The organism is Amycolatopsis sp. CA-128772, assembly GCF_002904295.1.
Classification (GTDB): Bacteria; Actinomycetota; Actinomycetes; order Mycobacteriales; family Pseudonocardiaceae; genus Amycolatopsis.
Genome location: NZ_PPHG01000056.1, coordinates 2,501 through 53,672, shown reverse-complemented (window position 1 = coordinate 53,672; position 51,172 = coordinate 2,501). Strand labels below are relative to the sequence as shown.

General features: G+C 71.1%; 43 protein-coding genes and 1 tRNA gene (1 of these 44 only partly in view). 23 read left to right on the top strand and 21 right to left on the bottom strand.

The window, feature by feature from the left end; translation table 11 throughout:
- Positions 1 to 1,373: hypothetical protein (locus C2L59_RS19925; protein ID WP_103351013.1), on the bottom strand; the 1,373-nt coding region annotated here is incomplete at its 3' end.
- A gap of 273 nt (positions 1,374 to 1,646) precedes the next feature.
- Here C2L59_RS19925 and C2L59_RS19920 point away from each other — a divergent pair.
- Entirely contained in the window at positions 1,647 to 2,150 is a 504-nt protein-coding gene (locus C2L59_RS19920) for a DUF3145 domain-containing protein (protein ID WP_103351009.1), read from the top strand.
- A 31-nt stretch (positions 2,151 to 2,181) separates the two neighbouring features.
- Positions 2,182 to 2,775 (top strand): hypothetical protein, encoded by a 594-nt coding sequence (locus tag C2L59_RS19915; protein WP_103351008.1) that lies wholly within the window; start codon positions 2,182 to 2,184, stop codon positions 2,773 to 2,775.
- Between the two features lie 54 nt (positions 2,776 to 2,829).
- Here the strand turns inward: C2L59_RS19915 and C2L59_RS19910 are convergent, their stop codons facing one another.
- The 5 genes from C2L59_RS19910 to C2L59_RS19890 all read right to left on the bottom strand — a co-directional run bounded on the left by C2L59_RS19910 (position 2,830) and on the right by C2L59_RS19890 (position 7,817).
- Entirely contained in the window at positions 2,830 to 4,074 is a 1,245-nt protein-coding gene (locus tag C2L59_RS19910) for a beta-ketoacyl synthase (protein ID WP_103351007.1), read from the bottom strand.
- A 28-nt stretch (positions 4,075 to 4,102) separates the two neighbouring features.
- Positions 4,103 to 4,348, bottom strand: a complete 246-nt coding sequence (locus C2L59_RS19905; protein WP_004559006.1) for an acyl carrier protein — start codon at positions 4,346 to 4,348, stop codon at positions 4,103 to 4,105.
- A 74-nt stretch (positions 4,349 to 4,422) separates the two neighbouring features.
- Complete coding sequence (locus C2L59_RS19900) at positions 4,423 to 5,406, bottom strand: beta-ketoacyl-ACP synthase III (RefSeq protein WP_103351006.1); 984 nt, start codon at positions 5,404 to 5,406, stop codon at positions 4,423 to 4,425.
- Positions 5,403 to 6,326, bottom strand: a complete 924-nt coding sequence (locus C2L59_RS19895; RefSeq protein WP_103351005.1) for an ACP S-malonyltransferase — start codon at positions 6,324 to 6,326, stop codon at positions 5,403 to 5,405. Before C2L59_RS19895 ends, C2L59_RS19900 begins: the two co-directional genes overlap by 4 nt.
- A 276-nt stretch (positions 6,327 to 6,602) precedes the next feature.
- Positions 6,603 to 7,817, bottom strand: coding sequence for a CdaR family transcriptional regulator (locus C2L59_RS19890; RefSeq protein ID WP_103351004.1), 1,215 nt, complete (start codon positions 7,815 to 7,817; stop codon positions 6,603 to 6,605).
- A gap of 116 nt (positions 7,818 to 7,933) precedes the next feature.
- Between C2L59_RS19890 and C2L59_RS19885 the strand changes: the two genes are divergently transcribed.
- The 5 genes from C2L59_RS19885 to C2L59_RS19865 all read left to right on the top strand — a co-directional run bounded on the left by C2L59_RS19885 (position 7,934) and on the right by C2L59_RS19865 (position 12,978).
- Positions 7,934 to 8,842 carry an ABC transporter ATP-binding protein gene (locus tag C2L59_RS19885; RefSeq protein WP_103351003.1) on the top strand — a complete coding sequence of 303 codons (909 nt, stop codon included), beginning with the start codon at positions 7,934 to 7,936 and terminating at the stop codon, positions 8,840 to 8,842.
- A complete protein-coding gene (locus C2L59_RS19880) occupies positions 8,839 to 10,059 on the top strand; it encodes an ABC transporter permease (RefSeq protein WP_233223598.1) in 1,221 nt (406 codons plus the stop codon). The genes C2L59_RS19885 and C2L59_RS19880 overlap by 4 nt, the downstream gene beginning before the upstream one ends.
- 264 nt (positions 10,060 to 10,323) lie before the next feature.
- A complete protein-coding gene (locus C2L59_RS19875) occupies positions 10,324 to 11,097 on the top strand; it encodes a hypothetical protein (protein WP_103351002.1) in 774 nt (257 codons plus the stop codon).
- A gap of 468 nt (positions 11,098 to 11,565) precedes the next feature.
- The gene (locus C2L59_RS19870; RefSeq protein WP_103351001.1) at positions 11,566 to 12,285 is read left to right on the top strand and encodes an MOSC domain-containing protein; all 720 of its coding nucleotides are present in this window, start codon (positions 11,566 to 11,568) and stop codon (positions 12,283 to 12,285) included.
- 54 nt (positions 12,286 to 12,339) lie between these two features.
- On the top strand, positions 12,340 to 12,978 hold the full coding sequence (locus C2L59_RS19865) for a nicotinamide mononucleotide transporter family protein (RefSeq protein ID WP_103351000.1): 639 nt from the start codon (positions 12,340 to 12,342) through the stop codon (positions 12,976 to 12,978).
- Here C2L59_RS19865 and C2L59_RS19860 read toward each other — a convergent pair.
- Both C2L59_RS19860 and C2L59_RS19855 read right to left on the bottom strand, forming a co-directional pair.
- Positions 12,959 to 14,569, bottom strand: a complete 1,611-nt coding sequence (locus C2L59_RS19860; protein ID WP_103350999.1) for an L-lactate permease — start codon at positions 14,567 to 14,569, stop codon at positions 12,959 to 12,961. The genes C2L59_RS19865 and C2L59_RS19860 overlap by 20 nt on opposite strands.
- Positions 14,570 to 14,678: 109 nt before the next feature.
- Positions 14,679 to 15,278: a TetR/AcrR family transcriptional regulator gene (locus C2L59_RS19855; RefSeq protein WP_103350998.1), complete on the bottom strand. Its 600-nt coding sequence runs from the start codon at positions 15,276 to 15,278 to the stop codon at positions 14,679 to 14,681.
- Positions 15,279 to 15,358: 80 nt separating this feature from the next.
- Here C2L59_RS19855 and C2L59_RS19850 point away from each other — a divergent pair, with 80 nt between their 5' ends.
- Positions 15,359 to 16,105 (top strand): SDR family NAD(P)-dependent oxidoreductase, encoded by a 747-nt coding sequence (locus C2L59_RS19850; RefSeq protein WP_103350997.1) that lies wholly within the window; start codon positions 15,359 to 15,361, stop codon positions 16,103 to 16,105.
- A 9-nt stretch (positions 16,106 to 16,114) separates the two neighbouring features.
- On the opposite strand, the gene C2L59_RS19845 is transcribed toward C2L59_RS19850, so the two are convergent.
- Together C2L59_RS19845 and aceE are read right to left on the bottom strand one after the other, a co-directional pair.
- Complete coding sequence (locus tag C2L59_RS19845) at positions 16,115 to 17,326, bottom strand: alpha-hydroxy acid oxidase (protein ID WP_103351011.1); 1,212 nt, start codon at positions 17,324 to 17,326, stop codon at positions 16,115 to 16,117.
- An 87-nt stretch (positions 17,327 to 17,413) separates the two neighbouring features.
- Positions 17,414 to 20,209: a pyruvate dehydrogenase (acetyl-transferring), homodimeric type gene (gene aceE / locus C2L59_RS19840; RefSeq protein ID WP_103350996.1), complete on the bottom strand. Its 2,796-nt coding sequence runs from the start codon at positions 20,207 to 20,209 to the stop codon at positions 17,414 to 17,416.
- A 416-nt stretch (positions 20,210 to 20,625) separates the two neighbouring features.
- Here aceE and C2L59_RS19835 point away from each other — a divergent pair, with 416 nt between their 5' ends.
- The 4 genes from C2L59_RS19835 (at position 20,626) to C2L59_RS19820 (ending at position 22,686) form a co-directional block, all read left to right on the top strand.
- The gene (locus tag C2L59_RS19835; RefSeq protein WP_003084504.1) at positions 20,626 to 21,057 is read left to right on the top strand and encodes a DUF3052 domain-containing protein; all 432 of its coding nucleotides are present in this window, start codon (positions 20,626 to 20,628) and stop codon (positions 21,055 to 21,057) included.
- A 72-nt stretch (positions 21,058 to 21,129) separates the two neighbouring features.
- The gene (locus C2L59_RS19830; protein WP_103350995.1) at positions 21,130 to 21,591 is read left to right on the top strand and encodes a peroxiredoxin; all 462 of its coding nucleotides are present in this window, start codon (positions 21,130 to 21,132) and stop codon (positions 21,589 to 21,591) included.
- A 43-nt stretch (positions 21,592 to 21,634) separates the two neighbouring features.
- Positions 21,635 to 21,706 (top strand) — tRNA-Val (locus C2L59_RS19825).
- Between the two features lie 83 nt (positions 21,707 to 21,789).
- A complete protein-coding gene (locus C2L59_RS19820; protein WP_103351010.1) occupies positions 21,790 to 22,686 on the top strand; it encodes a class I SAM-dependent methyltransferase in 897 nt (298 codons plus the stop codon).
- A gap of 7 nt (positions 22,687 to 22,693) precedes the next feature.
- On the opposite strand, the gene C2L59_RS19815 is transcribed toward C2L59_RS19820, so the two are convergent.
- Positions 22,694 to 24,139, bottom strand: coding sequence for an MFS transporter (locus tag C2L59_RS19815; RefSeq protein ID WP_103350994.1), 1,446 nt, complete (start codon positions 24,137 to 24,139; stop codon positions 22,694 to 22,696).
- 265 nt (positions 24,140 to 24,404) lie between these two features.
- Here C2L59_RS19815 and C2L59_RS19810 point away from each other — a divergent pair, with 265 nt between their 5' ends.
- Positions 24,405 to 25,274, top strand: coding sequence for a hypothetical protein (locus C2L59_RS19810; protein WP_233223596.1), 870 nt, complete (start codon positions 24,405 to 24,407; stop codon positions 25,272 to 25,274).
- Positions 25,275 to 25,317: 43 nt separating this feature from the next.
- Here the strand turns inward: C2L59_RS19810 and C2L59_RS19805 are convergent, their stop codons facing one another.
- Positions 25,318 to 25,812 (bottom strand): carboxymuconolactone decarboxylase family protein, encoded by a 495-nt coding sequence (locus tag C2L59_RS19805; protein ID WP_199199160.1) that lies wholly within the window; start codon positions 25,810 to 25,812, stop codon positions 25,318 to 25,320.
- A gap of 125 nt (positions 25,813 to 25,937) precedes the next feature.
- On the opposite strand from C2L59_RS19805, the gene C2L59_RS19800 reads away from it, so the two are divergent.
- Positions 25,938 to 26,402, top strand: coding sequence for a MarR family winged helix-turn-helix transcriptional regulator (locus tag C2L59_RS19800; RefSeq protein WP_103350991.1), 465 nt, complete (start codon positions 25,938 to 25,940; stop codon positions 26,400 to 26,402).
- A gap of 14 nt (positions 26,403 to 26,416) precedes the next feature.
- Here C2L59_RS19800 and C2L59_RS19795 read toward each other — a convergent pair whose 3' ends face one another.
- Complete coding sequence (locus C2L59_RS19795; protein WP_103350990.1) at positions 26,417 to 30,658, bottom strand: hypothetical protein; 4,242 nt, start codon at positions 30,656 to 30,658, stop codon at positions 26,417 to 26,419.
- 185 nt (positions 30,659 to 30,843) lie between these two features.
- On the opposite strand from C2L59_RS19795, the gene C2L59_RS47515 reads away from it, so the two are divergent.
- Positions 30,844 to 31,017, top strand: coding sequence for a hypothetical protein (locus tag C2L59_RS47515; protein WP_158263094.1), 174 nt, complete (start codon positions 30,844 to 30,846; stop codon positions 31,015 to 31,017).
- Positions 31,018 to 31,025: 8 nt separating this feature from the next.
- Here the strand turns inward: C2L59_RS47515 and C2L59_RS19790 are convergent, their stop codons facing one another.
- Positions 31,026 to 31,442 (bottom strand): cupin domain-containing protein, encoded by a 417-nt coding sequence (locus tag C2L59_RS19790; RefSeq protein ID WP_103350989.1) that lies wholly within the window; start codon positions 31,440 to 31,442, stop codon positions 31,026 to 31,028.
- A gap of 22 nt (positions 31,443 to 31,464) precedes the next feature.
- Positions 31,465 to 32,952 (bottom strand): AMP-binding protein, encoded by a 1,488-nt coding sequence (locus C2L59_RS19785; protein WP_103350988.1) that lies wholly within the window; start codon positions 32,950 to 32,952, stop codon positions 31,465 to 31,467.
- Between the two features lie 31 nt (positions 32,953 to 32,983).
- On the opposite strand from C2L59_RS19785, the gene C2L59_RS19780 reads away from it, so the two are divergent.
- The 3 genes from C2L59_RS19780 (at position 32,984) to C2L59_RS19770 (ending at position 35,663) form a co-directional block, all read left to right on the top strand.
- Positions 32,984 to 34,120, top strand: a complete 1,137-nt coding sequence (locus tag C2L59_RS19780) for an acyl-CoA dehydrogenase family protein (RefSeq protein WP_103350987.1) — start codon at positions 32,984 to 32,986, stop codon at positions 34,118 to 34,120.
- A gap of 40 nt (positions 34,121 to 34,160) precedes the next feature.
- The gene (locus C2L59_RS19775) at positions 34,161 to 35,117 is read left to right on the top strand and encodes an SDR family NAD(P)-dependent oxidoreductase (RefSeq protein WP_103350986.1); all 957 of its coding nucleotides are present in this window, start codon (positions 34,161 to 34,163) and stop codon (positions 35,115 to 35,117) included.
- A gap of 138 nt (positions 35,118 to 35,255) precedes the next feature.
- Complete coding sequence (locus C2L59_RS19770; RefSeq protein ID WP_233223595.1) at positions 35,256 to 35,663, top strand: trypsin-like serine protease; 408 nt, start codon at positions 35,256 to 35,258, stop codon at positions 35,661 to 35,663.
- 137 nt (positions 35,664 to 35,800) lie between these two features.
- Here the strand turns inward: C2L59_RS19770 and C2L59_RS19765 are convergent, their stop codons facing one another.
- Positions 35,801 to 36,994: an aminotransferase class V-fold PLP-dependent enzyme gene (locus tag C2L59_RS19765; RefSeq protein ID WP_103350985.1), complete on the bottom strand. Its 1,194-nt coding sequence runs from the start codon at positions 36,992 to 36,994 to the stop codon at positions 35,801 to 35,803.
- Positions 36,995 to 37,040: 46 nt separating this feature from the next.
- Between C2L59_RS19765 and C2L59_RS19760 the strand changes: the two genes are divergently transcribed.
- Both C2L59_RS19760 and C2L59_RS19755 read left to right on the top strand, forming a co-directional pair.
- Positions 37,041 to 37,673: a GntR family transcriptional regulator gene (locus tag C2L59_RS19760; protein ID WP_103350984.1), complete on the top strand. Its 633-nt coding sequence runs from the start codon at positions 37,041 to 37,043 to the stop codon at positions 37,671 to 37,673.
- Positions 37,670 to 38,428 carry a metallophosphoesterase gene (locus C2L59_RS19755; protein WP_103350983.1) on the top strand — a complete coding sequence of 253 codons (759 nt, stop codon included), beginning with the start codon at positions 37,670 to 37,672 and terminating at the stop codon, positions 38,426 to 38,428. Before C2L59_RS19760 ends, C2L59_RS19755 begins: the two co-directional genes overlap by 4 nt.
- Here the strand turns inward: C2L59_RS19755 and C2L59_RS19750 are convergent.
- The 5 genes from C2L59_RS19750 to C2L59_RS19730 are packed head-to-tail and all read right to left on the bottom strand — an operon-like array spanning position 38,418 to position 44,469.
- The gene (locus tag C2L59_RS19750) at positions 38,418 to 40,043 is read right to left on the bottom strand and encodes a CocE/NonD family hydrolase (RefSeq protein WP_103350982.1); all 1,626 of its coding nucleotides are present in this window, start codon (positions 40,041 to 40,043) and stop codon (positions 38,418 to 38,420) included. The two genes, C2L59_RS19755 and C2L59_RS19750, sit on opposite strands and share 11 nt — an antisense overlap.
- Positions 40,044 to 40,092: 49 nt before the next feature.
- Positions 40,093 to 41,484: an aspartate ammonia-lyase gene (aspA, locus tag C2L59_RS19745; RefSeq protein WP_103350981.1), complete on the bottom strand. Its 1,392-nt coding sequence runs from the start codon at positions 41,482 to 41,484 to the stop codon at positions 40,093 to 40,095.
- Positions 41,481 to 42,398 (bottom strand): asparaginase, encoded by a 918-nt coding sequence (locus tag C2L59_RS19740; protein ID WP_103350980.1) that lies wholly within the window; start codon positions 42,396 to 42,398, stop codon positions 41,481 to 41,483. The genes aspA and C2L59_RS19740 overlap by 4 nt, the downstream gene beginning before the upstream one ends.
- Positions 42,395 to 43,825, bottom strand: coding sequence for an amino acid permease (locus C2L59_RS19735; RefSeq protein ID WP_103350979.1), 1,431 nt, complete (start codon positions 43,823 to 43,825; stop codon positions 42,395 to 42,397). Before C2L59_RS19735 ends, C2L59_RS19740 begins: the two co-directional genes overlap by 4 nt.
- Positions 43,822 to 44,469, bottom strand: a complete 648-nt coding sequence (locus tag C2L59_RS19730; protein WP_103350978.1) for a FadR/GntR family transcriptional regulator — start codon at positions 44,467 to 44,469, stop codon at positions 43,822 to 43,824. Before C2L59_RS19730 ends, C2L59_RS19735 begins: the two co-directional genes overlap by 4 nt.
- Before the next feature lie 363 nt (positions 44,470 to 44,832).
- On the opposite strand from C2L59_RS19730, the gene dnaE reads away from it, so the two are divergent.
- The 3 genes from dnaE to C2L59_RS19715 all read left to right on the top strand — a co-directional run.
- A complete protein-coding gene (gene dnaE, locus C2L59_RS19725; RefSeq protein ID WP_103350977.1) occupies positions 44,833 to 48,420 on the top strand; it encodes a DNA polymerase III subunit alpha in 3,588 nt (1,195 codons plus the stop codon).
- Between the two features lie 239 nt (positions 48,421 to 48,659).
- On the top strand, positions 48,660 to 50,123 hold the full coding sequence (locus C2L59_RS19720; RefSeq protein ID WP_103350976.1) for an MFS transporter: 1,464 nt from the start codon (positions 48,660 to 48,662) through the stop codon (positions 50,121 to 50,123).
- A gap of 426 nt (positions 50,124 to 50,549) precedes the next feature.
- Positions 50,550 to 51,172: the 5' portion of a low temperature requirement protein A gene (locus C2L59_RS19715; protein ID WP_103350975.1), read on the top strand. Its footprint extends 553 nt past the window's final position; only the first 623 of its 1,176 coding nucleotides appear in the window; it begins with the start codon at positions 50,550 to 50,552; its stop codon lies beyond the right edge, outside the window.

Genomic DNA, 51,172 nt, shown 5'->3' with positions numbered 1-51,172 from the left:
GGCTGGGGTGTGGGCGGTTCGGCCGGTGCGGGTGGTTCGGGAGCCGGCTGCGGGAAGGGCTGCGCGGCTTCGGCGGGCGGTTCGGGATCCACCTGTGCAGCGGATGCCTGGGGCGCAGCCGGCGGCTCGGGATCTGGCTGCGCGGCGGGTGCCTGGGGTGCAGCCGCTTGGGGTGGCTCGGCTTCGGCGGATGGCTCGGGATCTGCCTGCGCTACAGGCGCCTCGGCTGCGGCAGCCTCGGTCGGTGCGGCTTCGGCGGATGGTGCCGGGCGCTCGCGCGCCGGCTCGGCCGGCTCGGCCTCGGCGGGCGAAGCTGCCGGTCCTTCGGGTGCGGCGGGCTCAACGGTGGCCGGCCCGGCTGCGGCAGCTTGCGGTGCCGGGGCCTCCGCCACAGCGGGCGAGACCTCCGCCACAGCGGGCGAGACCTCCGTTACGGCGGGTGGGGCCTCCGCCATAGCGGGCGAGACCTCCGCCATAGCGGGCGAGACCTCCGTTACGGCGGGTGGGGCCTCCGCCACGGCGGGCGGGGCCACGGGGTATCCGGGCCCCGGGAAGACCGGCAGCGCCGGGGAATCCGAGGCCGGTGGCAGAACCTCCGCGCCCTCCCCCTCGGCAGCAGGGCTCTCCGCAACAACGGCGGCAACCGGGGTCTCGGTCCGCCAGTCGCTCACCCCGGCCGAACCCACGCCAGCCGGAGCCGAACCAGCCGCCGCCGGGGGCAGGGCCTCCGAACCATCGTCCCAAAGGGACTCCGGTGGCGCGTCGTCCGTCAAGCGGCTGAAGCCCTCGCCCAGCAGGACCTCGTCCGAAAACTCCGGTGCCGATGGCGCCAATCCGCGGATCAACGCCCGGACCTGGTCCACCGATCGCGGCCGGTGGGCCGTTGCCAATGACACCGTCGCCGCCAGCATCGTCGTCGGGGTCGGGTGCAGGACGCGGACCGGGCCCGCCAGGTCCGCCGCCGGCTGGTCCACCGTCTCCACGTACGGGCCCACCGCGATGATCGTTCCCACCGGGGCCGTTCCCGGGACCAGGTCCGCGATCCGGCGCTCGCACGCCTGGGACAGGTCCAGGGCCTCCGTGGCCGGGTTCACCGCGTCCTCGTCGGTGACCAGGGGCCAGCCGTCCGCCTGCCACGGGCCGCCCAGGGGGGCCTCCAGCCTCAGGGCCGGGTCCGGGAGGTCCACGCCGATGACGATGATCACCCCGTGCGGCAGCAGGACCACCGCTTCGATCGGGCGGTCCGTCACCGAGCCGACGCCGATCAGCGCGATGCCGCCGATCATGGTGCTGCCGCGGCCCAGGGACGCCAGGGCCGCCCGGACGTCGTCGGCGACCCGGGACCGCTGCCGCTCCAGGCGCACCAGTCGCACCGAAAGCCCCTTTCCGCTCGTCGTTCCGGGTCATCACGCTAGCGCGCCCAGCGCAACGAACCGTGCGACACGGGGACGGCACGGCGAGGTGCCCTCCGAAAGTGGGGCGGCGGGTGACTTGTGGTGTTCATGTGGCCAAACGGCACGGTTGGGGTGCAGAATGTGCTACAACGCATCGGAGGCGGCATTCGGGAGCCGCGCTGAAGCCGTTCCGCAGCTCGAGACAGGGCGTAGGGGAAGACGTCCCTCGTCGAGCAACAAGCGGAGGTAGCAGTGAGCACCCGTGGCAGCACCCGAGGTGTGGTGTACGTCCACTCGTCGCCGTCTGCGGTGTGTCCGCACGTCGAGTGGGCTATTTCGGGCACCCTGGGTGCCCGCGTTGACCTGAAGTGGACGGCGCAGCCGGCCAGTCCGGGTCAGCTTCGCGCCGAGTGCGGATGGCGCGCGCCCGCGGGCACCGGCGCCAAACTGGCGTCCGCCCTCAAGGCGTGGCCGATGCTCCGGTTCGAGGTGACCGAAGAGCCCAGTGCGGGCGTCGACGGCGAACGGTTCTGCTTCGCGCCCGGCCTCGGCCTGTGGCACGGCCGGACCAGCGCCAACGGCGACATCGTGGTGGGCGAGGACCAGCTCCGCGCGCTCGTCACCATGACCCGCGGCGGCGAATCCCTCGCGCACAAGCTGGACGAACTCCTCGCCGCGAGCTGGGACGAGGCGCTCGAGCCCTTCCGCCACGCCGGTGACGGCGCGCCGGTGACCTGGCTGCACCAGGTCGGCTGAGCCAGGGACGGGGGCCGGTACGCTCTCCGGGGTGACCACCCCCGCCTCCGGCTCCCGCCAGCGCTGGCTGGTGCCCGTCGTGGTCGTCGTGCTGTCGGTGACCGTCGGTGGTGGCCTGCTCGCGCGCGAGCTCTACCGCCGGCCCGACCAGCCCGCCGACGACACCTCCGTCGCGGTCTCGACGCCGCCCTCGGCCAGCAGCGGCGCGCCCGCCGCGGCCGGCCAAGTCGGGATGACCGACGACGCCCGGGCGCACCCGCAGGCCGAAGCCGTCCGCCGGGTGCTGCAGAAGTACTTCGAGGCCATCAACACCAAGCAGTACCAGGTGTGGACCGACGTGGTCACCGACGAGCGGGCCGCCGCCCAGTCGCAGAGCGACTGGAAGAAGGGCGTTCGCACCACAAAGGACAGCGAGGCCCTCGTCTACCGGATCGAGCGCGCGTCCGGGAACTCGCTGCGGGTCCTGGTCGGGTTCACCAGCCGGCAGGCCATCGAGGACGCCCCGCTGTTCTTCCGCGAGCCCTGCATCAAGTGGCGGCTCGTCATGCCGATGGTGGTCGAGGACTCCGCGCTGAAGGTCGCCGCCGTCGACGGCGGGCCGCCGCCCGAACACGAGAAGTGCTGAACGCGAGGAGGGGCCCGGCCGAAGCCGGGCCCCTCCTCGCGTCTGCTCGTGCGCTCAGACCGTGAACAGCAGCGCGGTGTTGTGGCCGCCGAAGCCGAACGAGTTGCTGATCGCCGCGGTCAGCTCGACCTTGCGCGGCTCGCCCGCGACGACGTCCAGCTGCACCCGCGGGTCCAGGTCGGTCAGGTTCCGGGTGGCCGGCACGATACCGTGGTAGAGCGACAGGACCGTGATGATCCCCTCGACCGCGCCCGCGCCGCCGACCAGGTGGCCGAGCGAGCCCTTCGGCGCCGTCACGACCGGGTGGTCCCCGACCGCGTTGCGGATCGCCGCCGCCTCGCCGATGTCACCGACCACTGTGGACGTCGCGTGCGCGTTCACGTGCCCGATGTCCGCGGCGGTCACCCCGGCCATCTTCATCGCCGCGCGCATCGCGGCGATCTGGCCGATGCCCTCGGGGTGGTTGCCCGTGATGTGGTAGGCGTCCGAGGTGATGCCGTGCCCGGCGACCGTCGCGTAGATGCGCGCCCCGCGGGCCTTCGCCAGGTCCGCGCGCTCCAGGATGACGACGCCGGAGCCCTCGCCGAGGACGAAGCCGTCGCGGCTGGAGTCGAACGGCCGCGACGCGCTCGCCGGGTCGTCGTTGCGCGTGGAGACCGTGCGGGCCTGGGCGAACCCGGCCAGCGTGATCGGGTGGATGCACGCTTCGGCGCCCCCCGCGATCACGACGTCGGCGCGCCCGGAGCGGATCATCTCCACCCCGCTGACGATGCCCTCGGCGCCCGAGGCGCAGGCCGAGGCCGGGGAGTGCACCCCGGCCCGCGCCTTGAGGTCGATGCCCACGTGCGCGGCCGGTCCGTTCGGCATCAGCATCGGCACGGTCAGCGGCGACACCTTGCGGAGACCCTGCTGGTGCAACAGGTCGTTCTGGGTGAGCAGGGTGACGGGGCCGCCGACGCCGGTGCCGATCGACACGCCGAGGCGGTCGGGGTCGACGTCGGTGTGCTCGTCGGTCGGCTCGGTGTACCCGGCGTCGGCCCACGCCTGGCGGGCGGCGATCAGCGCGACCTGTTCGCAGCGGTCCAGCCGGCGGGCCTGCACCCGCGGGAGGACTTCCGAAGGATCGACGGCCAGCTGACCGCCGATCTTCACCGGCAGCTGCAGCTCCTCGACCCAGTCGGCCTCGATCGCCCGGACCCCGCTCCGCCCGGCCAGCAGACCGTCCCAGGTGGACGTGACGTCCCCACCGAGCGGTGTGGTGGCGCCGAGACCGGTGATCACGACGTCGAAGTTGCTCATTCGAGTCTCCTCAAGGAGGGAAGAGGACTTACTTGGAGTTGGCCGACACGTAGTTCACGGCGTCGCCCACGGTCTTCAGGTTGGCGAGCTCGTCGTCCGGGATCTTGACGCCGAACTTGTCCTCGGCCTGCACGGCGATCTCGACCATCGACAGCGAGTCGATGTCCAGGTCGTCCACGAACGACTTCTCGGCGGTGACGTCGTCCTGAGCCACACCGGCCACCTCTTCGACGATCTCGGCGAGGCCGGCGAGGATCTCAGCGTTGTCAGCCATGGGGTAGTTCCCTTCTCGGTCCATCTGGGGGTCTGTTTCCCTCGGGCGAGTGCCCGCGGGGAGCGTAACGGTGATCAGGGGCAGATGAACGCCTGCCCGGCGTAGGACAGGCCCGCGCCGAACCCGACCGCCAGCACCACGTCGCCGGGCTTCGCCGTCCCGGCCTTGCGCATGTGGTCCAGCGCGAGGGGGATGGACGCCGACGAGGTGTTGCCGGAAAACCTGATGTCGTCGGCGACGACCATGTCGTCGCGGGCGCCGTTGGCCCGCAGCTTCTTCGCGATCGCCTCGACGATGCGCAGGTTCGCCTGGTGCGGGATCAGCACGTCCACATCGGACGGCTTGAGCCCGGCGGCCTCCAGCGCCTGCACGGCGATCGGCGCGATCTTCGTGGTCGCCCACCGGAAGACCGACTGGCCCTCCTGGTAGATGTACTTCTCGTCGCGCATGTAGATGAGGTCGACCAGGTCGCCCGCGCTGCCCCACGACACCGGGCCGATGCCCGGCTCGTCGGACGGGCCGACGACCGCGGCGCCCGCGCCGTCGGCGAAGATGATCGCGTTGGCCCGGTCGACCGGGTCGACCGAGTCGGTGAGCTTCTCCGCGCCGATGACCAGGACCTTCTTCGCCGAGCCGGCCCGCACGAGGTCGGAGGCGACGCCGAGGCCGTAGCAGAACCCGGCGCACGCGGCGTTGAGGTCGAACGCGCCCGGGCTGGGGATGCCGATCCGGGCGGCGACCTGGGCGGCGGCGTTCGGGATCAGCGTCGGCATGGTGCAGTTCGGCAGGATCACCGTGTCCACTTCGGACGGGTCGACGCCGGCGTCGGCCAACGCGGCGGTGCCGGCGGCGACGGCCATGTCGGTGAGCAGCTCGTCCTTCTCGGCGAACCGGCGCTCGACGATCCCGACGCGCGTCTGGATCCACTCGTCGCTGGTTTCCATCGTCTGCGACAGGTCGTCGTTGGTGACGACCTTCGCGGGCTGGTAGCTGCCGACACCCAGCACGCGGCTGCCGCGGGAGCCGGTGGTCAGGCTCAGGGCGGGTCGGTCGGTCACGAGGCGTCCTCCTGGCGCAGCGCGGCCAGCTCGGCCGGCGTCTTCAGCGCGGTGATAGTGGTGACCACGCCCTTGAGCTGCCGCTTGACCAGGCCGGTCAGCGTGCCCGCGGGCGCGAGTTCGATCGTGCGGGTGACGCCGAGCGAGACGAGGCCGTCCATCGTCAGGTCCCAGCGGACCGGGCGGGTGACCTGGGCGACCAGCCGCGCCAGGTAGTCGGCCCCGCTGGTGACGACCGCGCCGTCCGCATTGGACAGCAGCGGCCGGGTGGGGTCGGCCGGGGTCAGCTCGGCGGCGTGGGCGCGCATCGCCTCTTCGGCGGGCGCCATGTACCGCGTGTGGAACGCGCCGGCGACCTTGAGGGCGCGGATCTTCGTGCCTTCGAGGGGCTCGGCGACGATCTTCGCGATCGTGTCGGCGGCACCGGAGGCGACGATCTGCCCGGCACCGTTGCGGTTCGCCGCGGTCAGGCCCTGCTCTTCGAGCCACGCGACGACCTGCTCGGGATCCCCGAGCATGACCGCGGCCATCGACGTCGGTTCCAGCGCGCACGCCTTCGCCATCTCGGCCCCGCGGACGGCGGCGAGCGCGACGGCGTCCTCGGCCTTCAGCACCCCGGCGATCGCGGCGGCCGCGAGCTCCCCGACGGAGTGGCCGGCGACCGGCGCGTCCGCGGGCACCGGCGCGGTGGCCTGCAGGTGTTCGAAGGTGAGCAGCGACAGGGCGACGATCAGCGGCTGCGCGATCGCGGTGTCCTGGATCTCCTCGGCCTCCGCCTCGGTCCCGAGGCGAAGCAGGTCGAGCCCCGCACGCTCGGACCACTGCGCGACGCGCTCGCGCGCACCGTCGAGGTCGAGCCAGGGCGTGAACATACCGGGGGCCTGGGACCCCTGACCGGGAGCGAGGACTGCTGCTGTCACCCTTCAAGACAACACGGCGAGGGCGGTTTCCCGGGATGCCGACGTTCACAGTGTCTGCGCGGCGTCTTTGTCGGAAACCTCCAAAGATGCGCGGGAGAAGCTCGCGCGTAACCCGGAAGCCTTGTCGGGTTCAATCACCTTTCGCTGTTAAGTCCATCACGTGACGGGGCTCTCGGCAAGCGCCCCAATGTGGCGTTGGTGGCGTCTGACGCACCGAACGCCACATTGGGTGCGCTGGACGCACCGAACGCCACATTGGGGTGCTCGGGGTCTGGGTCACCAGAGGCCGCGGGCCCTCGCCAGCCGGCCGACCGTCAGTGCGATCCGCAGCACCAGGGCGTCCCTCGGGTCCGTCGGCTGGCAGCCCGTCAGGTCCGCCGCCTTCCGGAGGCGGTAGCGGACCGTGTTCGGGTGGACGAACAGCGTCTTCGCGCACGTCTCCAGCACGCCGCCGCTCTCCAGGTACGCCTCCACCGTGCGCTGCAGTGTCGGGCCGGCCTCCTCCAGTGGCCGCGCGATCGCGTCCACCAGCAGGCGTTCCGCCTCCGCGTCGCCCGACAGCGCGCGCTCGGGCAGCAGGTCCCCCGACCGGACCGGCCGGGGCGCGCCCGGCCAGCCGACCACCGCGCGCAGGCCCGACAACGCCTCCGTCGCGCTGTGGTGGGCCTCCGCCAGCGTCGGCACGGTCGGGCCGGCGACCACCGGGCCTTCGGCGAACGCCACCGACATCCGGGTCAGGATTTCCCGCTCCTTGGGGCCGCCCTCGGTCGGGCCGCCCACCACGACCACCAGCCGGGAGCCCTGCACCGACAGCAGGACCGGGCGGCCGACGCGGGCCGCGCGGCTGCGGACCTCGAACACCACCGTCGGCGGGTCCTCCGACGGCGGGTTGCCGACCAGCACGGTCGCCGCCGCGGTCGGGTCCCAGCCCAGCGCCGTGGCGCGCGACAGGACCGACTCCTCGGCGTCGCCGCGGACGATGCCGTCGACGACCAGCGCCTCCAGCCGGGCGTCCCAGGCGCCGCGGGCTTCCGCGGCGGCGGCGTAGGAATTCGCCGCCGCGAAAGCGATTTCCCGGCCGTAGCGCAGGATTCCCTCGATCAAGGCGGCGCGTTCGGCTTCGTTCGCCGCGAAATCCGGCAGCTGCTCCTCGAACACCTCGATGGCCAGCCGCACCATGCCGACCGCCTGGCGCAGGCTGATCCACCGCGACAGCTCGGCCGGCGCGTCCCGGAACGCCTCCGTGGTGAGCTTCAGCGCCTCTTTGGAGTCCCGCAGCCAGCCGACGAACCCGGCCGCGCCGGCCTGGGTGATCAGCAGGACGCTCGCCCGCTGGTCGGCGGGCAGCCGGGCGAACCAGGGCAGCCGCCGCTCCATCACCGCGATGCTCGCGCTCGCCAGGCTGCCGGACGCGCGTTCCAGCTGCCGGAGCGTCTTCGCGGACAGTCCGTGGTGCTTCGGCACCGGGCGCGGGGCGGATGTTCCTTCCATGGCGACGCGATCCTACGTGCCCGCAACTTTCGTAGCCCCCGGCGGCAACGCGCGAGGGTAGGCGGCGCGTGTACGCACTGCCTAGGATCGGGGCCACACAGAACGGGGGAACCGGAATGACCGGTTTGGAAATCGACGGGGTGTCCAAACGTTACGGCGACGTCGTCGCCCTGCGGGAAATGACGTTCGACGTCCGGCCGGGCGAGCTGTTCGGCTTCGTCGGCAGCAACGGCGCCGGCAAGACCACGACCATGCGGATCGCGCTCGGCGTGCTCTCCGCCGACGCCGGCGAAGTCCGCTACGACGGCGTGCCGGTGACGCACGAGACGCGCCGGCACATCGGCTACATGCCCGAAGAACGCGGGCTCTACCCGAAGATGAAGGTGGCCGAGCAGCTCACCTACCTCGCGCGGCTGCACGGCATGCCCGCGGCCGACGCGCGCGCGTCGGCGGAGAAGTGGACCGAACGGCTCGGCGTCGCCGGCCGCCGCGACGACGAGGTGCAGAAGCTTTCGCTGGGCAACCAGCAGCGCGTCCAGCTGGCCGCCGCGCTGGTGCACGAGCCGCGGATCCTGGTGCTCGACGAGCCGTTCTCCGGCCTCGACCCGGTCGCGGTCGACGTGATGAGCCAGGTGCTGAAGGAGAAGGCGGCGGAGGGGGTGCCGGTCGTGTTCTCCAGCCACCAGCTCGATCTGGTGGAACGGCTGTGCGACCGCGTCGGAATCGTCCGGAATGGACAGATGGTCGCCGTCGGCACGGTGGACGAGCTGCGCGCCGGCGGCGCGGTGCGGCTGCGGGTCGACGTCCCCGAGGCCGCCGAAGGGTGGGCCGGCGGCCTGCCCGGGGTGAAGGTGCTCGGCCGCACGGGGTCGGTGACCGAGCTCGAGCTGGGCGAGGACGCCGACGACCAGGCCGTGCTCAAGGCGGCGCTGGCCACCGGGCCGGTCCGCGAGTTCGCCCGCGAACAGCCGTCGCTGACCGAACTGTTCCGGTCCGTCGTCACCACCGAGGAGGTCCCCGCATGAGCACGCCGGTCCCGGACGTCCGGATGAGCCCGACGGCGGCGGTGGGCCTGGTCGCCTCCCGCGAGATCGGCACGCGGGTCAAGTCGAAGGCGTTCCGCGTCAGCACGGTGATCATGCTGCTGCTGATCGTGGTCGGCATCGTGCTGATCAAGCTGATCGCCGGCGGCGGCGGACCCGACGCCAAGGTCGGTTTCACCGCGGCGACCGCCGCCTTCTCCGCGCCGTTGAAGGCCGCCGGGCAGGCGGTCGACCAGAACATCGAGGCCACGCAGGTCGCCGACGAGGCCGCCGGGCGCGCCCAGCTGGCCGACGGCTCCCTCGACGCGCTGCTCACCGGCGACGGCAAGAGCGTGCACGTCCAGGTGAAGAAGGACCTCGACGGCAAGCTGGCGAACGTCCTGCAGCTGCTGTCCCAGCAGGTGGCGATCAACCAGCAGGTCACCGCGCTGGGCGGGAACCCGGCGCAGTTCCAGGCCGCGATCGCGTCCGCCAAGTTCGTCGAGGACCCGCCGCTGGAGGAGCCGTACGACTACAACGGCCAGCAGCTCGTGCTGGGCATCGTCGCCGGCATCCTGATCTACCTGTCGCTGATGATCAACGGCCAGACCGTCGCGCAGGGCGTCGTCGAGGAGAAGACGTCGCGGGTGGTGGAGCTGCTGCTGTCGACGATCAAGCCGTGGCAGCTGATGGCCGGGAAGGTGCTCGGCATCGGCGTGGTCGGGCTGATCCAGATGCTCGTCATCGGGATCGGCGGGGTGGTCGCCGGGCTGGCCACGAACGTGCTCACCATTTCCGTTTCGGCGGCCGTGGGCACGGTCGTCTGGCTCATCGTGTGGTACCTGCTCGGGTTCTTCATGTACTCGATCGTGTTCGCCGCGCTCGGGGCGCTGGTTTCGCGCCAGGAGGACGTCGGCGGCGCGACGATGCCGGCCCTGATGTTCGTGATCGCCGGGTACGTGATCGGTATTTCGGTGCTGCCGTCGGATCCGGGCAACACGTTCGTCGAAGTGCTTTCGGTGATTCCGGTGTTCTCGCCGACGTTGATGCCGATGCGGCTGGCGATGGGCGGAGTGCCCGTTTGGGAAGCGGTGGTGTCGGTGGGACTGGTGGTGCTGCTGATTCCGGCGTTGATCTGGCTGGCCGCGCGGATCTACCGGAATGCGGTCATGCGCACCGGGGCGAAAGTGAAACTCCGCGACGCCCTGCGCGCCGCCTGACGTTCTTCCGCTGTTCACCGGCCCTCGGACGCTTCGGTGTCCGGGGGCCGGAACGTTGCGGCCCCGGTAATGCTCGAGGCCGCCCGGCGCTTGCGGTTTACGCTGCGCCGGACGGCCTCGTCTCCCCGGTCCCCACCGGTAGAACCAGTATGGCCACGAGTGATCTTCGCGCGCCAGTCGTCTCACTCGATCGTGGGGCGCACGAGTTGCCGCCCATGGGTACTTGATCGACGATCCGGTGCAAATGACGTGGAGGGAGTCGGTATGGGCGAGCAACTGAAGGACGGGCTCGGGCAGGCGTGGGCGATGGTGGCCACGTTCGTCCCGAAACTCGTGGGATTCCTGATCATCCTGCTGATCGGCTGGTTGATCGCGAAAGCCGTCTCGAAAGGGCTGGCTCTCGTGCTCGGGAAAGCCGGATTCGGGAAACTGGTCGAGCGCACCGGGCTGAGCGGAAAGATCGGCCAGCAGAAGATCGACGCGACCGGGATCCTCGTCAAATTGGTCTACTACTTCATTCTGCTGATCGCGCTGCAGCTGGCGTTCGGCGTGTTCGGGCCGACCAACCCGGTGAGCCAGCTGCTCAACGACATCATCGCGTTCCTGCCGCGGATCGTGGTGGCGCTGGTGCTCGTGGTGGTGGCCGCGGCCATCGCGAAGGTGGTGCGTGACGTGGTCGCGTCGGCGCTGTCCGGCCGCGGGGCGGCGCGCCCGCTGTCGCTGGGCGCCTACTGGCTGATCATGGCGTTCGGCATCATCGCGGCCCTCGGCCAGGTGAACATCGCAACGGCGATCACCGGCCCGATCCTGATCGCGGTCCTGGCCACGATCGGCGGCGTGATCGTGGTCGGCTTCGGCGGCGGCCTGATCAAGCCGGCCCAGGACCGCTGGCGCGGCTGGATGGCGAACATGGAGCAGCAGCTGGAGACCCCGGCCCAGCGCACGGGCGAAATGCCCACGGCGGCCCGCCCGCGCACGACGGTGGGGGCGGACAACACCCCGACCCCGCCGGCCGGCACCCCGCGCCCGCAGGTCTGAGCGGAGGGAGTGGCGCGGGCCCGGCGGTCGGGGAAGCCGCCGGGCCCGCGCCGCTCCGGTGCGGCAGGGGTCGGCGGGTCGAGGTCCGCGGGTGATCGCGGCCGGCCTTGGGCCGCGGCGGGAGCCGCAGCCTTGGCGGTGCGAGGGCGGTGGGGCTCGAGGTCTGCGGGAGATCGCGGCTGGCCTCGGGTCGCGGCGGGAGCCGCAGCCTCGGCGGCGCGAGGGCGGCGCGGCTCGAGGTCTGCGGGTGATCGCGGCCGGCCTTGGACCGCGGCGGGAGCCGCAGCCTCGGCGGCGCGAGGGCGGCGCGGCTCGAGGTCCGCGGGTGATCGCGGCCGGCCTCGGACCGCGCGGGCGCCTCGGCGGCTCCTGGAGCGCCGCGGCCACCAGGCGGGTCGGCTCTTCCGCAGCACCACCTGCCGCCGATCAGCGGGCCACCGAGCCTGCCCCGCGCACTACCCTGAGCCGATGGGGGTCGTGGCGGCGCTGTGGCGCTATCCCGTGAAGTCGATGGCGGGCGAACGGCTGGCCGAGGCGGTGCTCGGCGAGCGCGGCCTCGACGGCGATCGCCTCTACGCCGTCCGGGACTCCGACGGCCGGTTCGGCAGCGGCAAGAACTCCGACCGGTTCCGCCTGATGCCCGGCCTGCACACCTTCGCCGCCCGGTACGACCGCGACGTCCCGGTGGTCACCTTCCCGGACGGGAGCGTCATCCGCGGCGACGACCCCCAGGTGCACGCCGAACTCGCCGCCGCGCTGGCCTTCCCCGGCGTCGAGCTGGCCAAGGAAGGCGAACTCCCGCACCACGACGAAGCGCCCGTCCACCTGGTCACGACGTCGTCGCTGGCCTGGCTGGCCGAGCGCGCTCCCGGTGTCGCGCTCGACGAACGGCGGTTCCGGGCCAACGTCCTGCTCGACACCGGTCCCGCGCCCGAGCTCGCCGAAGAGGCGTGGGTCGGGGAGCGCGTCCGGGTCGGTGACGTCGAGCTGGAGGTCCTGCGCAAGGCCTTCCGGTGCGTGATGGTCGGCCTGCCGTGCGAGGAGCTCCCGGCCGCGCCCGGGCTGCTGAAGACGATCGGCGACACCGCCGGCATGACCTTCGGGGTGCAGGCCCGGGTCGTCCGCGGGGGCACGCTGCACCTGGGCGACGTCCAGTCCGTGGGATGTTCCGCCCCTCACAGTCCCTAGGGAATTCCCCTCGTCCGGAGCATGTTGGGAGCGGTACGACGAAAGGGGCGTGACGTGGACTTCCTGCTGCACCACGGGATCACCGTGCTCGGCCAGTGGATCTCGATCGCGGAGCTCGCCGGGCAGGTGTTCGCGCTGGCGGTCGTGTTCCTCGCCCAGCGTCGCACCCTGTGGACGTGGCCCGTGCAGGTCGGGGCCACCGTGCTGCTGTTCGCCGTCTACGTCTCCGCGCACCTCGGCGGGCTCGCCGCGCGGCAGGTCGCCATCCTCGCCATCTCCGTCTACGGCTGGTGGGCCTGGACGCGCCGCCAGGACCCGGTGTTCGGCGTCGTCGTGCGCAAGGGCCGGGTCGCCGAACGGCTGGCCATGCTCGGCGCCTTCGTCATCGGCACCACGGTGATGGCGCTGGTCCTCGACGCCCTTCACGCGTCCTGGGCGCCCTGGCCGGACGCCGCCATCTTCGTCGGCACCCTGGTCGCCTTCGGGGCGCAGGGCCTGGGGCTGGTCGAGTTCTGGCTGGTCTGGCTGGCCGTCGACGCGATCGGCGTGCCGCTGCAGATCTCGTCCGGGCTGTACTTCTCCGCCGCTATCTACATCGTCTTCGCCGGGCTCGTCGTGCACGGCTGGTGGAGCTGGAACCGCTCCGCCCAGCGCGTCGCCGCCCGCCCGGGGGTCACGGCAGCATCCAGCTGAGCGCCGCGGTGCTCTGGCCCCACACGATCAGGCACATCGCGAGCAGCAGCCCGACGCTCCACGGCAGCACCTTCCGCAGCAGTTTGCCTTCCTCGCCGGGCAGGTTCGCCGCCACGCAGGCGATGGTGAGGTTCTGCGGCGACACCATCTTGCCGAGGACGCCGCCGGAGCTGTTGGCCGCGGCCAGCAGGTCGGCCGGCAGGCCCGTCTGGTGCGCCGCGGTCACCTGCAGCGCGCCGAACAACGCGTTCGCCGAAGTGTCGGACCCGGACACGGCGACGCCGAACCAGCCCAGCACCGGCGACAGGAACGCCAGGCCCGCGCCCGCGGCGGCGATGAACGTGCCGATGGTGCTGGTCTGGCCGGACAGGTTCATCACGTAGGCCAGCGCGAGCACGCCGGTCACGGTGAGGATGGCGAACCGCAGTTCCTTGACCGTGGCCAGCCATTCCCGCGCGGTGTCCCCCGCCGAAACGGCCAGCAGCACCGCCGTGATCACGCCCGCCAGCAGCACCAGCGTCCCGCCGGTGTTGACCAGCGGCAGCGAAAAGGTGTTGCCGGACACCGGTTTCCCGTTCGGCCCGGCGACGTTCAGCCCGGGCCAGTGGAACTTCCAGGTCGCCTTGTCCAGCAGCTTCTTGACCGGGGGCAGCACGGCGATCGAGAAGATCACGATGATCAGCAGGTACGGCAGATACGCCTTGACGACGTCGTCCCGTGAGTCCTCCGGCGGCGTCTCGGCGGTCGCCGTCCCGCCGGTGCCGATCCGGACGGCCTCGGGCACCGGGCGCCGGGTCTGGGGGAGGGCGACCAGCGCGGCGGCGCCGGCGAGCGCCGCGCCGATGTCGGCCAGCTGCGGCGACACGTAGTTCGAGGCGAGGAACTGCACGACCCCGAACGCCACTCCGCAGACGAGGGCGGGCAGCCAGGTGTCCTTCAGGCCGCGCTTGCCGTCGACGATGATCACCAGCAGCAGCGGGACGACCAGCGCGAGCAGCGGCGTCTGCCGCCCGACGATCGACGACACCTCCTGCAGCGGCAGGCCGGTGACCTGGGCGAGGGTGACGACCGGGGTGCCCATGGCGCCGAACGCGACCGGCGCGGTGTTGGCGACCAGCGCGACGACGGCCGCCTTGACCGGGTGGAACCCGACGGCCACCAGCATCACGGCGCTGATCGCGACCGGCGCCCCGAACCCGGCGAGCGCCTCCATGAGCGCGCCGAAGCAGAAGGCGATGATCAGCGCCTGGATGCGCGGGTCGTCGGAGATTCGCCCGAACGAGCGGCGCAGGACGTCGAAGTGCCCGGTCCGCACGGTCAGCCGGTAGATCCACAGCGCGTTGACGACGATCCACATGATCGGCCACAACCCGAACGCGGCGCCCTGCAGCGCCCCGGAGACGGCCTGCACGACCGGCATCCCGTAGGCGGCGATCCCGACGACGAGGGCGACGAGCAGCCCGATGAGCGCGGCGTGGTGCGCCCGCATCCGGACGGCGCCGAGCAGGACGAGGACGGTGGCGAGCGGCAGCACGGCGACGAGCGCGGACAGGCCCAGCGAGCCGAGGGGAGTCAGATCCTGCGTGAACACGGGCGACCTCCGTTTCCACGATGCGAAAACGGCCTTTCGGCGGGTGCCCGAGATCTTCGTCACAAACCCGGCGGTCCGTCAAGAACTTGAGACCGGTTGGCCCAATGGGTCAGGACTTGACCGGCCGGGGCAGCACGGCGAGCGCGGTCTCGGCGATCGTCCGGATCTCCTCCGGCTCGACGCCGCCCTTGCCCAGTGCTTCGAGGCCCCGCAGCACGGCCAGCACGAGCCCGCCGAGGTGGGCCGGATCCGGGCCGGGGTCGATGTCGCCCGCGCGTTGCGCGCCCGCGATGCACGCCGTCAGATAGCCGTGCAGGTCGCGGAACACCCGCGCGGTCCGCGTGGCGACGACCTCGTCGTGCTCCGCACATTCGGCAGCGCCCTTCGCCATCAGGCAGCCGCGGCGCTCCCGGTCGGCGACGACCGACTCGGCGATCGCCCGCACGTGATCACGCAGCCGCGCGTGGGCCGTGTCGTCGGGACCTTCGAGCTGGTGCCGCACGCCGTCGGTCGATTCGGTGCAGTAGTAGTCGTAGACGCGCAGGTAGAGCGCGTGCTTGTCGCCGAAGGCGCCATACAGGCTGCCCTTGCCGAGGCCGGTCGCGGCGGCGAGGTCGTCGACCTTCGTGCCGGCGTAACCGTGTTCCCAGAACTGGTCCCTGGCCGCGCGCAGGACCGCTGCCTCGTCGAAGCTCCGGGGTCTCGCCATGGCTCCAGGCTACCCATTCTTGACTATCTAGTCCAGAACGGCGTACGTTCTGGACTAGATAGTCAAGAACTTGGAGGAGCATCGTGAACCTGGAGAACAAGACCGCGGTCGTGACCGGCGGTAGCACCGGCATCGGGCTGGCCATCGCGAAGCGGTTCGCGGCCGAAGGCGCGCACGTGTTCATCACCGGCCGCCGCAAGGAGGCCCTCGACGACGCGGTCGCCGAGATCAGGGGCGACGTGACGGCGGTGCGGGCGGATTCGGCGAACCTCGCCGACCTGGACGAGCTCTACCGCGCGGTGGCCGAGGGCGGCCGCGGCCTGGACGTCCTGGTGGCCAACTCCGGCGGCGGCAGCTTCGCCCCGCTCGGCGAGATCACCGAAGAGCAGTTCGACAGCACCTTCGCCACGAACGTCAAGGGTGTCGTCTTCGCCGTCCAGAAGGCGCTGCCGCTGCTGAACGCGAACGCCTCGATCATCCTCACCGGCTCGACGGCGTCGACCCGGGTCGACCCGGCCTTCAGCGTCTACGGGGCGACCAAGGCCGCGGTCCGCAACCTCGCCCGCGGCTGGGCGGTCGACCTGAAGGGGACCGGGACGCGGGTCAACGTCCTGGCCCCCGGGCCCACGCGCACCCCCGGCCTGCTCGGCCTCGTCGCCGAGGACGAGCGGCAGGGCCTGGTCGACAACCTCGCGGCACAGGTCCCGCTCGGCCGGGTGGGGGAACCGGCCGAAATCGCGGCCGCGGCACTGTTCCTGGCGTCGGCGGAGTCGAGCTTCGTCAACGGCGTCGAGTTCTTCGTCGACGGTGGTCTTGCGCAGGTCTGACCGCTCGGGCTAGCGGAGGGTGGCGTGGCTCGGTGTCAGGTCCTTCAGCGTCCGGACGCCGAGCAGCTGCATCGTGCGGACCATCTCGGTCCGCAGGATGTCGACGCAGCGCTGGACCCCGCGCTCGCCGCCGGCCATCAGGCCGTACAGGAACGCGCGGCCGACCAGGACCGCGTCGGCGCCGCGGGCGATCGCCGCCACGATGTCGCCGCCGGACAGGATGCCGGTGTCGATCCAGACCTCGGCGCCGCCCTGGAGCTCGTCCAGCACCGCCGGGAGGAGCTCCAGGGGCGTCGGGGCGCGGTCGAGCTGGCGGCCCCCGTGGTTCGAGATCAGGACCGCGTCCGCGCCGTGTTCCACGACGTCGCGGGCGTCGTCGACGTTCTGCACGCCCTTGACCACCAGCTTCCCCGGCCAGGTCTGGCGCACCCAGTCGAGGTCGTCGAAGTTCAGCGTCGGGTCGAAGAGCTTGTTCAGCAGCTCCGCGACCGTCCCGTCGAAGTGGCTGAGCGAGGCGAACTGCAGTGGCTCGGTGGTGAGCAGGTTGAACCACCACGCCGGGTGCGTCGCGCCGTCGAGGAACGTCTTGAGCGTGAGCGCCGGCGGGATGGTCAGGCCGTTGCGGACGTCGCGCAGGCGCGAGCCGCCGACGGGGGTGTCCACGGTCAGCATGAGCGTGTCGTAGCCCGCGGCCCACGCCCGATTCATCAGATCTTCGCCGGCGCCGTGGTCGCGCCAGACGTACAGCTGGAACCACTTGCGTGCGTTCGGCGCGGCCTCGGCGAGATCCTCGATCGACGTCGTCGCCATCGTCGACAGCCCGACCGGGATGCCGTTGCGCTCGGCGACGCGGGCCACCGCGCGCTCGCCTTCGTGCTGCATCATGCGGGTGAAACCGGTGGGCGCGAAGGCGAACGGCAGCGCCGACGTCCGGCCGAGGATTTCCCGGCTGGTGTCCACATCGGACACCCCGCGCAACACGTTCGGGTGGAATTCGACGCGCCGGTACGCCTGCCGGGCGCGACGCAGGCTGTCTTCGAGCTCGGCCGCGCCGTCGGTGTAGTCGAAGGCCGCCCGCGGGGTGCGCTTGCGCGCGATCGTCCGCAGGTCGGCGATGGTGTGCGCGTTCGCCAGCCGCCGGTCCGTCGGGTTCAGCACGATCGGCTTCGGCCGGAGGATCTGCTGCAGCTCACTCGGCTTCGGCAGCCGGCGCTTCGTCACCTTCATCAACTCCCTACGTGCAGCGGGACCCGGCAGACATCAGATGTCTGCCGGGTCCCGAACCTAGCATCATCAACTACCGCGGGGTCACGCGTTCCCGGAATCCGACGTCTGCGGCCCGGCGGCCGTGATGTCGTCGAGCCGGTACTTCGCGGCCGCGTCGAGGACCTTCGCCTGGTCGACCTCCCCGCGCTTGGCCAGGATCGACAGCGCCCCGACGGTGATCGACTCCGCGTCGACCAGGAACTTCCGCCGCGCCGCCGGCCGGGTGTCGGAGAAGCCGAATCCGTCGGTGCCCAGCGTCAGCATGTCGGTCGGGACGTACGGGCGGATCAGGTCCGGCACCGCGCGCATCCAGTCCGACACCGCCACGACCGGCCCGTTCGCCTCCGACAGCGCCTCGGTGACGTACGGCACGCGCGGCTCGCTGCCCGGGTAGAGCAGGTTGTCGTGGTCGATCTCGACGGCTTCGCGCCGCAGCTCGGTCCACGACGTCGCCGACCACACCGCGGCCCGCACGCCCCACTCCTCGGCCAGCATCCGCTGCGCCTTGAGCGCGTCCGGCATCGTGACGCCCGAGACCAGGATCTGCACCTCGGGACCGTCGCCCTCGGGAGCGTCGGCGTACTTGTACAGACCCTTCAGCAGGCCGTCGACGTCGAGGTTCTCCGGCTCGGCGGGCTGCTGGTACGGCTCGTTGTAGATCGTCATGTAGTAGAAGACGTTCTCGCCGTTGCCGTCCGGGCCGGTCTCGCCGTACATCCGGCGGAGGCCGTCCTTGACGATGTGCGCGATCTCGAACGACCACGCCGGGTCGTAGGCCACCGCGGCCGGGTTGGTCGCCGCCAGCAGCAGCGAGTGCCCGTCCGCGTGCTGCAGACCCTCACCCGTCAGGGTGGTCCGGCCGGCGGTGGCGCCGAGGACGAACCCGCGGGCCATCTGGTCGGCTGCCGCGTACAGGCCGTCACCCGTTCGCTGGAACCCGAACATCGAGTAGAAGATGTAGATCGGGATCATCGGCTCGCCGTGCGTGGCGTACGAGGTGCCGACGGCGGTGAACGACGCGGTCGAGCCCGCCTCGTTGATGCCCTCGTGCAGCAGCTGGCCCTTCTCGGACTCCTTGTAGGCCAGCATCAGGCTCGCGTCGACCGACGTGTAGGTCTGGCCGTGCGGGTTGTAGATCTTCGCCGTCGGGAACATCGAGTCGAGGCCGAAGGTGCGGGCCTCGTCCGGGATGATCGGGACGACGCGCTTGCCGATCTCGGAGTCCTTCGCCAGCTCGCGGACCAGCCGGACGAACGCCATCGTGGTGGCGACCTCCTGCTTGCCCGAGCCCTTCCGGATGCCCTCGTAGACCTTGTCGCCGGGCAGCACCAGGGCCTTCGCGGCCTTCGGGCGGCGCTCCGGCAGGAAGCCGCCGAGCGCCTTGCGGCGGCCGATCATGTACTCGATCTCGGGCGAGTTCGCGCCCGGGTGGTAGTACGGCGGCAGCTTCGGGTTGCGCTCGAGCTCCTCGTCGCTGATCGGGATCCGCTGCGAGTCGCGGAACAGCTTCAGGTCGTCGAGGGTGAGCTTCTTCATCTGGTGCGTGGCGTTGCGGCCTTCGAACGCCGGGCCCAGGCCGTAGCCCTTGATCGTGTGGGCCAGGATCACCGTCGGCTGGCCGTTGTGCTCCAGCGCCGACTTGTACGCCGCGTACACCTTCCGGTAGTCGTGGCCGCCGCGCTTGAGGTTCCAGATGTCGGCGTCGGAGAGGTCCTTGACCAGGTCCTTCGTCCGCGGGTCGCGGCCGAAGAAGTGCTCGCGGACGAAGGCGCCGTCGTTGGCCTTGTACGTCTGGTAGTCACCGTCCGGGGTGACGTTCATCAGGTTGACCAGTGCGCCGTCGCGGTCGGCGTGCAGCAGCGAGTCCCACTCGCGGCCCCAGATCACCTTGATGACGTTCCAGCCGGCGCCGCGGAAGTACGACTCCAGCTCCTGGATGATCTTGCCGTTGCCGCGCACCGGGCCGTCGAGCCGCTGCAGGTTGCAGTTGATCACGAAGGTCAGGTTGTCGAGGCCCTCGCCGGCCGCGACGTGCACCAGGCCGCGGGACTCGGCCTCGTCCATCTCGCCGTCGCCGAGGAACGCCCAGACGTGCTGGTCGTCGGTGTTCTTGATGCCGCGGTCGCGCAGGTAGCGGTTGAACCGGGCCTGGTAGATGGCGTTCATCGGGCCGAGGCCCATGGACACCGTCGGGTTCTCCCAGAAGTCCGGCATCAGCCGCGGGTGCGGGTACGACGGCAGGCCGCCGCCCTCACCCGCGTGGCTGAACTCCTGGCGGAAGCCGTCGAGCTGCGATTCGCTCAGCCGGCCTTCGAGGAACGCGCGGGCGTAGATGCCGGGGGAGGCGTGGCCCTGGATGTAGATCTGGTCGCCCCCGCCGGAGTGGTCCTTGCCGCGGAAGAAGTGGTTGAAGCCGACTTCGTAGAGCGCGGCCGAGGAGGCGTAGGTCGAGATGTGCCCGCCGACGCCGACGCCGGGGCGCTGCGCACGGTGCACCATGATCGCCGCGTTCCACCGGATGTAGGCCCGGTAGCGGCGCTCGATCTCCTCGTCGCCGGGGAACCACGGCTCGTTCTCGGTGGGGATGGTGTTGACGTAGTCCGTCGAGGTCAGCGCCGGGACACCGACGTTCCGCTCCCGGGCGCGCTCGAGGATGCGCAGCATCAGGTACCGGGCCCGCTGCTGCCCGCCCCTCGCGAGGGCCTCGTCGAAGGAGTCCAGCCACTCGGCGGTCTCCTCCGGGTCGATGTCGGGCAGGTGCGCCGCCAGTCCGTCACGGATGACGCGTACGCGTGCCGGGGTCTCCTTGCCGGAGGCGCCGTCGTTCTGCGGGGCCAAGGGGTCTCCTTGCGAAAAGTTGTAGCCGGTGGTGCTCGTACGCGGGGGTGTACGACTCTCCATCGTCGTCTTCCGTCCCGGCTTCCGCACCGCTACTTGGCGGTAACATCGACCGGCCCGGGCGAGCCACTCCCTGCGCGCGGTGTATCGCGCGCGCGGTTTTTCTCCCCCACCCTAGGGGACGGCACCCGAAGGGGTGGCAGAGCGGGGGCGGGAGGTACCCGAAACGCCGTCGCGGAAGGCTGGTCGCGGGCCGTATCCTGCGACACGAGTTGTCACAGATCCGGTGTGGACGGTTGCGCGCGGAGCTTCACCAGTGTTCGCTATCGGCAACCGGGTCGCCGAGTGTGGCGCCGCCATACCCTCCATGAGGGTGGGGGATGCCACACTCCGTCGTAGTTGGAGGAGTGAAAGCAGTGGTCGCCGCGGGAGACGCTGATCAGAGCAGCGTCGCCGAGAGGCTCGGCATCAAGCCCGAGATGGTGGTCCAGGAGATCGGCTGGGACGAGGACGTCGACGACGACGTCCGCGCGGCGATCGAGGAGCAGATCGGCGGGGACATCCTCGACGAGGACGCCGACGAGGTCATCGACGTGGTGCTGCTGTGGTGGCGCGAGGACGACGGCGACCTGGGCGACGCGCTCATCGACGCCCGGGGTCCCCTGGAGGAGACCGGCGTGATCTGGGTGCTGACCCCGAAGACGGGACAGCCAGGGCACGTCGAGCCGAGCGAAATCGCCGAAGCGGTGCCTGCCGTGGGTCTCGCCCAGACCGCCAACATCAGTGTCGGCCCGAACTGGATCGGCACCCGCCTGGTGTCGCCGAAGTCGAAGTCGAAGCAGCGCTGAGCCGTCCCGCCGGACGGACACGATAGGGTTGTCGTCGCAGGCACGTGTCCGTTCGGGAGAGGAAACGCTGGTATGACCGTCGAGGTCGGTTCTGAGGCCCCTGACTTCACGCTCAACGACTACAACAAGCAGCCGGTCCAGCTGTCGTCGTTCCGGGGTGACAAGCCGGTTCTGCTGGTCTTCTACCCCTTCGCGTTCAGCGGCATCTGCACGGGCGAGCTGTGCCAGCTCCGCGACGAGTTCGCGGACTACGACAACAAGGGCGTCCAGGTCCTGGGCGTCTCGGTCGACACGCCGTTTTCCCTGAAGGCGTGGGCCGACAAGGAGGGCTACCAGTTCCCGCTGCTGTCCGACTTCTGGCCGCACGGCGAGGTGGCCCAGGCGTACGGTGTCTTCAACGCCGACGCCGGCCTGGCGGTCCGCGGCACGTTCCTGATCGACCGGGACGGCGTGGTCCGGTTCGCCGAGGTCAACGCCCCGGGCGAGGCCCGCGACCAGCAGGGCTGGAAGAAGGCCGTGGCCGAACTGGCCTGAGTTCCCCCGGGCGGCGGTCCTGGTCCGAGGACCGCCGCCGCGAGGGCGCATAGCTCAGCGGAAGAGCACTCGGCTTACACCCGAGCGGTCGCAGGTTCGAACCCTGCTGCGCCCACCGCCCAGCCGCCCCCGGACGCTTCGGGGGCGGCTTTCGTAATGCGGTGGCTGGGCGCCGGTCGCGTCACTGACCTCCGCCGGGTGAGTCACGAAGATCCGCGTGCCTACCTGCTCGGGCTGGAGGGGCTCGCGTTGCTGCGGGCGTTCGCCGGGGAGTTCGGGCGTGACTTCGTGGCGGCGCGGATCACCGAGATCGGCCGGGTGCTCGCCGACGAGGCGCTGGCGGTTGCGGCCGTGGACGTCGAGCGGGTCGATCCGGTCACCGGGTACCGGCTGTGGTCGGCGACCTACGACCGGCCCAATCCGGCCTTCGACCTCGACGAGCCCGTGGTCGAGGAGATCGTCGGCGCGCTGCCCGTGGGGGTCGCGCTCGATGCCGCGTGCGGGACCGGTCGCTACGCCGGGCTCCTGGCCCGGCGCGGCCATCGCGTCATCGGGGTCGACGGCTCGCCCGACATGCTCGCCCGGGCGCGCACGCGAGTGCCCGGTGGCCGCTTCCTGCTCGGTGACCTGCACCGGCTGCCGGTCGCCGACTCCCGGGTCGAGCTGGTCGCCTGCGGTCTGGCGCTGACCCACGTCCCCGCGCTCGAGCCGGTACTGGCGGAGTTCGCCCGGGTGCTGCGGCCCGGCGGGCACCTGGTCATCGCCGACGTGCACCCCGAACGGGTGGCGCAGGGTGCGGTTCCGCCCGTGCGCACCGCCGACGGCCGGCCTGGCCGGCTGAGGAGCCACCGTCACCCGCTCGGGGACTACCTGCGTGCCGCACTGGCGGTGGGACTGCAGGTGCGCCGGTGCGAAGAACCCTTCCCGCCGGCCGGTGACGGGAGCGCCCCCGCGGCGCCCGCGGGCCCGATCGGGCCGGCAGGGCCGTCGGACCTGTGGCCGTGGAGCCTGGCCGGCCTGGTCCCCGAAGCGGCACGGGCCGTCGGCGCGCGGACCCCGGCGCTGGTCGTCTGGCACTTCCAGGCGGGCGGGTGACACCGCCTCACTCCGCCATGGCCGGCTCGGCCACGGCGACCCCGCTGCGTCGCATCGAGGTCACCAGCAGCGCCAGCCCAGCGAACAGCACCGCCGCGATCACCCCCGTCACGTGCAACGCCTCCGTGAACGCCGCCTTCGCCTGCTCCGCCACCCCCGCCCGGGTGACGTCGACCGCGAGCGTCGTGCCCGCCGGGAACCCCCCGCGGTACACCGCCGCCGCCGTCAGGCCGATCAAGGCCATGCCCAGCGAGCCGCCCAGGTAGTTGCCCGTGTCCGCCATCGAGGCCGCCGAGCCCGCGCGTTCCGGCGGGACCGAATCGACCACCAGGCCGATGCCCAGCGCGAACAGCGGGCCCGTGCCCAGGGTCAGCACCGTGATGCCCGCCACGACCGGGACCAGGCCGTCGGCCAAGGCCAGCAGGAGGCCGCCCGCCGCCGACAGCACCAGGCCGCCCGCGATGGCCGTCGGCGGGGTCACGAAGCGGGTCAACGCCGGTGCCGTCATCGTGCCCGCCGCCACGCCGAGGCCCATCGGGGCGAACAGCAGCGCCGAGAGCAGGGGCGAGTAGCCCAGGACGCTCTGCAGGTACTGCGTCACCAGCAGCCCGACCCCCGCCATCGCGACGCCGGCGAACACCAGCGCGACCAGCACCGCCGTGAACGGCCGGTTGCGGAACAGGCGCAGGTCCAGCAGCGGTGACGCCGTCGTCAGCTGGCGGCGGGCGAAGACCACGCCCAGCAGCGTCCCGGCCGCGATCGCCGCGACCGGCAGGAGCAGGGAGCCGGCCGCCAGCTGCTTGAGGCCGGACACGACCAGGAGCACCGCGGCCAGCGAGAGCGCGACGCCGGGGAGGTCCAGCCGCCCGGACGCCGGGGCGCGGAACTCGGGCAGCAGGAACGGGCCCGCCGCGAGCAGCACCACCACCGCCGGGACCGCGACCAGGAACACCGAGCCCCACGGGAAGTGCTGCAGGAGGAACCCGGCGAACACTGGCCCGGCCGCGCCGCCCGCGAACTGGCAGGTCGCCCAGATCGAGATGGCCCTCCCGCGCTGCCTGCCGTCCGGGAACATGTTCGTGATCAGGGCGAGCGTCGAGGGCATCAGCGTCGCCCCGGCGACCCCGAGGGCCCCGCGCACGACGATGAGCATCTCCGGGCTCGTCGAGAACGCGGCGACGATCGAGAGCGCGCCGAAGGCCCCGCCGCCCACGAGCAGCAACCGCCGCCGGCCGATCCGGTCGCCGAGCGTACCCATGGTGATGACGAACCCGGCGACGACGAAGCCGTAGCTGTCGGTGATCCACAGCTGTTCGGTGCCGCTCGCCCCGAGATCCGCGCTGAGCTGCGGCAACGCGAGGAACAACGACGTCATGTCCATCGCGACGAGCAGGGTGGGCAGCACCAGCACCGCCAGGCCCAGCCACTCCCGCCGTCCGGCCGGCTTCTCCATGTCCGCTCCTTCTCCGTGGTCGGTTTGCCAGGGGGTCGGAGCCGGAGCGGGGGACCGGACACGGGCCAGGAAACATTCTTCAGGTGGCCGGGGCGTGTCCCGCTGACCGGGAACTTTTGTCAAATTCCCGCAGGGGAAGGGGGGAGTTCTTGTGCGATAACCAAAAAACCTCACCCGGACGTAACAGGTGATCGATTCCGGCCGACACGCAGAGCGGCAAGTGACCAACTCACCTGAGGGGGAACCTGTGAAGGGTTCAGGGTTTTTGAAGCGAGCCGCGGCCGTCGTCGCGGTGCCGGTGCTGGCCGTGCTCGTGGGGGCCGTGCCGGCGCAGGCGCAGCCGGTGGCCGCCGGATCGCTGTCGTTCAGCGGGGACGAGGGGGACTACATCAGCGGGGGAGGTTCCTACGCCTACTCGGTGGCGGCGAAGGACCGGCTCACCGTCAACGCGTCGGAGGACCACAACCACCTCTCCGTCAGCGTCAGCGGGTTCAACAGCGACTGGTGGGACCTCGACCTGGCCGCACCCAGCGGCACGGGCCTGACCGCCGGCACCTACGACGGCGCGACCCGGTGGCCGTTCCAGGGGGCGGGCGCACCGGGGCTGAGCCTGGGCGGGAACGGCCGGGGGTGCAACACCCTGACCGGCACGTTCACCGTCCAGAACGTCGTCTTCGGGCCGCACGGCTACGTCCAGACGCTCGACGCCACCTTCGAGCAGCACTGCGAAGGCGGCGCGACGGCCGCGCGCGGTGAGGTGCACATCGCGAACCCGCCGGCGCCGGCGGAGCTGGCGATCGGGCTCAAGGTGGCCACCGACGGCACCGCGAGCACGCTCAACGGCAACGCCTACCTGCACGGCACCGTCGAGTGCACCGCCGCCGCTCCGGTCACCCTGAGCGGGACCACGACGCAGGTCAAGCACAACGTCATCATCCGCGGCAACTATTCGACGCGGGTGGCCTGCACGCCGGGCGCGCCGGTGCCGTGGCAGGCGACCGCGGTGCCCGCGGGCACCACGCCGTTCCAGAAGGGCAAGGCGGAGGTCGTCACCCAGGCGACCGCGCTCGACCCGACCTACAACACCAACGTCTCGGTCGACGACACCACCGTCGTCACGCTGGTGAAGGGCTGATCCCCCCGCCGTGGGGCCGCCGCGACGGGCGGCCCCACGGCTTTCAGGCCGCGTGCCAGGCGTGGCCGGCGAAGGCGTCGTCGACCGGCGCCCCGGTGAGCCGGTTCGCGTACGTCGACAGCGTGTACGTCCCGATGCCCAGCACCACCTCCAGCGCGTTCCGGGCCGTGTAGCCGGCGTCGGTGAACGCCGCCAGCGCGCCGGCCGGGACGTCGCCCGTGGTGTCCATGACCGCGTGGACGAAGGCGCGCAACGCCTCCAGCCGCGGGTCCGGCAGGGGCGACTCAGCCCGCAGCGCGGCGACCAGTTCCGGCGAGGCGGACAGGCCGTGCAGCGTCGCCGTGTGCATCGCCACGCAGAGGTGGCAGCGGTTGCGCGCGGCCACCGTCATCACGAGCACCTCGCGGTCGAGCGCCGGCAGCGTCGTGGCCTCGAAGACGGCGCTGAGCTTGAGGAAACCGTTCAGCAGCTCCGGGGACGTCGCCAGCCGGGCGACGGCGGCCGGGACGCGGCCGAACTTCTTCGCGGTGGCCGCCATCGCGGGGCGCGCGGCCGGGGGTGCAGACTCCGGGGTGTGATCGGGGAACAAGACGTCTCCAGACGTAGGATCGACAATGTGGTTGTCGAAACCGTAAACCTGGTTGTCGATTTTGGCAAGGGCACATGAGCGACACACCCGGCTACGAGCTGCCCTTCCTGCTCTTCGGCGGCTTCCGCACGCTCATCGACCGCCTGCACGCCGAGCTCGCCCGCCGCGGTCACCCCGACGTCCGCCCGTCGTACGGCTTCGCGATGCAGGCCGTCGGCGTCCAGGGCGCGACGGCGTCGGAGATCGGCCGCCGCCTGGGGGTTTCGAAGCAGGCGGCGGGCAAGTCCGTCGAACGGCTGGAGGCGCTCGGGTACGTCGAGCGCGCCGACGACCCGGCCGACGCCCGCCGCAAGATCGTCCGCCTCACCCAGCACGGCGTCGACGCGCTCGCGAAGTCGGCGGAGATCTTCGACGAGCTGCGCGCGGAGTGGGCGCGCACGGTGGGGGCGGAGCGGATTGCCGCGCTGGAGAACGACTTGCGCGCGGTCGTGGGCCCGGCGGCGTACCGGCTGGACGCGGCGGGCTGGTTCTCGAGCTGATGTTCGTTACGGGATCATTCGCTCGTGCGGGGGACCAGTGGCAGTAATCGCTGCAGTTCGTCCTCGAGGTCGGAAAACTCGAAGTGATAGCCGAGGGTTGTCAGTCGTGTGGCAGCCTCGCGAACCGGCGTGGCGGCGCGAATGGCGCTTCTGAGCAAGTCGGACATGCTAAGCGGTTTCCGTAAATCGAGCATATCAGTGAATGTATACTTATTGATATTGAGTAAATCAAGTTCCTGGGCGGAGAGCTTTCGGATCTCTGGTACGACGTAACCCAGGGTCTGGAGGCAGGCTGCCACTCGTGCTGCCTCGGTGTGTTCATCTGTTGCATGCTTCAAGATGAGCGGGAGTGGAACTTCACGTTGTTCATGCGCTGCGGGCGGGGGTAGGCTCGGTGGAATCAAGGAACTGTCGATATCTGAGATTTCCGGGAAATCATCCGCGATGAGCTCGAACTTTGCCAGACATTGAGCAACCTCTGTGGCAGCGTAGCCGGATATCTCCACTGTCTCGGCGAACTCGCGTAGATCCATCGATTCTGCGCTACCGTGCAGTCGAACCGCTTGCAGGATCTCTCGATCTCTCGTATCGGGAACTGGTATGAGGCGTGCATTCTCGTGAACTTCGAAGCCCATGGATTCGAGCCGGTCGGTACACTCCTGCGGTGTCAGGTCCACGGTCAGTAAAGTGCGAATAAACGCGGCTGCCCCTACTTGATCAGACTGCGGGTATGACTCGGGTATCAGGGATATGTCTGTCGGAGTCAGTCGCTCAGGAGGTTCTTTGTCGGTGTGGACGCCAAAGCGCGCCAATGCTTGAATGAGATCTCCTGGTTGGCAACCCGCCCTCAATGACTCGCGAACAATTTGAATTGATCGTGGTCTGTATCCATAATCGTTCACTTCCTTCATTGCTTTCTGTAGGGGGGCTGGAAGTGCGTCGAAGTCGGCCAAGGTCACGTCGAAGTCGGGAACGTCCAGGCCCAGTCGGCGCAACCGGTTCGCGGCATCCTGTGGCTTCAGTCCGGTTGCCCGGGCGGCCAAAAGCACATAGAGCGCGGGGACTGGTTGTCCATCGCGCAGGTGGTACCTTTCTCTCCGGGAGGGGTACGTGTGAAAATTGCTGATCAGTCTTACGTCTGTGCCGTCGGCGCGGCCCGGCGGGGCAAAATGCGGTTGCTCAAGGCCGAGGTCGGCAACGCGCTGGGCGACCCGTGCCATGGACATGTCCAGTCGAGCACTCGCTATCACCAGCTGGGTAAGCAAGTCAGTTCGATCGCCTTTCTGCGATTTCCGGGCGGAATCGAGTGCTGATTCGATCAACATCACGTCGGCGGAGTCGATGTTGGCCGGTGGTGGCAAGCGTTCGCATGCCGCCGTCGAAAAGCCCAGCTCGGCCAATCGTCGCATGGCGTTGAGTGGGCTGATCCCCAGGCGGGAAGCCGCGAGCCACACCCACGGTGGGGAAACCTCTGCTCGACGTGTGCCATCGGGTTGTTCGGACCGCACTAGCTCGATCAGCAAGTCGTCCGAAGGGAGTGCCGGAAGCAAGGGTTGGCTGGTGGGGTCTTCGGTGCCTTCCGGATTCAGTGCCAGCAACCGCCACAACAGGAGGTGCGGTGCTACCTTGTCTGTGAACGGCCAGTCGCTTTCATTTTGCAGGCTCCTCGTGTACTCCAGCTTGGAGTCAGATGCGATGATTCCCGCCACGTCTGCGGTAACGTCGTACTGACCGATCTTCTCCGGCATGCCTTCGGCGATCGCCGCGCGGGCGACGACATCGGCGATTCCCATGTTGTTCTTCGCGATATCCAGTGTCCACTGGCGGCCGAGGAGGGAACCCGGCCGCCGGAGTTCCGCGGTGGCCTCGTCCAGCAGTACTTCCGCCTTTGCGGATACATCCTGGAGCATCGACATCCGGTCGACGCTGAGCCGGGGCGAGTATCGACCGGTCAGGTTGATCACCGCGCCGCGCGGGTCGCTATGATCCCCCTGCGGCGTAAGCACTCCGCGTTGGTTCTCGCACCGCACATAGATGCCGTCGACGAGCAAGGCGCCACCGTGCTCGCACCAGACGACCTGCCCGTTCTCGGACGGCGCCCCGTGCTGCAGCCGCCCGTACGCCTCGATGCTGTCCCCTCGTGCTGGGTGTCGGCGGCGCGGTTCGAACTGGAACGGACGCCACAGCTCCGGTTCCTCTTCCCCGTACTGAGCCGTCGTTTCGAACTCGGCGATTCCAAGGAGCGCCCGCAAAGTCGCCACACAAGATGGCGCGTTCGCGCCGTCCCGCAGGTGCAGCTTGACCTCCGTGCCCTCCCCGCGGCCGTCGTCATCGGGGCCGGTGAGCGTCTCGACGCGGAACAAGTGTCCCGGCCCGGCGATCACCACCTTCACCAGCGGCAACCGCTCGCCGCCCGGGTTCATCCGGCGGGTCGTCACCTCGATGCGGTCGGCGAGCATGAAGTAGCTCATCACCCCGATTCCGAATCGGCTGTTCGGGTAGACGTGGATGCCCTCCGCCTCCCAGCGGGCACGCTCCACCGCGAAGTCGCGCCGGTCCGCGAACCGGATACCCGCCTGGGAAAACACCTCGCGCAGCTCGGCCTCGCCCATTCCGACGCCGTTGTCCCGGCAGCTGAGGAAGTGCTGGCCGGCCTCTTCCCACTGGCGGAACTCGATCTTGCCGGGCCACGGCCAGTCGCGGGGCCCGCCGCTCTTCACGACGAGGTAGCGGCGCCACGCCTGGCTGTACCGGCAGGCGTCGAGCGCGTTCTGGTACAACTCGCGGATGGCCAGCGACCGGTCGCGGTAGAGCTGCTCGCCCATCAGCAGCTCGCGCACCCGGGTCTCGTCGAGCCGGAACTTCGTGGTCGGGACCACGAACTCGGGTTGGCCATCCGCCCTTGTCGCCGGGGTGACGTCTTCGTCCGACGCTCGTTCCGGCAACGCCAGCAGTGGTGCCACCGCCGTCTCGCGCGCGGCAGCCTCGCGCGCCGTGCGAAGCACCTCCGACATACGCGTCACGTGCTCGGTGAGCACTTCGTACACCGCTTCGTGGCGGCACTCGGCGTCCAGCCGCAGGGCCGTCGGGGTGCGTACCCAGCTGCTCGCGCGCAGCGTGCGGCGGAGGTCCGCCAGCTCCACCTGGTGGTCGATGCCCAAGTGCTCGACGAGCGTGCTCGACAGCGAACCCGGCTCGATGGCCATCGTGTGAGCGAGGCCCAGGACGAGGGCCACGAGCCGGACACGCAGCCGCCGGCCGCCGGGCCACTCCTCCGCCGGGTCGCGCAGGCGCCAGTCCTTGAGTTCCCCGGGGGACAGGCGGAACACCGGCAGGAGGTGCTTGAGCTGCTGTTCCAGCGCCGCGGCCTGCGGCGACTCCAGCCCCAGCGCGACGGCCGGGGGCTGGCCGGACGCGCTCTGGTCGAGCCACCGGTGGAACAACCACCAGCAGATCGCCCGGCGATCGGGGTCGTCCGCGGCCGGGATGTGGTGCGCCCGCTCGACCAAGCGCTGTTGCTGATCGCCGCTGCGGAAGAGTTCGAAGTCTGGCTCAGCTTCGCGGTCGGGGTTGCGTTCGAGCCGCATCGGATCGACCGCCGAGTGCGCTTCGGCGGCGATCTGCGCCCACCGGGTGTGGTAGAGCAGCGGCGCGACCGTGAGCAGGAACGCCTCCACCGCGGAGAACTCGGGCAGGTCACCGGCGAGGTACCCGACGAGCTCACCCACTCGCTGAACCGTCCGCTCCGGCAGCTCTTCGTCGAGCCACGGGTCGTCGGCAAGCGTCGCTTCCACGGCTTTGCGCCGCTCACCCTCCAGCTGCCGCAGGGCGGCCAGGGCGTGGCTCCGCAACTCCGCCGAGTCGTCGTCGGGCCAGATCTTCGCCGTGCGGAGGACCTCTTCCCACCGCGAGCCGTTTTCGGCGGGGGACGGACGCCGCCCGTCGCGCTCCCGCGCCTCCGCCAGCCACGTCGGCCAGCTTCCTTCGCTGACGCCCTTCATCAGCTCCGGATCACCCGGCTCGATCAGCGGACGGCGGGCGGCCGCCGCCTCCTGCATGATCCCCACCAGGACTTTCAGGCCCTGCTCGGAAGGCACGTGGTCGCCGCGCAGCCAGTCGCCGATGCTCCGGTCGTTGAGCGGCCGGGTTCCGGGAGTGACGAACTTCTTCGACCGTTCGGCGATCTTCACGTTGGTGAGGCCGGAAAGCTCCTTGAGCGCGAGGAGCTGCTCCACCAGCTTGCTGTGCTTCGCCATGAATCGCCTCCGGTCGGGCCGCACGTCGGTCGGTACCGGATCGGTACGTCGGTTCGTGGGCGTCGACCAGGGTAAAGCCGCCTTCGTCCGCCCATTCGAGCTGACCGGTTTCCGGCTGGTCGATTCGATCTGCGGGATGGCCGGGACACCCCGGTCATCACCAAGGAATCGAGCGGGAGACGAAGATGGTTACCGGAATCTTGGCGGTGCTGGGTGCGATCGTCCTGCTGCTGCAGGCGGCCGCGCGGCTGCCGGCCGCCGTGGCGCTGTTCGTGCGGGCGTGGATCCCCGTCGTCCGGGCCCTGCGTGCCCTCCGCGACGAGTGGCGCCGCAACGGCCCGAAGCGCGACGAGCGATGACTGCCGAGCTAGAAGCCGCAGCCCGGGTCGGGCGCGTCCTCCGACAGAGGGCTGCCCGCCGGGAGCACGTACACGACCTCCAGCACCAGCGGCGTCGACCCCAGGTTGCGGCCGATGTGCACCTGGTCGGGCTTCTCCGTGAACGCACGCCCGGTGCCGAAGACGCCGTCCAGGCTGCAGTCGGCCAGGTTGTGCGTCAACGTCCCCGCCTTCACGTACGCGTAGAGCGTGCCGTCGTGGAAGTGCCAGCCGGTGTAGCCGCCGGGCTGGATGGTGATCTCCCGCAGCGTGTAGTCGGTGTGGCCGATCGTCCGCTGGGCCAGGATCGTGCCGGTGACGCCGCTGCCGGACGTCGCGGACGCGGTGGCCGGCAGCAGGACCGCGGCGAGCGCGGTGGCGGCGAGCACGGTGAGCGGTTTGCGCATCGGTGTTCCCCCTCGAAGACCGTCAGGGCTGGCGCAGGGTGCGCCGCACCATCTTGCCCGATTCCGTGCGCGGCAGGCGATCGGTGAAGTCGAACCGCTTCGGCGTCTTGAACCCGGCCAGCGCGGCCCGGCAGTGCTCGGCCAAGCGCGCGGCCAGGGCGTCGTCCGGGGGCACGCCGTCGACCGGCTCGACGACGGCGACGACCCGCTGCCCCCACTCCTCGTCCGGCTCGCCGATCACCGCCGCGTCCGCGACGTCCGGGTGCGTGAGCAGCCGCGCCTCGATTTCGGCCGGGTAGACGTTGACGCCGCCGGAAAGGATCAGGTCGGTCCGGCGGTCGAGCAGGAAGACCCGCCCTTCGGCGTCGCGGTAGCCGAAGTCGCCGACGGTGAGGTACTCCCCGGAGCGGGCGGCCGCGGTCTTCTCCGGGTCGCCGAGGTAGTCGAGCGCGGTGTGCGCGGAGCTGAAGTAGATCGTGCCCGGCTCGCCCTCGGGCACCTCGGCGCCGTCGTCGTCGAGGATCTTCAGCCGCACGCCGGTCAGGGGCCGGCCCACGGTCCCCGGCGCCGCCGACCACCCGGCCGCGGTGACGCCGCAGATCAGCCCTTCCGAGGCGCCGTAGTACTCGTGCACCACCGGGCCGAGCCAGCCGATCATCCGCGCCTTCACCTCAGGCGGGCAGGGCGCCGCGCCGTGGATGACGCTGGAGAGGCTCGACGTGTCGTACCGCGCGCGGACCTCTTCGGGCAGCCGCAGCATCCGGTGGAACATGGTCGGCACGAGGTGGGTGCTCGTGACGCGGTGCCGCTCGACGAGCCGCAGCGTTTCCTCGGCGTCGAAGCGGTCCATCAGCACCGCGCTGTGCCCGAGGTGCATCGCGTTGACGGCGAACGAGCCGGGCGCGGCGTGGTAGAGCGGGCAGGCCACCAGGTGCACGCCCGGGCCGGGCCGGACGCCGAACATCGCCAGGAGATCGCGGTGGATCGGGTGCAGCGACGGCGGTTGCCTGCTCAGCGCGCGCCGGACGCCCTTGGGTCGCCCGGTGGTGCCCGACGTGTAGAGCATCGTCTGGCCCGCGGTCCGCGGCTCGGGTGGCGTCGACGGCTCGTCCTCGCCCCAGCTCGCGTAGTCGCCCCACCCCTCGGCGGGGCCGACCGAAAACCGGGGCACGCCGACATCGCAGGTGCGGGCGATGTCCGCGTCCGCGACGACGACCCGGGCGCCGCTGTTCGCGACCACGTAGGCGATCTCGGCCGGCGAAGACCGGTAGTTGACCGGGGTGAAGTACATCCCGGCCTGCAGCGTGGCGAACAGCAGCTCGAAGTAGGGGAGTCCATTGTGGACGACGGCGACGACGCCGTCGCCCGGGCCGAGCCCGAGCCGGTGCAGCGCGTGCGTCAGCCGGTTCGCCCGCCGGGCCAGCTCGCCGAACGTCGCCGCGGTGCCGTCCGGCGCCCGCACCGCCAGGCGGTCCGGGTCCTGCTCGGCGACGTCGAAGAAGGTGCTCACCCGCCGCACGCTACCGGGTAGCGTGCGACGCATGGACGCGGACGTTTTCGGGCAGGTCCTCGGTGCGGTGCGGGATTTCGTGCGCAAGGAGGTCGTGCCGCGTGAGGCGGAGATCGACGAGCGCGACGAGATCCCCGCGGAGATCCGGGACAAGGCCGCCGAGCTCGGCCTGTTCGGCTGGGCGCTGCCGGAGGAGTACGGCGGGCTGGGCCTGGCGATGGCCGAAGACGTCCGGCTGGCCATCGAGCTCGGCTGGACGACGCCCGCCTTCCGGTCGCTGTTCGGCACCAACAACGGCATCGCCGGCCAGGCGATCGTGCACTACGGGACGCCGGAGCAGCGCACCCGCTGGCTGCCCCGGCTGGCCGCGGGCCGGTCGATCGCCTCCTTCGCGCTCACCGAAGCCGAGGCGGGCTCGGACCCGGGCGGCCTGACCAGCCGCGCGGTCCGCGACGGCGACGGCTACCGGCTGTCGGGCACCAAGCGGTTCATCACCAACGCGCCGCTGGCGGAGGTGTTCGTCGCGTTCGCCCGCACCGGCCCGGAAAGCACCGGCAGCCGCGGCGTTTCGGCGTTCCTCGTCCCGGCGGCCGCGCCCGGCGTCACGGTCGGCCCGCACGACGCCAAGATGGGCCAGGCCGGCGCGTGGACGTCGGAGGTGGTCTTCGACGACGTCGAGCTGCCGGCCGGCACGCTCGTCGGCGAGGAGGGCAAGGGCTTCGGCATCGCGATGGCGTCGCTCGCCCGCGGCCGCCTGCACATCGCGGCGCTGTGCGTCGGCATGGCCGAGCGGGCGCTCGCCGAAGCGGTCGAGTACGCGCGGACGGCCCGCCAGGGCGGCCGGGTGATCGGCGAGTACCAGCTGGTGCAGGCCCTGCTGGCGGAGTCGCACGCCGAGCTCGCGGCCGGCCGGGCGATGGTGCACGAAGCCGCGGCGAAGTACGACTCGGGCGAGGACCGCAAGCTGGGGCCGTCGTCGGCGAAGCTGTTCTGCACCGAGATGCTCGGGCGGGTCGCGGACCGCGCGGTGCAGGTCCACGGCGGGGCGGGGTACGTCCGCGGGGTGACGGTCGAGCGGATCTACCGCGACGCGCGGCTGTTCCGGATCTACGAAGGCACCAGCGAAATCCAGAAGCTCGTGATCGCGCGGCAGCTGCTCAAGGACTGAACTTGCGCTGGAGCCCGCTCCAGGTTCTAGCGTCGGGGCCATGACCACCACCACCGCACAACACCAGCTCGGTTCGGGATTCGGCGCCACCACCACCGCGGCGGAGGTCCTGGCCGGCCTCGACCTGACCGGCAAGCTCGCGATCGTCACCGGCGGCTACTCGGGCCTCGGCCTGGAGACCACGCGGGCGCTGACGAACGCCGGCGCGCACGTCGTCGTCCCGGCCCGCCGCCGCGCGACAGCGGAGAAAGCGTTGTCCGGTCTGGAAAACGTCGAGGTCGACGAGCTCGACCTGGCCGACCTCGACAGCGTCCGCGTCTTCGCCGGGCGGTTCCTCGCCTCGGGTCGCGGCATCGATGTCCTCATCGGCAGCGCGGGCATCATGGCGTCGCCGGAAACCCGCGTCGGACCGGGGTGGGAGGCGCAGTTCGCGACCAACCACCTCGGGCACTTCGCCCTGGTGAACCGGCTCTTTCCGGCTTTCATCACCGGAGCCCGCGTGGTTTCGGTGTCCTCGCGCGGCCACCACTACGGCCCGGTGCGCTTCGACGACCTGAACTTCGAGCGCGGCTACGACAAGTGGCTCGCCTACGGCCAGGCCAAAACCGCGAACGTGCTGTTCGCCGTGCACCTCGACGAGCTCGCGCGTGACCGGGGCGTCCGCGCGTTCGCCCTGCACCCCGGGCGGATCCTCACCGACCTCGTGCGCCACCTGGACCGGCAGGAGCTCGTCGACGCGGGCATGGTCGACGAGTCCGGCCGGGTGACCGGCGGCGCGAAGACCCCGGAGCAGGGCGCCGCCACCCAGGTCTGGGCGGCGACGTCCCCGCAGCTCGCCGGCCTCGGCGGCGTGTACCTCGAGGACTGCGACATCGCCGAGCCCGCGCCGGCCGACGGAACCCGCACCGGGGTGAAGGACTACGCGATCGACCCGGCGCAGGCCGCGCGGCTGTGGACGCTCTCGGCGGACCTGACCGGGGTGAACGCCTTCGCCTGAGCGAGGGTGGGGCGCGCCCCGCCCCCGGGCGTCCCGCCGCCACCTCCGCGAACCGGGGTGCCGGCCCGATGGCCCACGGCGGGGCGGACGACGGGGAGATCGTGCCCGAGCTCGGCCACGCCAAGGGCGTCTGCGGCGGTGCTGGTCCACCCGCAGTGGGTGGTGACCGCGGCGCACTGCGTCGACCCCGGGCGCAACCCGGCCGTGCCGGAGGGAACCGTGCGCATCGGCAGCGAGCGGCGGAACTCCGGCGGCACCGTGCGCGCGATCGACCGGTGGGTGCGGCACCCGGGCTACCGGCCGGGCGCGCCGAACGAGCACGAGTTCGCGCTGGCGCGCCTGGACCGCCCCGTGTCCGAGCAGGCGATCCGCGTGGCGGCCCGGCCCGGCACGCCGACCCGCGTGCTCGGCTTCGGCACCACGGTCCAAACCGCCGACATCGCCCGGGCGGCGTTCCCCGAACGGCTCCAGGACCCGACACCCGCCGCGCAGCGGTGTCCGAGTGCTCGCCCGGCTACGCGGCCGCGACCCGGCTGTGCACCGTGAGCCGCAAGCCGGACGCGATGGCGTGCATGGGCGACTCCGGCGGCCCGCAGGTGGGCGCCGCTCGCGAGGAAGCGATGCGGAGCCGGGTGATCGCCGCGGTGGGCAGCTTCGGGTTTCGGCGCGGGCGAAGGCTTGCCCTACGCCCCGCCGGCCGCCCGCGTCCGGAGCTTCTCGACCTGCCGCACCAGCAGGTCGATCTCGTCCTCGGTGTTGTAGTAGTGCACCGACGCCCGGACCAGGTCCGGCAGGCCGCGGGCGGTGAAGTCGTACTGCGCCGAGGTGCGCGTCGACAGTGACGTGTTGATGTGCGCCTCGGCGAGGCGCGCCTTGATCTCCGCGGCCGGCGTCCCGTCGACGGTGAAGGTGACCAGGCCGCACTTGCGCGTCCCGGCGTCGTGGACGCGGGCGCCGGCCTCGCTCAGCCGGCTTCGCAGCGTCGCGGCCAGCGAAGCGACGCGGGATTCGATCGCCGGGAGACCCCAGCCGAGCGCGTAGTCGATGGCCGCGCCGAGGCCGAGCACCGCGGCGGAGTCGCGTTCCCACACCTCGAAGCGCTTGGCCGTCGGGTCGACGACGTACTCCGTCGGCGACTCCCAGCTCGCCGAATGCAGGTCGAGCATGGCCGGCTCCAGCCGTTCACGCAGCCGCGGGTGCACGTAGAGGAACCCGGTGCCGCGCGGGCCGCGCAGGTACTTGCGGCCGGTCCCGGACAGCGCGTCGCACTTGAGGCGCGTGACGTCGAGGTCGAGCTGGCCCGCGGACTGGCAGGCGTCCAGCAGGAACGGGATGCCGGCGGCCTCGGCGACCGCGCCGATCTCCTCGGCCGGGTTCACCAGCCCGCCCTGGGTGGGGACGTGGCTGACGGCGATCAGCTTGACGTCGCCGTCGACGCGCCGCCGCAGCTGCTCGACGTCCAGCTGCCCGGACTCGTCGTCGCCGATCACCTCGACGACCGCGCCGGTGCGCCGCGCGACCTGCAGGAAGGCGATGGCGTTGCTGGCGTACTCCGCGCGGGAGGTCAGGATCCGGTCCCCGCGGTCGAACGGCAGCGCGTAGAACACCGCCTGCCACGAGCGCGTCGCGTTGTCGGTGAGCGCGATGTCGTCGGTCCCGGCGCCGAGCAGGCGGGCCACGGACGCGTACACCGCGTCCAGGCGGTCCGCCGACTCGGCGACCATTTCGTACCCGCCGACGAGCGCTTCGCGGCGTAGGTAGTCGACGACGGTGTCGGTGACGACGGCCGGGGGCAGCGCCGCGCCCGCGTTGTTGAAGTGGACCACCTCGGCGCAGCCCGGGGTCTCGCGGCGCGCGCGTTCGACGTCGATGCTCATAGCAACTGAATACAGTAGATGGGTATTGTATGCAATACTGCCGGCCATGGCCCGGACCCCGTTGCGCAGCGACCTCCTGGAGCAGATCACCGGCCGCGTGCTCGACGGACGCCTCCCGGCCGGCGCGCGCGTCAACGAGGTGCACCTGGCGAAGGAGCTCGGCGTCAGCCGGACGCCGCTGCGGGAAGCGCTGATCGGGCTCGCCGACCGCGGCCTGCTGGTTTCCGCGCCGGGCCGGGGGTTCCTGGTGCCGCCGTTCGACCCGGGCGAGGCACGCCGGCTCTACCCGCTGGTGGCCGAGCTCGAAGCCCTCGCGTTGCGCTGGACGTCCCCGGTGGAGCTGGCCGGCCTGCCGGACGCGCTCGACGCCGTCTCCGCCGAGATGACCCGCGCCCTCGCCGACGGCGGCGATCTGTCCGGTTTGGACGATCGCTGGCACGCGCTGCTGCTGTCCCGCTGCCCGAACCCGCACCTGCTGCGGCTGATCGAGCAGACGAAGCCGCTGCTGAAGCGGTACGAGTCGGCCTACTTCGCCGGCGACGGCCACGCGGGCGAGAGCATCGGCGAGCACCGCCGGATCGCCGCGGCCCTGCGCGACGGCGACCTGGCCGCCGCCTCCGCGGTGCTCGTGGCGAACTGGGTCAAGGCCTTGGCGTACCTGGGGAAGGACGGAAGATGATCATCGCGCACCTGAGCGACCTGCACCTCGACGGCGGATCCCGTGCGGACGACCGCGTCGCCGCGGCCATGGGCTACCTGAACGGGCTGGCGAAACCGGTCGACGCCGTCGTCGTCACCGGCGACATCGCCGACCACGGCGAGCCCGAGGAGTACGCGCGCGCCGCCGCCTTGCTGAAGTACCCGGCGCCGGTGCTGGTCTGCCCGGGCAACCACGACGTCCGGGCGGCGTTCCGGACGGGCCTGCTCGACCTGCCGGCGTCGGACGGCCCGATCGACCTCGCGCAGGAGATCGACGGCGTCCTGTTCGCGCTGTGCGACTCGACGATCCCGGGCCGCGGCGCGGGATTCCTCGCCGACGAGACCCTGGCCTGGCTCGACGGCGTCCTCTCCGGCGGCGACGGCCCGGCGTTCGTCGCGTTCCACCACCCGCCGGTCGAGGTCGGCGTCCCGCTGGTGGACGCGATCCGCCAGGCCGGCGCCGAGCGGCTGGCGTCGGTGCTGGCCCGCCACCCGCGGGTGAAGGCCCTGCTGGCGGGTCACGTGCACACGGGCGCCTCGACGACGTTCGCGGGTGTCCCGCTGCGCATCGCCCCCGGCGTGGTGTCGGGCTCGCTGCTGCCGGCCGAGCCGGGCGGCGACCACGGCTGGGCCGAGGGCGGCCCGCTGGAGTACGACCGCCCGCCGGCGTTGCTGCTGCACGTCCTCCACGACGACGGCCGGGTCACCAGCCACCACCGGACGGTCAGCCGCTGAACACCGGCAGCGTGATCCGCGACGGTCGCGAAGCGTCGTGGAACACCTCGAAGCGGTTCGCCTTCCCGGCCACCGCCGACGTCACCGGCTCGTCCGTGCCGTGGTTGCGGGCGAACCGCGGGAACGCCCCGCCCGCCACCTGGATCCGCAGGCGGTGGCCGCGGCGGAAGCGGTAGGCCGTCGGGTCGAGCGTCACCTCCGCCGTCACCACCCCGTCCGAATCGGCTGACGGGAAGCCCGGGCGCAGCCGCAGGATCCCGTCCGTCACGTTCCTGGACACCCCGCCCGAATCGACGTCGCACAGCCGGACGTACACGTCCGCGTGGCCCAGCTCGGTGCGCACGTGCACGGTCGCCGACACCTCGCCGATGACGTCGACGTCCGACGGCAGCGGCTCCCCGGTGAACACCAGGACGTCCGGGCGGGCCTCGACCTCCTGGTTGTCGCGCTGCTTCCACTCGCCCGTCAGCAGTGGGCCGCCGACCGCCGGGGTCGGGTCGGCCGGGTCGTAGGTGAACGGCGTCGGCAACGCCTCCGCCGTGACCGCTTCGCCGAGCCCGCCGATCGGGCGCAGGTGTGCCGCGGTCGCCGTCGAGGGCGGGGGCCAGGACTCGAAGTCCAGCCAGGTGCCCGCGCCCTGCAGGAACAGCCGGACCGGGGCCCGCTGCAGCTGGGTGCGGTCGCCGAGCAGGTGCGCGCGCAGGAACCCGAGCTGGTCGCGGATCATCGGGCCCATGCTCGCGGGCTCGCCGTGCGCCCACGGCCCGATCGTGATCCGCGGCGCCTTGCCGGCCTCGGCGAGGATCCGGAAGTCCCGCAGCTGCCCGCGGATGAACAAGTCGTACCACCCGGTGACCATCGACACCGGGACGTCGAGCTTCGCCACTTCGGCGCTGTGGTCGGACATCGACCAGTAGTCGTCTCCGGGCGCGAAGTGCGCGGTGACGTCCTGGAGGAACGTCACCGGCTTCCCGACCGCGGCCACGTCGGCGCCGCTGATCGGCAGGTGGGCCAGCGCCCGCCGGGTGCGCCGCGTCTGCAGCGGGTTCGGCAGCGCGGCGAACCGCTCTTCCTGGCGCCCGATCATCGCCGACCACGACACCATGTTGTCCGCCGCGAGCACGCCGCCCGGGTAGAACGTCGAGACGAACTCCGACGCCGTCACGCCGAGGCCCATCGCGGCGAGCGGCGGGTCGAGGTACGGCCCGACCGCCCACTGCGTGTGCCCGAGGTAGCTGGCGCCCGCCATGCCGAGGTGCCCGTCGCACCACGGCTGGGCGCGCAGCCACCCGGCGGTCGCGACGCCGTCCTCGCGTTCGAGGTGGAACGGCCGGAACTCGCCGCCGGAGCCGAACGAGCCGCGGGTGCTCTGGATGACCGTCTGCAGCCCGTGCCGGGCGAAGGTGTCGCCGAACAGCTTCGACAGCATCCCCTTGCGCCCGTACGGCGTGCGGATCAGCACCACCGGCGCCGACGTCGTCCCGGCCGGCGCGTACCGGTCGGCGAGCAGCGTGACGCCGTCGGGCATCGGGACGGCGAGGTCGCGCGTGACGACCGGCTTCGGGCCTTCGGCGCGGGGGAGCCCGAGCAGCTTGTCGACAAGTCGGTCCAGCACGGGCGCCGCCTTCCGAAGTGGAGTAGGTCCTTCCGGATCCGACCGTACCTCAGTTCGCGCGGGCGAGGGTCTCCGGCCGCAGCAGCCTCGCCAGCTCTTCGGCCGGGATCAGGCCCTTCTCGACGACGAGCTCGGCGACGCCGCGCCCGGTCGCCAGGGCCTCCTTCGCGATCTCCGTCGCGGCCGCGTAGCCGATGCTCGGGTTCAGCGCCGTGACCAGCCCGATCGAGTTCTCGACGTAGGCGCGCAGGACGTCGACGTTCGCGGTGATCCCGGAAACGCACTTGTCCGCCAGCGTCCGGCAGGCCGCGCCCAGGTGCGTGATGCTCTCCGACAGCGAGTGCAGGATGATCGGCTCGAACGCGTTGAGCTGCAGCTGGCCGGCTTCGGCGGCCATCGTCACGGTGACGTCGTTGCCGATCACCTCGAACGCGACCTGGTTGACCACCTCGGGGACCACCGGGTTGATCTTGCCGGGCATGATCGACGACCCGGCCTGCACCGGCGGCAGGTTGATCTCGTTCAGCCCGGCCCGCGGGCCCGAGGACAGCAGCCGCAGGTCGTTGCAGCTCTTCGAGAGCTTGACCGCGATCCGCTTGAGGACGCCGGACAGGTGCACGAACGCGCCGCAGTCCTGCGTCGCCTCCACCAGGTCCGCGGCGGTGACGACCGGCAGCCCGGTGATCTCGCGCAGGTGGCGGCACGCGGCTTCGGCGTACCCCGGCGCGGCGTTGAGGCCGGTGCCGATCGCGGTCGCGCCGAGGTTGATCTCGTGCAGCAGCGCGACGGCTTCGGTCAGCCGCAGCCGGTCCTCGCCGAGCATCACCGCGTAGGTGCCGAACTCCTGGCCCAGCGTCATCGGCACGGCGTCCTGCAGCTGCGTGCGGCCCATCTTCAGCACGTCGTGGAACTCGACGGCCTTGGCCGCGAACGCCTTCTCCAGCACGACCATCGCCTGCGCCAGCCCGCGCACGGCGATGATCGTCGCCACGTTGACCGCGGTCGGGTAGGCGTCGTTCGTCGACTGCGAGAGGTTGACGTGCTCGTTGGGGTGCACCACGTGGTAGTCGCCCTTGGCGTGCCCGAGCAGCTCGAGGGCGCGGTTCGCGATCACCTCGTTGGCGTTCATGTTGGTCGACGTCCCGGCACCGCCCTGGATGACGTCGACGACGAACTCGCCGTGCAGCGCGCCTTCGCGGATCTCCCGGCAGGCCGCGCCGATCGCGTCGGCGATGTCGGGGGAGAGCAGGCCCAGCTCGGCGTTGGCGCGCGCCGCGGCCTCCTTCACCGAGGCCAGCGCCTCGACCAGGTGCGGGTACGCGGCGATCGTCGTGCCCGTGATCGGGAAGTTCTCCCGGGCGCGGGCGGTGTGCACGCCCCAGTACGCGTCCGCGGGCACGTCCTTGTCGCCCAGCAGGTCGTGCTCACGGCGGGTGGTCATCGCAGGCTCCCCACAGAAAGGTCTCCGGTGAAACGCAGGTTTTCCGGCCCCGGCGGGACGTCGGCCCCGCACAGCCCGAGCAGCGCGGCCAGCACCGGGTAGCGCGCCCGGTCGCCGCCGTCGGCGATCTTGAACGCGATCGCCGTGCCGTCCGGCAGGGCGGCGACCTGGACGGCTTCGAAGCCGTCCTTCGCGATCAGCCCGGGCACCGCGCGCATCACGGCGGTGACGTCCCGGCGGCTGCCGCCGACCAGCTCGGGGTGCCGCCGGATGCCGTCGGCGACCAGGCCCTCCGGCGTGCCGGGGGCGGCCGTGGCGATCTTCGCCACGGCCGTCGCCAGCCCGCGCAACGTCGTCGCGAACAGGGGCGCGCCGCAGCCGTCGACCGCGACCCGGGCGATGTCCCGCCCGGTCAGGTCTTCGACGGTGGCGGCGATCGCGCGCTGCAGCGGGTGGGCCGGGTCGAGGTACCCGTCGAAGCTCCAGCCGTTCAGCGCGCAGGTGGCGAGCATCGCCGCGTGCTTGCCGGAACAGTTGTGCGCCGGCCGGGCGGGCGCCCGGCCGGCCGCGATCCAGCGGTCGCGTTCGACCGGGTCGAACGGGAAGTCCGCGGGGTTGCCGAGCAGGCCGGGGGAGCGTCCGCCGAGGACGTCGAGCGCGGCCTCGAGGTGCATCGGCTCGCCGGAGTGGCTGGCCGCGGCGATCGCGAACCCGGCGGGGGACAGGCGCAGCCCGAGCCGCGCCATCGCCGTGGCCTGCAGCGGCTTCGCCGTCGACCGCGGGTACATCGGCGCGTCGACGTCCCCGGCGGCGAACCGCACCGAGCCGTCCGGGGCGAGCACCACGGCCGAGCCGTGGTGGCCGCCCTCGACCATGCCGTCGCGGACCAGCTCGACCAGGGGTTCGGGGCTCACATGCCCTCCTCGTCGAACGCGCGCATGTCGATCCGCTTGCGCACCGCGAACCAGCCGGCCACCAGCGCGACCGCGATGGCCGGCAGCGCGAGCAGGGTGATCCGGCCGGTCTCGTCGAAGCCCATCAGCACCACGACGGCGGCCAGGAACACCAGCGTGGCGATCTCGGTCCAGGGCGAGAACGGCAGCCGGAACGACGGCCGCTCGAGGCCGTCACGCTTCGCGCGGCGCACGAACAGCAGGTGGCAGAGCACGATGATGGCCCAGGTGGCGAGGATGCCGATCGCGGCGAAGTTCAGCACGATGTCGAAGGCCTCCTTCGGCACCAGGTAGTTGAGCCCGACGCCGAGCACGCAGACGGCCGCGGTGAGCAGGATGCCGCCGTAGGGCACGTGGTTGCGGTTCATCACACCGGTGAACTTCGGCGCCGAGCCCGCCGTCGCCATCGACCGCAGGATCCGGCCGGTCGAGTACAGGCCGGAGTTCAGGCTGGACAGCGCCGCGGTGAGCACGACCAGGTTCATCACGCTGTCCGCCGCGGGCACGCCCAGGTGCGAGAGCACGGTGACGAACGGGCTCTGGTCCTTCGTGTAGGAGCTCCACGGCAGCAGCATCGCCAGCAGCACGACCGAGCCGACGTAGAAGACGAGGATGCGCCACATGATGGAGTTGATCGCCTTCGGCATGATCTTCTCCGGGTTCTGCGTCTCGCCCGCGGCGACGCCGACCAGCTCGACCGAGGCGTAGGCGAACACCACGCCCTGCACGATCAGCACCATCGGCAGCAGCCCGGCCGGGAAGAGCCCGCCGTGGTCGGCGATCAGCTGCGGCCCGCCCGCCACGCCGTCGATCGGTGTCTGCGTCACCAGCAGGAAGATCCCGATCACCATGAACAGCACGAGCGCGGCGACCTTGATGATGGCGAACCAGAACTCCATCTCGCCGAACAGCTTCACCGACACCATGTTCAGCGTCAGCACGACGGCCAGCGCGATCAGCGCGAGCACCCACTGCGGGATCGGCGAGAAGAACGACCAGAAGTGCGCGTAGAGGGCGATCGCCGTGATGTCGGCGATGCCGGTGGTCGACCAGTTGAGGAAGTGCATCCAGCCGGCGACGTACGCGCCCTTCTCGCCCATGAACTCGCGGGCGTAGGAGACGAAGGCGCCGCTGGAAGGCCGGTACAGGATCAGCTCGCCGAGCGCGCGGACGACGAAGAAGGCGAAGAGCCCGCAGACGCCGTAGACGATCGCCAGCGCCGGCCCGGCCTGGGCGAGCCGCCCGCCCGCGCCGAGGAACAGGCCGGTGCCGATCGCCCCGCCGATGGCGATCATGTTCACGTGCCGGGGCTTGAGGGCCTTGTGGTACCCGGCGTCGCCCGCGTCCGCGGTGCCGGCGGTCGTGGCCGGGATGGTCTGTTCGGTCACTGGTCCCCGTTCACGATGCTGGTCAGGGTGGCTTCGACGTGCGTCAGGTGCGCGGTCATGGCTTCGACGGCGGCCGTCTCGGAGCCGTCGGCGATCGCGGTGACGATGGCGCGGTGCTCGACGTTCGACTGCCCGCGCCGGTCGCCGAGCTGGTTGAGGAAGGCGGACTGGCGGGCCAGCGCGTCCCGGATCTCCTCGATCACCTTCCCGAACACGGGGTTGCCCGATGCCTGGGCGATGGTGATGTGGAACAGCGAGTCGAGCGCGACCCAGGCCGTGTTGTCGGTCTCGGCGTCCATCCGGTCGAGCAGGTGGGCGAGGAGGTCGAGGTCGTCCTGGCTGCGGCGCACGGCCGCGTACCCGGCGACGGGGATCTCGACGTGCCGGCGCACCTCGATGAGGTCGCGGGCCGAGTAGGGCCCGAAGGTGGGGTTGTCGGCGGGGCCGGTCGCGGTGACGAAGGTGCCCTTGCCGGTCTTCGACTCGGTCATGCCGAGCGCCTGGAGGCCGCGGAGGGCTTCCCGGACGACCGACCGGCTGACCTCGAACTCCCTGCTCAGGGCGGCTTCGGAGGGAAGCTTGGCGCCGATGGCGTGCTCGCCGCGCTCGATCGAAGCACGCAGGTGGGCCAGCACGGCTTCCATGGCGCTCACCCGGCGAGGACCACCTTGTCCGGCTGTCTGGCTGTCAGACAGGTTCATGGCGGGAATGCTCGGTGCCGGTGCTCCCGCTGTCAACGCGAGCCGGGGCGGCTGTGGCTCAGCTCACCGCCGCGCTCGTAAGGGCAAGGCGGGCCGGAACCGGCTTATTCCTCACGACGCCCCCTCCCGGCGCCCCGGCGTGACCGCGTGGAAGCGGCGCGTGTCGTGATCGTTTCCGCCCCGAAGAGGGGCGCGTCGCACCGCCCGGCGCGGGCTCCGGAGGCGCACAATCGAGCCTGGCGAGTGCGGGATAAGGTGGGAGACCCGGGCGCGCCGGTCCGATCCACCTAGGGGAGGTTTTCGCTGGTGTCGAACGATTCTTTCGTCCACCTGCACGTCCACACCGAGTACTCGATGCTCGACGGTGCGGCGAAGATCGCTCCCCTCTTCGCGGAGGCGGCACGCCTCGGCATGCCCGCGGTCGGCATGACCGACCACGGCAACATGTACGGCGGCGACGAGTTCTACCAGCAGTCCAAGAAGGCCGGCATCAAGCCGATCATCGGCATCGAGGCCTACATCGCGCCGGAGAGCCGCTTCCACAAGAAGCCGGTCTTCTGGGGCCAGGCCAACCAGCGCGGCTCGGACGAGTTCGGTGAGGGCGGCGACGTCTCCGGTGGCGGTGCGTACACGCACATGACCATGCTCGCGTCGAACGCCACCGGGCTGCGGAACCTGTTCAAGCTGTCCTCGCTGGCCAGCATGCAGGGCTACTACCGCAAGCCCCGGATGGACCGCGAGCTGATCGCCGAGAACCACTCGGGGATCATCGCGACCACCGGCTGCCCGTCCGGCGAGGTGCAGACCCGGCTGCGGCTGGGCCAGAAGGAAGCGGCGATCCAGGCCGCGTCCGACTACAAGGACATCTTCGGCGCGGACAACTTCTTCCTCGAGCTGATGGACCACGGCCTGCCGATCGAGCGGTCGGTCCGCGAGGGCCTGCTCGAGATCGGCCGGCTGCTCGACCTCAAGCCGATCGCCACCAACGACTCGCACTACGTCACCAAGGACCAGGCGGACACGCACTCGGCGCTGCTGTGCGTCCAGGCGGGCAAGACCCTCAACGACCCGACCCGGTTCAAGTTCGACGGCGACGGCTACTACCTCAAGTCCGCCGCCGAGATGCGCGAGTACTGGGACAAGGAGGTCCCCGGCGCGGCCGACACGACGCTGCTGATCGCCGAGCGCGTCGAGTCCTACGACGACGTCTACTCGCACAAGGACCGGCTGCCGTTCTTCGAGGTCCCGGAGGGCTACGACCAGGGCAGCTGGCTGCGCGAAGAGGTCCAGCGCGGTCTCAAGTGGCGCTTCCCGGACGGCGTCCCGGACGAGTACTACAACCAGCGCATCGAGATCGAGCTCGACGTCATCATCGGCAAGGGTTTCCCGGCCTACTTCCTGATCGTCGCCGACCTCATCAGCTACGCCCGGCGCGTCGGCATCCGGGTCGGCCCCGGCCGTGGTTCGGCCGCCGGGTCGCTGGTCGCGTACGTCCTCGGTATCACCAACCTGGACCCGATCCCGCAGAAGCTGCTGTTCGAGCGGTTCCTGAACCCCGAGCGCGTCTCGATGCCCGACATCGACATCGACTTCGACGACCGCCGGCGCGGCGAGATGATCCGGTACGCGACCGAAAAGTACGGCGCGGACAAGGTCGCCCAGGTCATCACCTTCGGCACGATCAAGACGAAGGCCGCGATCAAGGACTCCGCGCGGGTCCACTTCGGCCAGCCCGGCTACGCGATCGCGGACAAGATCTCCAAGGCGCTGCCACCGCCGATCATGGCGAAGGACATCCCGCTCTCGGGCATCGTCGACTCGAAGCACGAGCGCTACGGCGAGGCCGCCGAGGTCCGCGCGCTCGTCGAGACCGACGACGAGTGCAAGACGATCTTCGAGACCGCCCGCGGCCTCGAAGGGCTGATCCGCAACGCCGGCGTGCACGCCTGCGCGGTCATCATGTCGAGCGACCCGCTGACCGACGCCATCCCGCTCTGGCAGCGGGACGACGGCTCGATCATCACCGGCTGGGACTACCCGTCGTGCGAGGCCATCGGCCTGCTCAAGATGGACTTCCTCGGCCTGCGCAACCTCACCGTCATCGGTGACGCGATCGACAACATCAAGACCAACCGCGGGGTCGACGTCGACCTCGACACCCTGGGTGTCGAGGACCCCGAGACGTACAAGCTGCTGGCCCGCGGCGACACGCTCGGCGTGTTCCAGCTGGACGGCGGCCCCATGCGCGACCTGCTGCGCCGCATGGAGCCCACGGTGTTCGACGACATCGTCGCGGTCGGCGCGCTCTACCGCCCCGGCCCGATGGGCATGAACGCGCACAACGACTACGCCGACCGGAAGAACAACCGGCAGAAGGTCAAGCCGATCCACCCGGAGCTCGACGAGCCGCTGCGGGAGATCCTGGCCGACACCTACGGCCTGATCGTGTACCAAGAGCAGATCATGCACATCGGCCAGAAGGTGGCCGGGTACACGATGGGCCGGGCGGACGTGCTCCGCCGCGCGATGGGCAAGAAGAAGAAGGAAGTCCTCGACAAGGAGTACGAGGGCTTCGAAGAGGGCATGCGGAACAGCGAGCTGGTTCCGGGCGGGTTCTCCAAAGAGGCGATCAAGGCCCTCTGGGACACGATCCTCCCGTTCGCCGGGTACGCGTTCAACAAGAGCCACGCGGCCGCGTACGGCCTGATCTCGTACTGGACCGCCTACCTCAAGGCGAACTTCCGGGCCGAGTACATGGCCGCCCTGCTCACCTCGGTGGGTGACAACAAGGACAAGTCGGCGGTCTACCTGTCCGAGTGCCGCCGGCTCGGCATCAAGGTGCTGCCGCCGGACGTCAACGAATCGGCCCTGCGCTTCGCGGCCGTCGGGGACGACATCCGCTTCGGGCTGGGTGCGGTCCGCAACGTCGGCGCGAACGTCGTCGAGTCGATCATCAAGACCCGCGAGGAGAAGGGCAAGTACGCGTCCTTCACCGACTTCCTCGACAAGTCCGAGCTGGTCGCCTGCAACAAGCGGGTGATCGAGTCGCTGATCAAGGCGGGCGGGTTCGACTCCCTCGGCCACACGCGGCTGTCGATGATCCAGGTCCACGAGGACGCGGTCGAAGCGGTCGTCCCGCTCAAGCGCCAGGAGGCGATGGGCCAGTTCGACCTGTTCGGCTTCGGCGGCGAGGAGGGGGAGGCAGCGCCGTCGTCGTCCCCGCTCGCGCACCTGAAGTTCGGCGAGGAGGAGTACCCGCGCAAGCAGCTGCTCGCCTACGAGCGCGAGATGCTGGGCCTGTACGTCTCGGCGCACCCGCTGGACGGCGCCGAGCGGATCCTGCGCAAACACGCCCCGAAGCCGATCGCGAGCATCCTCAACGATCCGCCGAAGGAAGGCGAGCTGGTGATCTCCGGGCTGATCACCTCGCTCGAACGGCGGGTCAACAAGAAGGGCGAGCCCTGGGCGATCTGCACGGTCGAGGACATGGACGCCTCGCTCGAGGTGCTGTTCTTCCCCAAGTCGTACGCGCTCTTCGCGGGCGAGCTGATCGAGGACAACGCGGTCCTGGTCAAGGGCCGGGTCAACTGGCGCGAAGACAAGATGTCGATCTTCGGCGGCGGCCTGGCCACCCTCGACCTGTCCGAGGTCGGCACGGGCAACGGCGACGACGAGCCACCGCTGGTCCTGCTGGCGGCGGCCGAGAAGATCGACCAGTCGGTGGTCAGCGAGCTGCGGTCCACGCTGCTGGCACACAAGGGGGAGACCCCGGTGCACCTCAAGCTGGTGGGCAAGAACCAGACGGTCTTCGCCCTGTACGACTACCCGGTCAAGGTCAGCTCGATGCTGATCGGCGAGCTGAAGGGCATCCGCGGCATCACCGCGTCGACGTAGTCGTGGGGGAGGGTGAGATGTGCTCGCGGAACGCGCTCGCCCCAACCCCGCCTACGGTCTCTTCCGGGGGCTTGCCCCCGGACCCCGCCCCGGGCAAGCCGCCGGACCCCCGCCGCGGTCCGGTCTCGAGCCGACTCCCGTGAGGCGGGCTCCGGGCGCACAGCGCGCGCGGATCCCGCCTTTCGTGTTTGCTGAGTGGGGTATCCCCACCCGTGAACACTGCGAGGGTCAGCTCTTCGATGTCCTACGAACCCGATCCCCGGCGCTGGAAAGCGCTGGCCGTCTCGCTCACGGCCGGGTTCATGGGCCTGCTCGACGTCAGCATCGTCAACGTCGCCCTCCCCTCGATGCAGGCCGGCCTGCACGCCAGCAGCGGCGGGATCCGCTGGGTCGTCTCCGGCTACGCCCTGGCGTTCGGCCTGGTCCTGGTCACCGGCGGCCGCCTCGGGGACGCGTTCGGCCGGCGGAACATGTTCCTCGGCGCCCTCGCCGCCTTCGTCCTCACCAGCGCGCTGGCCGGCGCGGCCCCGAACGAGACGACGCTCGTGCTCGCGCGCCTCGCCCAGGGCCTGGCCGCGGGCATGCTCACCCCGCAGAACACCGGCCTGATCCAGGACCTCTTCCGCGGCGCCGAGCGCGGCCGCGCGTTCGGCATGTTCGGCGCGGTCGTCGGGATCTCGACGGCGGTCGGCCCGATCCTCGGCGGCTTCATCCTCGCCGTCTTCGGGACGCAGGACGGCTGGCGCTGGGTGTTCTACGTCAACGTCCCGATCGGCGTCCTCGCGTTCGTCCTCGCGTTGCGGATGCTGCCGCGCAGCGAGAAGAAGCAGTTCAGGCTGCGTTCGGAGATCGACTTCGTCGGGATCGCGCTGCTCGCGGTCGCCGTCCTCGGCGTGCTGCTGCCCGTCATCGACTCGGACAGCGGCGGCTTCGCGAAGCTGTGGTGGCTCTTCCCCGTCGCGGCGGCGTTCGGCTTCGCGTTCGTGCGCTGGGAACGCTCGGTGGTCCGGCGTGGCCGGTCGCCGCTGCTGGACACCCGGCTGTTCACCGACACGCCCGGCTACGCCGCCGGCGCGGCGGTCGGCGCCCTCTACTTCTGCGGGTTCGCCGGCATCTGGCTGGTCTTCGCGATGTACTTCCAGCAGGGCCTGGGCTACTCGCCGCTGCAGTCCGGCCTGTCGGTGACGCCGTTCGCGATCGGCTCGGCGGTGTCCGCGGCGGTGGCCGGGCGGCTGGTGCCGCGCTTCGGCCGCCGGCTGACCGTCACCGGGCTGGCCATGGTCGCCGTCGGGCTGCTGGCCGTCGCGCTGATCGCCGAGCTGGTCCCGCCGTCGATGTCCGGCTGGGCCTTCGCGCTGCCGCTGGTGTTCGCCGGCGTGGGCGGCGGGATGGTGATCTCGCCGAACACGACGTTGACGCTGGAGTGCGTGCCGGTCCGGATGGCCGGCGTCGCGGGCGGCGCGCTGCAGACCGGGCAGCGGATCGGCACGGCGATCGGCACCGCCGTGCTCGCGTCGGTCTTCGGCCTCGTCGTCGGCCGGGGCTACCCGCCGGCGCTCACCGTCGCGCTCGGCTGCGCGGCGCTCCTCACGTGTAGCGCGCTCGCGCTGGCGATCGCCGAACTCCGGGCCCGGCGGCGCCGCGCGTCCGAGGACGAACGCGAGGCGCGCGAGGCGTCCGCGGCCGACGTCCACCCGGGCTGAGACACTACTTTCCGCAGATTCGCGATGCTCCATCCGAGTGACGAGCACGGAAAGACACTGGTGCTACGGAGAGCAACCGGGTAGATCTTATGGAGCCTTCACTGCGCGGCTACGGCTACCGACAGTGGCAATCAGTCGGCCACCCGGGGATGGGGTGACCGGCTTGAGCGATCGAGGCGTCCGGAGTTCGAGGGAATGGACACACTCGGTCACCTTCCGTCCAGTGGGTGTCGGCGTCCGCGGGGGACCGCCCGGCACTCGCGGAAGGGCTGCCCATCGGTGCCACCGGCGCGTGACGGCGGCGGGTGGGCCCGGGTGAGGGGGAACCAGGCCCGCCCGCCTTCTTCACCCGTGTCGTGCTGACTTCCCGGGCCCGGCTCGTGCTGGGATGATCGCGTCCGTCCGAGGCCGACGCGGGGAGTCCCGATGACCGAGCAGCCGTCGCGGGTCTGGTACCGGCCGATGCGTTCCCGCGACCGCGGTGAAGACCACCGCGTTGCTACGCCGCTGGAGCTGCTCTTCGACCTGTGTTTCGTGGTCGCCGTCGGCCAGGCCGCGGCTTCGCTGCACCACGCGCTGGCCGAGGGGCACGCCGCGCACGGCGTGACGTCGTTCGCGATGGTGTTCTTCGCGATCTGGTGGGGCTGGCTGAACTTCAGCTGGTTCGCCTCGGCGTTCGACACCGACGACGTCCCGTACCGGCTGGCCACGCTCGTGCAGATCGCCGGCGGGCTGACCATCGCGGCCGGGGTGTCCAGCGCGTTCGAGGGTGATTTCCGGGTGATCGTGGCCGGGTACGTCCTGATGCGGCTGGCGATGGTGGTCCAGTGGCTGCGCGCCGCCCGGTCGGATCCGGAGTGCCGTCCGGCCGCGCTGCGCTACGCCTTGGGGATCGTGGTTGTCCAGCTGCTGTGGATCGCGCGGCTGTGGGTGCCCGGGACCGGGGGCGCCGTCGGGTTCGTGGTGCTCGTGCTGGCCGAGCTCGCGGTGCCGGTGTGGGCCGAGAGCAGCCGGGGGACGGCGTGGCACCCGCACCACATCGCCGAGCG

What these genes read in the sequence shown, in the direction of transcription:
- C2L59_RS19910 (WP_103351007.1), bottom strand. Translation starts at nt 4,074, where the DNA reads ATGAGCAACTTCGACGTCGTGATCACCGGTCTCGGCGCCACCACACCG.
- C2L59_RS19905 (WP_004559006.1), bottom strand. Translation starts at nt 4,348, where the DNA reads ATGGCTGACAACGCTGAGATCCTCGCCGGCCTCGCCGAGATCGTCGAA.
- C2L59_RS19890 (WP_103351004.1), bottom strand. Translation starts at nt 7,817, where the DNA reads ATGGAAGGAACATCCGCCCCGCGCCCGGTGCCGAAGCACCACGGACTG.
- C2L59_RS19885 (WP_103351003.1), top strand. Translation starts at nt 7,934, where the DNA reads ATGACCGGTTTGGAAATCGACGGGGTGTCCAAACGTTACGGCGACGTC.
- C2L59_RS19880 (WP_233223598.1), top strand. Translation starts at nt 8,839, where the DNA reads ATGAGCACGCCGGTCCCGGACGTCCGGATGAGCCCGACGGCGGCGGTG.
- C2L59_RS19875 (WP_103351002.1), top strand. Translation starts at nt 10,324, where the DNA reads ATGGGCGAGCAACTGAAGGACGGGCTCGGGCAGGCGTGGGCGATGGTG.
- C2L59_RS19870 (WP_103351001.1), top strand. Translation starts at nt 11,566, where the DNA reads ATGGGGGTCGTGGCGGCGCTGTGGCGCTATCCCGTGAAGTCGATGGCG.
- C2L59_RS19855 (WP_103350998.1), bottom strand. Translation starts at nt 15,278, where the DNA reads ATGGCGAGACCCCGGAGCTTCGACGAGGCAGCGGTCCTGCGCGCGGCC.
- C2L59_RS19830 (WP_103350995.1), top strand. Translation starts at nt 21,130, where the DNA reads ATGACCGTCGAGGTCGGTTCTGAGGCCCCTGACTTCACGCTCAACGAC.
- C2L59_RS19815 (WP_103350994.1), bottom strand. Translation starts at nt 24,139, where the DNA reads ATGGAGAAGCCGGCCGGACGGCGGGAGTGGCTGGGCCTGGCGGTGCTG.
- C2L59_RS19805 (WP_199199160.1), bottom strand. Translation starts at nt 25,812, where the DNA reads ATGGCGGCCACCGCGAAGAAGTTCGGCCGCGTCCCGGCCGCCGTCGCC.
- C2L59_RS19800 (WP_103350991.1), top strand. Translation starts at nt 25,938, where the DNA reads ATGAGCGACACACCCGGCTACGAGCTGCCCTTCCTGCTCTTCGGCGGC.
- C2L59_RS19795 (WP_103350990.1), bottom strand. Translation starts at nt 30,658, where the DNA reads ATGGCGAAGCACAGCAAGCTGGTGGAGCAGCTCCTCGCGCTCAAGGAG.
- C2L59_RS47515 (WP_158263094.1), top strand. Translation starts at nt 30,844, where the DNA reads ATGGTTACCGGAATCTTGGCGGTGCTGGGTGCGATCGTCCTGCTGCTG.
- C2L59_RS19790 (WP_103350989.1), bottom strand. Translation starts at nt 31,442, where the DNA reads ATGCGCAAACCGCTCACCGTGCTCGCCGCCACCGCGCTCGCCGCGGTC.
- C2L59_RS19780 (WP_103350987.1), top strand. Translation starts at nt 32,984, where the DNA reads ATGGACGCGGACGTTTTCGGGCAGGTCCTCGGTGCGGTGCGGGATTTC.
- C2L59_RS19775 (WP_103350986.1), top strand. Translation starts at nt 34,161, where the DNA reads ATGACCACCACCACCGCACAACACCAGCTCGGTTCGGGATTCGGCGCC.
- C2L59_RS19765 (WP_103350985.1), bottom strand. Translation starts at nt 36,994, where the DNA reads ATGAGCATCGACGTCGAACGCGCGCGCCGCGAGACCCCGGGCTGCGCC.
- C2L59_RS19760 (WP_103350984.1), top strand. Translation starts at nt 37,041, where the DNA reads ATGGCCCGGACCCCGTTGCGCAGCGACCTCCTGGAGCAGATCACCGGC.
- C2L59_RS19755 (WP_103350983.1), top strand. Translation starts at nt 37,670, where the DNA reads ATGATCATCGCGCACCTGAGCGACCTGCACCTCGACGGCGGATCCCGT.
- aspA (WP_103350981.1), bottom strand. Translation starts at nt 41,484, where the DNA reads ATGACCACCCGCCGTGAGCACGACCTGCTGGGCGACAAGGACGTGCCC.
- C2L59_RS19730 (WP_103350978.1), bottom strand. Translation starts at nt 44,469, where the DNA reads ATGGAAGCCGTGCTGGCCCACCTGCGTGCTTCGATCGAGCGCGGCGAG.
- C2L59_RS19720 (WP_103350976.1), top strand. Translation starts at nt 48,660, where the DNA reads ATGTCCTACGAACCCGATCCCCGGCGCTGGAAAGCGCTGGCCGTCTCG.